The sequence below is a fragment of the Streptomyces sp. NPDC005494 genome, from assembly GCF_042872025.1.
Taxonomy (GTDB): domain Bacteria; phylum Actinomycetota; class Actinomycetes; order Streptomycetales; family Streptomycetaceae; genus Streptomyces.
Map to the genome: position 1 here is coordinate 1243982 of NZ_JBIAJR010000001.1, position 57487 is coordinate 1301468.

The following is a 57487-nucleotide window of genomic DNA, read 5'->3' on the forward strand; positions in this document are numbered from 1 at the left end:
CGTCCGGTTCGGAGGTCCAGATGATCGCGCCGAGACCGGACGCCATGACGACGACGGTGGCGTCGACGACGTCGGCCGTGCCTGCCTTGCCGCACAGGATGCCTGTGGCCTTGGCGGTTTCCAGGCCGACCGGCCTGATGTCGCATCCGGCGAGGAACTTGCCGAGCCTCACCTGGCGGCGGGCGTCCCGCCACGCCTGGCTGACGACGACGGAGGGGACGTAGATGTCCCGGCCGTCGTCGAGGGCCAGGCCGTGGCGGGCCCACATCCGCCGGTCGTTGTTGTCGATGGCGATGAGCGCCCCGACGTCGTAGAGGTACGGGATATTCACGCGGCGGAGGCCCGCGAACCGTCGAGGTACTCCGCGTCGGCTGCCGCCATGTCCGCTCGCGCGGCAGCGAGTTCATCCGGGGTGAAGCCGCCCTGCTCGTCCTGCCACTCCCTGATGACAGCTCGGCCTGCGCGCAGCCGCAGTTCGCGCTCGGCCGCTCCGGCGACGAGCCGGGAGAGAGGGATGCCCTCCTCCTCGGCGGCGCCCGCCAGTGCTTCGACCAGGGATTCGTCAAGGGTGATGGTTACCTTCTTGCTGGCCATACAAACACCATACCGCGATATGGCGCCGTCTGGGTAATAGGTCTTCACCCAAGAGCGGCAGTGGTCAATGACCATCGGATCCGCCGATCATCGAACACTCCCGGGCCCGCCCCTGCACCGCGCCCAGGTGGTGCGGGTGCCCGGTGCCGGCGGGAAATGGCGCGGAGTCAGCCCGCGACCGTGCTCGCCACGAAGGCCGTCCACGCGGCAGGGGTGACGGCGAAGGCGGGGCCGTCGGTGACCTTGGAGTCGCGGACGTGGACGGTGTGGGGGCAGGTGGCGACCTCGACGCAGGCCTCGCCCTCGTTGTTGCTGTAGCTGGACTTGTGCCAGTCGTAGGCGACTTCGAGGCATTCGGCACCCTCGTTGCCGCTGTAGCTGGACTTGAACCAGGTCAGCCGGGTCCCGTCGCTCACAGTTGTCTCACCTTCGTCTCGATGATCTCTGCGGACTTCCAGGGGTTGAGCGCCTGGGCCCGCAGGATGCCGAAGAGGTCGAACATGTCGCCCACCTGCTCCGGCTTCGAAAGCAACCTACCTCCGCCCTGCCCCTCCGCGAACAGCAATGCGCGGCCCTCCACCGTGGACATCAGCTGCATCGGTCCGTTCAGCCCCGCATGCGTGTGCTGAGCCGACGGCATCACCTGCACCGTCAGGTGGTTGAACCGCTCCACGCAGTCGAGCACATGCCGGAGTTGCTCCTTCAGCACCTCTGGCCCCCCGAGTGTCCGGTCCAGGACCGACTCCTCGATGACGTACCCGATGCGCGGCGGCGGGGTGCGCGACAGCACCGTCTGCCGCTCCAGCCTCGCTCCGACGTGCCGGGCGATCTCGTCCTCCGTGTACGCCGGTACGCGCGACCGGTACAGCGCGTGTACGTACGCCTCCGTCTGGAGCAGGCCCGGGATCAGCATCGTCTCGTAGGCGCTGATGACCCGCGCGTTCCGCTCCAGCTTCGCCCAGTCCAGGAACTTCGGGGGGTACTTCTCCTCGTCCACCAGTTCGCAGCACGCCTTCAGCGCCCCGCCCGCACCGAACACCCGGTCCGCGTCGATCAGCAGGTCGCGCGAAGGGATGCGCTCCGCCCGCTCCACCGCGCCCATCAGCGACTCCGAGATCAGCAGCTGCTCCGCCGCCTCCTTCTGCGTGAGACCCGCCCGCACCCGGTGGATGCGGATCAGCTCCCCCACCAGCCGCCGCCCGCGCGTCGTCTCGCCACCTGTCCCCACAGCCGTCACCGCCCTCCCCACATCGCGTGGATGTGGATCGCGTCCTGCTGGTCACGCTACGCAGTCACCGCGATGCTCATTGCCATGACGAGCAAGAAGCTCCCCGAATGGGTACCCGCGTCGGGGCTCCAACTCCGCCTCATCGGAATTCACTTCGACGCGATCCGGCTGCGCGGCGTGCGAGGGGAGGCGGTGCTGCACCACCTCACCACCCTCACGGACGGCGATCCGGGGCCCGTCGTGCGGGAGATCGCGGGGGCTCGGTGGACGTACTTCCTGCTGGAACCCGGCGCGAGCCAGGACTTCGACTGGCCGCCCGGCGCGAAGTGCTTCGGCCCGGCGGCCCGCGACCAGTACGTCGGGATTCCTGCCGCCCACGGCAACACGTATCCGCTGAGCTGGCGGTGCGGGCCCCCGCAGGACGGGGACTTCGTGGACGCCGAGCTGCTGTACGGGCTGGTGATGGCCCAACTCGCCCCGGGGGATTCCCACACGTCGCCGACGCGTGACCGCTCAGGGAGTGCGCATCAGGTTGCGGAGGCTCGCGACGAGGGCAGGGACATCGCGTTCGATCTCGACCGGGGCTTCGGCCTCTGACGATTCCGCTGGCTGGTGCGCGGTCGCGCAGGGGCGGCACAGGCCGTCCGGGAGCGCTTCGGCCGGGCCTGGGCGACCGCAGTCGGTGCACTCCACCAGGACACTGCGGGCGGGGGCGCCGGGCGGGCCCTGGGTGGGTGCGGGTGCCGTGGGCAGGTGGGGCGGCATCTTGTCGGTGAGGCGGCGGCGTACCAGGCCGATGGGCGATCCGATGCGTTCGGGCAGTCCGGCGGTGAGCGCCGAGGTCAGGTAGGCGGCGCTCACACCTCGCGCGAACCACGCGGCAGCCAGCGGTTCCAGCGCGGAGCAGTCGGCGGCGGAGAGTGCCAGGCGGGGTTCGCGGCGGCCGAGTCCGGCGAGGGCGAGGTAGGCGGGGGAAGGGGCCGAGACAGCCGAGGGGGCGCCTACGCCCGGCTCCTCCCGCGGCGCCGGGGGTGTGGGCGCGGTGCGCTGCCGGGGTACGGCCGCCGGTTCGGCCGAGTGAGCGGAAGCCTGCTCCGGGGCGGTGGCCGCCTCACCTGCGAGCGTGGCGCTCCACCACTCGTTGTCGTGGGCGGTACGTGACCAGTAGGTGAGCGTCACCCACCGGCACTGACCAGCCCCTTCGACCCGGCAGCGCACGCGGCGCAGGTGTCCGGCCACGGCAAGGGCGCGCAGCGCGGTGCCGATGGCCATCTGGCCGTACAGCGGCAAGTCCTTGGCCAGCGACTTGATGTCCATGGCGGCACCGTCGGGCAGGTGGTCGACATAACCGGCGACGTAGCGCTCCCGCTCGGGCAGGAGGGCGAAGGCGGCTGTATCGGCGGGGCCTTGAGCCGGGACGGTCTGCTTGCCGTAGCCGGTGGGAGCCTTGCTGTACGGGCGCGAGGCTGCGGGGGCGGGCGGGGCGGAGCTAGGGTGCTGGGTAGCCACGAGATCGTCTTTCTAAGTGCTCGATCTTGGGTCAGACCCCGGCCGGTGCAGCTAACACCGTGTCGGGGTCGTCTCGTTGTGGGCACCGTAAGCAGCAGCGACTCTCCGCCGCAACTCGCTCACAATTAGTCATACTTGCTGGCCGTGACGGGGTGGGAGGGTGGGGAGGTTTCCCCAAAAGCCATTACCTACCCCCCGGATGAACAACACCGCTCGAACCCCGGCCCTCGCGTCTCGGCCCTCGAAGCCCGAAGCTCAAGCGTCGGTCCGCAGGCGCCCCCAGACCCCCTGAACGAGTGACAGAGCCACACCCGGCGCTCGGGGCCCGAGACTCGGGGCCCGAGCGCCGGGGTCAGGCAGCGTCCAGCGTCGGCCGGGACTCCAGGCCGCCGTCGTTCTCGCAGCCCAGCTCCTTCGCCATGGCGAGAGCGAAGGAGTGAGCCACGGTCGCGTAGGCGTCCTTCAACGCTTCGACATCACCCGTGGGTTCTGTGGAGACCGCCCCGAAATTGACGTCGGTGTCCACGTGTGCCGGCGCGACACCTGACAGTTCCTCGCTCCGACAGGCGAAGGTGACAAACGCGCGATCCTGCGCAGTACCCGCAAGCTCCCCCATATCCAGCTCGGTGTACCTCGAACCGGGCCCCCCGTCCGGAGCGCTGCCGGACATGCGCCAGGTGATCTCCAGCCGGACGACATCGGGCACGACGACGGGCGTGAAAATGCGGCAGACGTCCCCGTGCCCTGTGAAGGAAGACGTGAACTGGTCACTCAGGTCCTGTGCGGCGTCAGCCACCGTGGACGTCCGTCCCGACGCCTCGAACCGCGAGGAACCGGTGATCAACTCCAGCGCCTTACCCGCCCGGGCGGACACCGCGGTACCCCCGCACAACTCTGTGGGAGGCACGGACTGCTCCCAGGCTTCTTCGGCGCGGCTCTTCTCATCCTCACCGCAGCCGGCGGCACCGGCGAGGAGTGCCACGGCCGCGGTCGCCCCCAGCACACCTCTGCGGATGCCTCCGCCTCGTACGAACATCGGACACCTTCCTGGTCGCTGCCTGCCTGCCCTCCCGGACATCCGGCCCGCTACTTCGGGGTGAGATCGGGAGTCTCGGGCAGCCCTGCGTTGTTCTCGCAGCCGAGTTCCTTCACCACGGAGAGAGCCCCGGTGTGAAGGATCTCCAGATTGGCGTCACGGGTCTCGGGCGTGTCCGGGGCATCACTCTCCCCCACCGTGAAGCCCCCGTAGATGCGCAGCGGCTGCGCCTCCGAGCCCTTGAGCTGCGGGCTCACGCACTCGAGGTAGAGCGAGGCTCCGGTGGCCCTCGCCTCGGACCTCTTGCCCATGGTGTAGAAGACCGTGCCGGCGTCGGCCCTGGGGTCCTTCACGTCCTGCGGGGCGTACATGGAGAACTTGATCTTCGCTCCATCGCCGGCTCCGCCGCCCTTGGGGCTGAGCTCGCACAGGGTCGCCCCGGTGGCCCAGCTTCGCCCGGACTCGTATCCGTCCGTCAGCGCCTCGACGACATTGTCCCGGCCGCTGGTGCCACTGGCGAAGAACTCCGAGTCCGCCGTGACCGCCTCGACCTTCTTCGCCAGGGACGCACCGAACAGACCGCCGCAGACCTTGTCGGCCCCCACGAAGGTCTCCGCGGCGCCCTTGTCCGCCTCCGCGTCCGAGCCGCAGGCCACCAGGCCCGCCCCCGCGGCCACGACCAGGCCGGCAGACGCCGCCCATCGCCTCATCGTGGGACTCCCGCACTCATCGCTTGCCGACTGCTCACGCGGGGTCCAGTGACGGTGTGGCCTCCAGCCCTCCGTCATCCTCACAGCCCAGCTCCTTCGCCATGGCGAGGGAGAAGGAGTGGGCAACGGTCGCGTATGCGTCCTTCAGCGCATCCGGATTCCCCTCGGGTTCCGTAGGCATGCCACCACGCGACACACTGATGTCGATGTGGGCCGGCTCGGTGCCGGTCAGCTTTCCGCCTCGGCAGGCGAACCGGAGGAACGAGCTGTCCGTCGCGGTCAGGGCCCGCTCTCCCATGTCCAGCACGGTGAACTTCGAGGCCGGGTCGTCCGTCGGGGAGCTGCCGGACAGTTCCCAGGTGACACGGAGCTCGTCATCCGTCGTTCCGGCGGGGGTGTAGATGCGGCAGATGTCGCCGTCGCCGGTGGCGGAGCTCGCGAAGCCGTCGCTCAGCTCGTCCGCGGCGTAAGCCACCGTGGACGTTTTCCCCGACGCCTCGAACGTCGCCGACCCGGTGATGACCTCCAGCGCCTTGCCCGCCTCCGTGGACACGGCACCACCGCAGAGCTTCTGCGGAGCGACGGAAGCGGCCTTCGCCGCATCGTCACCGCTCTCGTCGCCGCCGCTGCAGCCGACGGCACCGCCGAGGAGTGCAACGGCGGCGGTCACCCCCAGCACACCTCTGCGCATGCCTCCGCCACGTACGAACATCGGACACCTTCCTGTGTGGTCGCTTTTGTCCCGCAGCCCGTCGCGTATGCCGGACCGGGCCGACGGCGGGGCGTGGAAGGGCTTGCCCGTCCTCCGCACCCCGCCTCCGTCAGTCGCCGGTCTCAGGGTCACTGCCCTGCTGGTTCTCACGGTCGTTTCCGGTCCCGTAGCCGACCCGCATCGCTTCCTTGAGGTCCTGCCCGAGATCGCTGTCTACGGCGATGCCGTGCTGGAGCATGAACTGCTCCATGGGGGCTTCGGCCATGCCCTCACCAGAGGAGTAGATCTTGGTCTTCTCCTCGCGGGTGAGCTCCTCCACCTTCTCCTTGTGCTCGTCCACGGAGTTGTCGGAGATGTCACCGATGACCTGTCCGATGACCTGCTCCACGGCGCCGCTCGCGGTGTCGGTCGCGAGGGGGATGAGCACGGCCGCCGCGCCGACGGCCGCCGTGGCGGGGAGGAAGGCGACACCTGCCGCGACACCCGCTGTGGCCCCGAACTCGATCCAGCCCGAGCGTTGGGCGACCGCCTTCTCGTAGTCCTCGTGCGTCTTGAGGTTCGTCGCCTCCACCTGGTCGGCCCGGGACTGGTCGAGCATGCCCTGCACCTCGGCGCCGACGTGGACGGTCGACCTGGCGACACCGCTGTCGATCTTGCCGTCCGCCCCCACATGGGCTTCCAACATGCTCGTCGTGTACACCTGCTCCGCCTTGGAGATGGTGGCGTAGGCGTCGGGGTGCTGGCCCAGGACACTGAGGAATCCGCGGGCGGCGTCCCGGCCGTTCTCCTCCGGGAAGTCGGAGAAGTCGAGATGCCCCTCGGGATTCTTCGGTGCGAACACGCTGCCCGGGGCGTTCTCGGTGAGTGCCCAGTTGATGTCGTCGATGTAGCCGGCTCCCATGGTGCCAAGGCTGTCGGACAGCGCTTCCTGATTCTTGAGAAGCCCGGCGTCGGAGCCGTACTTGACCATGACGTCGCGCATCACGGTCGCGTTGTCCGCGTCGCGCACCACGCCTGCGTCCGGGTGGCCCGCCGGATAGCCGAGCGTGGCCGCTTCCAGCGCATGTCCGAGCGCATCCGGCATGTAACCGAGCGAGCCCTCCAGCTCCTTCTGGTCCAGCGAGTTGACGTCTCCGAAGGACTCCCACTTCTCGTTGCCGAAGAAGTCGAGATAGTTCTGGACGGGCTCGCCGTCCTTGTCCTTGCCGAGATCGGCCGTCCCGCCGGTTTTGACCGTGCCGTCCTCGTTGTACGCGGTCGGCGGATCGGCGAAGAAGTGCTTGGCGGCGTCCGGGCTGTTGCCGAGCGCCTCCAGCATCGCGGTGGTCGGGTCGTATCCCGCGCCGTTGACGCCGGAGGGGTTGAACGGGTTCTTGAACGGGCTGTTCACCACCTTGTTGTCGGCGAACATGTACGGGTCCTTCTGGTGCAGCTGCGCCACGTGCTCGGCGATCGGGTTGAGGAACGACTTGTCGTAGTTCCCGTACCGCATGATCCCGCCGAGCAGCTGGTATCCGTACGGCCCGTTGTAGTCGTGCTTGGCGAGCGGGATACGTTCCGTACCCATCTTGCGGAGCTCGGGGCCCCACTTCTCGCTGAAGTCCTTGTCGTGGGACGCGGTGGCCAGGTTGAGACCCAGGTTCTTCTGGAGATCCTGGACGTCCTTGAGGCGCTCCTTGTCGACCTTGCCGTAGTTGTACGTGTCCGTGGAGAGCTGCCCGAAGAACGCGAGCGACTTCTCCGGGCCGAGCTTCTCGTAGAAGTTCTTGGAGAACTCCGGCGATTTGCTGTTGTCGTGCAGCAGTTCGTTGAGCGCCTGGAGCTCGGTGTGCGTGATGTCGCGGCCCTTGGCGGCCAGAGCGGCGGCCCGGGCGGCCTCCTCCTGGTCCATCTTCGTGTACTTGGGGGCGCTGAAGTCCTTCCCCTCGGTCACGTTGGCCTCGAGGGTGAGCTTGAAGGACTCGTCCGTGTCGTTGCAGGTCTCGACGATGTTGTCGATCTTCTTCTGCCACGCGGCGATGTTCGCCTTCTGCTGGCGTGCGATCTCCGGGTAGTCGGGGTCGTGATTGCGCTGCGAAGGGGGGATGTCCTCCACGGGGTGGCGCGCGGTGACCTTGCCCTTGGCGTCGATGTGCATACCGGCCGCGGGCCCCTCGTGGTCCCGGATGTTGACGAGGTCGTCCTTGGCCTTCTTGATGGCCGTGTGGGCTTCCTCGAGGATCGCCTGTACACCCTTCGCCTCGGCCGCGGCGTCCTTGAACTCCTTGGCCGTCTTGGCTATGAACCCCTTGGTGACACCGGCGTTCGCGCCCTCCCACTCGGCCTTGTCCGCCTTGGCCTTCATGCCGTCGTTGGCGTCGTCGGCCAGCCGGTCGAGCTTGGTGACCATCTCCGACCAGTCGTCGGCGGCCGTCTTCAGTTTGGCGACGGGAGCATCGACTATGTCCTCGAACTTCAGCATTCCGCTTCCCCCGGGCCTTACTTCAGATAGTCGTTGAGCTTGGATACGGAGATGAGATCGCCACCGATCTGCACGTCGTCCTTGGAGTGGGCGGACTTCGTGTAGTTGAGGTGGTTGGAAATCTGCGCACAGGCGTCGAGCAGGGTTTTCATGTGCGTCTGCCAACGGTCGTGAACCTTCAGCAACGCGGAGCCACTGCTGAAGTTCCCGTTGGTGAGTGCGATCGCCGCATCGAAGGTCGTCGGACGGGCGTGGTCACCGTCCTTGGACAACCGGGTCCGCACCTCGTACGCGTCGTGCCCGATGGCTCCCAGGTTGTCCTGGTTGACCGCCAGATCGGCGTTTGCGGGCCCGCCGCTACTGCCGCCCTCGGCAGGGATGCTGTTGAGCCGCATATCGACCCGCTGCGTCGATTCCGCCCGAAGAGCCGCCCATTCAGCGTCGAACGTCACGAATTCCCCCATAGTCATTTCCGGTGTGCCTGAAGCCACCGCTACGGTTTCAGCGACGCCCACGCTAGCCGTTCGGTTTCATGCGGCACACTCCGGGCGGGGAATGCACAGGAATGCACCCGGACGCGGCCCCGGCCGGGGATCGACGCCGGGACCGCTGCGGCCCAGGGACGCCTCGCTCAGGCGCCGGGGCCCTGCGCCGGAGGGCCGCCGTAGGGGCCGCCGGAGCCGGGCGGCGGGCCGTACGAGGGGTAGGGCGGCTGGGCGGCCGCCTGCCCCTGGGCCTGCGGGTACGCGTACGGGGCGGCCACCGGGGCTGCGGGGGCCGTGCTGCGGCGGCGTGAGCGGATGACCAGGGCGGCCACCACACCGACGAGGACTGCCGCGCCGATGCCCAGCCCGACCAGGAGTCCGGTGTTCCCGCCCTCGCCCTCGGCCGCCGGCGCCGCTGCTGCCGGCTCGTCGCTCGCCTCCGCGCCACCGGCCGCCTTGGACGGTTCGGCGGAGGGGGCGGGCGAGGCCGCTGCGGCAAGGTCCGGAAGCGGGTACTCGTCGGCGGGGCCGGGGTCGCCGGGTGTCTTCAGGGCGATACGCGGCCGGACGATGCCGTATCCGATGTCATCCGCCCGCTCCTCCCCGGTCGTCGGCCCCCCGGCCGTGTTCAGCAGGACCCGCAGGACCTGGTTGTTGGTCCAGTCGGGGTACTTGGACCAGATGAGGGCGGCGGAGGCGGAGGCGAGGGCGGTGGCATCACTGGAGCCGCTGGTCTTACACAGAGCGGTCTTCCCTCCGCAAGCATGGACCATGTCCACGCCAGGGGCAGTGAGATCGACCTGCGGTCCGAACTGCGATGACTCCGCCCTCTGAAGGTTCTTGCCAATCGCTCCTACGCCGACAACTCCCGGGGTTCCGGCTGGATATTCGACCGCATTACCATCGCTGCCAGTATTGCCGACCGCCGCGAAGACCAAGGCCCCCTTCTTGAGGGCGTACTCGACAGCCCCCGAAAGTGCCTCCGAGCCATCGCTGTTACCTTGCGAGATGCTGATGACCTTGGCACCGGCGTCTACCGCGAACCGAATACCAACGGAAACGTCGTCGTTGAAATTCTTGCTACCTGTGGCGCCGTTCACCTTTCCCGTATCGTCTCGCAGCCTGATCGGGAGAATTTTTGCCTCGGGGGCCAGACCGAATGCGCCGTCTCCTCCACCGGACTCCCCTGTTCCTGCGATCAGGCCTGCCATGCCCGTACCGTGACCGTCGTAGTCATCGCGTTCATCACCAGGAGACTCGGGGGCCAGATCCTTCCCGGCAAGCACCTGTCCCTGGAGATCGGGATTCGAAGCGTCCACACCCGTATCGATGACCGCGACCGTGACATCGCGCCCGGTGCTGGTCTCCCACATCTGCTCGGCCTTCATTGCGTCCAGATGCCACTGATCGGAGCGCACCGAGTCCGCAAAGGCGGGAACCGGCCCTGCCATCAGCAGTCCCAGGGCGGTGGAAGCCACGATTCCACGACGAGCGACCTTCGCACTGCTGATGCTCATTGGTTTCCCTTGCCGATTTCCTGTTGGTCAGTCGATGACTGGCGGGACGATGCGACGCCTACCTTGCTGCCAGGTCTCCTCGTCCTCCACCAGGTAGTCCGGCCGCTCCCCCTCGTCACGACGCGCTTCGCCCGAGCGCTGCGGCGCAGCGCCACGGCCCACCGGTCCAGCGCCCCGAGCTCCCTCGGAGGACCCGGAACTGCGTACCAAGCCGGTACCGCCGGGAGTGAAGGGGCGGCCCCCCGACCTGCCAGGCTGCTGTGGGCGGCCGCCCACCATGCCCCCGGTCTCGCCCGACAGGCGGCGCCCGCCGACGATCCCGCTCTGATTGCCGCCTCCAGCTCCGCCGAGCCCCGCGCCGCCGTGTCCCATCCCCCCACGACCAGCATGCGTACCCTCGGCGCCGACGACCGTCCCGCGAGGTAGCCCACCTGGCGGTCGGCCGGCAGTCTGCGCCACGGGGCGTCCGCCGGTGATACCACCATCACGGGGCATTCGGCCGGCGGTGCCCGCAGTGAGCCCGCTCTGGCCCGGGAGCGTCGGGGGACGCACCCCCGTGCCGGTGAACTTGCCGGCGGGCCCAGGCACTCCCTTCGAGCCGCCCCCGAGCACCGGTGGCATCGAGGGCGAGATGAGGGAGGGACCCGCATCTACCCTCCCCGTGACCGGCGGAGCTGGTGGCGCGCCCGCGGGTACGGACGGAGACGGCGGAAGGGTCGCGACGCTGTCGATGCTCATGTCCACCGGTGCCGACTGAGCCGGTGCGCGGAGTACCGGGGTGTCCTGCACGCGCGTCGCGTCGGGGCCGCCCGTCACCGGCACTGTCGATGCGTACGCGGTTGCGCCGGAGCCGACTCCCCCTGAGGCGGCGCCGTCCCGCACGTAGTCCTGCCCGGCAGAGTCTCGATCACTGACTCGCTCCGGAACGATCGCCCCCGGCGGCGGCGGGAACACCGGCTTCTCCAGGCCGTCCATCTGCGAGGCCGAGAACGAGTACGACTGCGCCAGCCTCCGCATCTGCGCCGCCGCCTCCTGGCGGTTCGACTCCTTCGCGGCGAGCAGCGTCTCCAGGGACTTCTTCTGCACCGCCGACGCGTCCGGGTCGTTCCGCGCGGCCTGCGCCGCCTTCAGGTTCGCCTCGGCGCTCGCGTCCGTGCGGGGGATGGCGACCTGTGCCGAGGCCAGGGCGTCCGAGGCCTGGGCGAGCCACTTCGACGCGCCCTCGCTGTAGTCGCCCAGGCGCAGCGTCGCGTTGGCCAGGTCCGCGCTCCAGGTGCGGAACGCGTCGGCGCCCTCGCCCTTCCACTCGACCATCTGCGGGCGGACCTTGAGGTCCTCCGCGATCTTGCGGATCTCCGTGGCCGCGCTCACGAGACGGTCCGACGCACCCTGGATCGCCCCGCTGTTGGCCTTGTCCAGCCACGCCAGCATGGTCTCGTGGGACATGCTGTCGAAGGGTGTCCCCTGTCCTGCTTCCTTGTGGTCCATCCCAGCCCCCGTCTATCCCCGCGCCGTGCCAGTGATCGTGCTCGTCATCAGATCGCCCCGGTGCTCGGCTCGGGCGCCGGCGTCGCCGGAGGCGTGTCGCCGCTCTGCCTGGCCGGCTGCGTCGGGTCGTACTCGCCGCCGTAGTGCTTCTTCGCCTCGTCCGAGATCGCGAGCATGCGCCGCCGGATGTCGAGGTCGAGGTTCTCGTAGCCGTTGTGCGACGCGAGAACCGCGATGCTCATGCCCTCGATGGAGTCCGACAGCAGCTTGGAGAGCGACTCCAGCTCCGTGATCACCGTCTGGTAGGACGTGAACAGGCTGGCCGCTTCCGCCCATTGGTTCTCGCCGCCGCCGAACTGGGTGCGGACCACCGGGTCTTCGCCGAGCTTGTCGGGGCCGGCCGGGGACGTCTTGAGGTCTTCCAGTATCTCGTCGATACGGTTGCGGAACTTGGTGAACGACGTCAGTTCGGTGGCCAGTTCGACGGCGGCGCCCGCCGTGGCGACTCCCAGGAACGGCACCGCTCCCAACGCCGCTCCGACCCCATCACTCGGCAGCACAGCACCCTCCCCGTATCCGGCTGGCCACTACTTCAGGGATCACTGTAGTCAGCACCGGTGACACCCCGCATCCCCGGGTTGCAGGTGCAACGTGAATCACACGTCATGCCTTCGGTACGGCCACGGCGGCCTGCGGACGGATCGGGAGGCGGTTGACCGGGCGGCCCGTCGCGGCGCGGACCGCTGAGGCCACCGCGGCGGGCGAGGTCACCACCGGTACCGCGGAAGCGGCCTTGGCCCCGAAGGGGGCGACGACGTCGCGTTCCTCGATCAGTTTGACGATGCGAATGTCCGGAGCGTCCAAGGACGTCGGAAGTGCGTAGCCCGTGAGGTCCGGGTGGCGGATGACCCCTCGGGCCGTGCGGAGGTTCTCCGTGAGGGCCGCGCCGATCCCCTGGGTGACGCCCGCCTCGATGCGTGTGGCGAGCTGTGACGGATTCAGGATCCGGCCGACGTCCTGGGCTACGGCCATCTCGACCACCCGGACCGAGCCGAGCTCGATGTCGACGTCGACCACGGCGCGGACGGCGCAGAACGCGAGGCCGACGAAGGCGTCGCCCTGGCCGGAGTCGTCCAGCGGCTCGGTGGGGTGCGGGCGGCACTGGGCGGTGGCCCAGAGTTCCTTGCCGTCCATCGCCTCGGTGACCGTCGTGGACAGCACGCCGTCGTAGGAGGTGATCTTGCCGTCGGCGATCTGGAGAAGCTCCGTGGACATGCCGAACTTGTGGGCCAGCGGCTGGAGCAGCTGGGTGCGGACCATCTTGGCCGCGCGTTCGACCGCGCCGCCCGAGACCCAGGTGTGGCGGCCGTGCGTCGCCGGGCCCGCGGGGGGCTGGTCGGTGTCCACCGCCGCCACGTGCACCTCTTCGACGCCCAGGGTCTCCTGGACGATCTGGCGGGCGAGGGTGGTGAAGCCCTGGCCGGTCTCGACGGCCGCGCAGATGACGGTGGCCACCCCGTCGTGGACCCGGACCGTGGCCGTGGAGACCTCGTCCGTGCCTTCCGCCCCGAGCATGTGGACCATGCCGAGCGCGTAGCCGACTCCCCGGCGTACGGCGCCGGGCTCACCGGCGCCCTCCATGCCTCCCGGGAGCAGCCAGTCGTCCTCGGGGGCGTCCTTGGGGAGCGCCGGCAGGGGGAACTCACGGATCTCGCGCAGGAGTTCGGCGACCGGGGCCGGGCAGGTCACGGTCTGGCTGGTGGGCAGGATGTCGCCGGTGGAGAGGGCGTTGCGCAGGCGGAGTTCGACCGGGTCGATGCCCAGCTTCGCGGCCAGCTTGTCCATCTGGCCCTCGTAGGCCGCGCAGACCTGCATCGCGCCCTCGCCGCGCACATGGCCGGACGGCGGGTTGTTCGTACGGACCGCCCAGCCCTCGATGAAGGCGTGGGGGACGACGTACGGGCCGCAGGCGAAGGCCACGGCCGCGGCCAGCGATTCGGACGAGGAGTCGGCGTACGCGCCCGCGTCGAGGAGGATCTGGGCCTCGACCTTGACCAGCCTGCCCTCGGCGTCCGCGTGGTGGCGGTAGCGCAGCAGGGTGGGGTGGCGGTGGGCGTGGCCGAGGAAGGACTCCTCGCGGGTGGCGGCCAGTTTGACCGGGCAGCCGGTGCGCAGGGCGAGCAGGCCGAGCGGGATCTGGAAGCCGGGGTCCTCACGGTCGCCGGTGGCCCCGGGGACGCCCGTCACGACGACCTTCACGCGCTCGGCGTCCAGGCCGAAGCAGGCGGCGGCCAGGTCGCGGTCGGTGTGCGGGTCGGTGGACGCCGTGTAGAGCTCGACGCCCCCGTCGGGGCGCGGCACGGCGAGGCCGGCCTCGGCGCCGATCGGTGCGGGGTCCTGGCGGCCGATGCGGTACAGGCCCTCGACGATGACCTCGCCCACGGTGTCCGGGTCGCCGTAGCGCAGCGGGATGTGGCGGATGAGGTTGCCGTCGGGGTGCAGGGGTTCGGCGGCGAAGGCCTTCTCCGGGTCGGTGACCGGTTCGAGGACCTCGTACTCGACGGTGATCGCCGCGGCGGCCAGCCGGGCGGTGTCGGGGTGGTCGGCCGCGACGGCGGCGATCGCCTCGCCGTGGTGGCGCACGAGGTCGGAGGCGAACACGGGGCGGTCGACGACCCGGCGGCCGTACGCGCCGTCGCCGGGGATGTCCTCGTGCGTGACGACCGCGCGCACGCCCGGCATCCCGACCGCGCCGGAGGTGTCGATCGACAGGATGCGCGCGTGCGGGTGCGGGGAACGCAGCAGCGCGGCCCACAGCAGTCCCTCGGCCCACAGGTCGGCCGCGTACGGGAACGTGCCCTCGGTCTTGGCGCGGGCGTCGGCGGGCGGCAGCGACGCACCCAGTCCGAGCGCGGGCACCTCCTGGGCCGGCTCGGTGCCCTCGGGCTGCGGGGTGGTGCGGGGGGTGCTGGTCGCGGTGGCTGCGTCGCTGGTCACGCCGCCTCCTTGTCGTTCGCTCCGCTGCGGCGGCGGTGGTCGGCGGTGGGGGTGACCGGTCGTGCGGGGGACGGTGCGGTGTTCACCGGACGTCTCCCTCGGGTGCCTGGACGCCGCCCGTTCCGGGGGCGGCCTGGTGCGGGATGCGCGGTTCCGCGTCCTCCGGTGCGGTGGCCGCCGCCTCCGCGGTCGCCTCCCGGCCGGCGACGACCTCGCGTACGGCGTCGAGCACGCCCCGGTAGCCGGAGCAGCGGCAGAGGTTGCCGCACAGGGCCTGGCGCGTCTCCAGCTCGCTGGGGGCGTGGTTGCCCTCCAGGAGGTCGTGGACGGTCATGGCCATCCCCGGGATGCAGAAGCCGCACTGGACGGCTCCGCACTCGGCCAGCGCTCGCTGGACGTCGGAGGGTTCGCCGTTCACGGCGAGGCCTTCGACCGTACGGACCTCGCTGCCCGCGGTGGTGGCCGCGGGCACCAGGCAGGACGCCACGAGGCGGCCGTCGACCTGGACGTTGCAGGCACCGCACTCGCCCTGGGAGCAGCCGTCCTTGGCCCCGGCGAGACCGAGGCGTTCCCGGAGCACGTACAGGAGCGACTCGCCGATCCAGGCGTCGCTGACCGGACGGTCCACGCCGTTCACATGGAGGACGTACGAGGTGGAGGGGTGCTCACTGGCCGTGTCCTGGGACAGCGCGGGAGCGGGGTCGGCGGAGAGCGGGAGGCCCGCTTCCGCGGCGGGCTCGTCAGCGGTCTCCGGGGCGGGCCCGGCATCCGCGGCGGGTTCCGCGGTCCCGGCCGCAGGCTCCTGGACGGGCTCCGCCGGCTCGGTGTCCGTCTCGGCGGCCCTCCCGGGCTCGGCTGCGCCCTCCTGGGCCTCTGGGGCCCCTGCGGTCTCCGCAGCGGCTTCCGGGACGTCCGTGTGAGCCGCCGGGGCTTGCGCGAAGGGCTCCGTGGGCCGGGCCTCCGTCGCCTGTGCCTCCGGAGCCGGCGTGAAGGCCTCCTGGGCCCCGGCCAGGGGCTCCTCGGCCGCGCTCCCGGACTCGTGCGATACGGACGGCTCGTGCACCGGCCCCGACTCGTGCGGCACCGACGGCTCGTGCACCGGCCCGGGCGTGGGTTCCTGCGTCGCCCAGGGGGCGGGCGCACCGCCGGGGAGGGTGGCTGGGGCCGACTCCGCGTACCAGGGCGCGGCGAGCGCCGAGGCGGCGAACTCGCCGGACTCCTCCGGGATGTCGCCGTCCGCCACCGGGATCGTCCACTGGCCGGTGTGCCCGGCGGGCTCCGGCACCGGTTCGGGCTCGGGCTCGGCCGGGGGGAGGCTCTCGGTGAAGTTCCACTGGGCCGTCGTGGACGACGTCAGGCCGTACTGCGACGTGTCCGGGTAGGGCTGCTGGTACGGCTCCGGCTGCTGGTTCGGGTCGGGCCAGTGGACCGCGTCCGGGGCGGGCTCCGTGCTCGTGGAGTGGCCGGCCGCCCGCTCCTGCTGGCTCTGGGTCTGAAGGACCCAGCTGCCGGTCGCCGAGGGGTCGAGACCGGCGGCAGGGGTGAGCGGCAGGATCATCGGCGGTACGTATCCGTGGCCCGGCGCGGCCAGCGGGTCGTTGCCGAGGTTGGCGAGGTCCTCCGGGGCCAGGTGGACGAAGGCGGTCGCCTCCGCGTCGTACTCACCGCCCTGGGGGGTCGGCTGCCAGCCCGCGTACGGATCGGGCTGCCCGTGCTGCTGCTCGGGGTTCTCTTCATTGCTCACGACAGTGCCCTCCCCAGTGCGCGTCGGGCGAGCGCGGCGACGGTGCGCCGCAGGTGCAGAACGGCCGGCGACAGCGGGGGTGCCTCTCCCCCGCCCTCCGGTGGTGCGTGGTCGGGGATGCAGGCGGCCGCGACGTACTCGCCGAAGGCGGCCAGCGCGTCGGGGGCCACACCGCGTTCGCCGTCCCAGTCGATCAGGGAGGCGATCCAGCGCTCGGCCTCCAGGGGCCGCAGCGGCATGGGGGCGATCGCGCCCACCGCGCAGCGCACCCCGCGCCGGGCCGGGTCCAGGACGATCGCGACGGAGGCAGTGGCGCGGCCCGGGCCGGTGCGGCCGGTCGCCTTGAGGAAGACCTGGGGTGCGTGCAGCAGCGGTACCCGGACGAAGCCGATCAGCTCGGCGGGTTCGAGCATCTCGCGGCCTGCCAGCAGGTGGGAGACGGGGATCTCGCGGCGGGAGCCCCCGGCGCCCGCGATGACGAGCTCCGCCTCCAGTGCGGCCAGGACGGGCAGCGCGTCGCCGGTCGGGGCGGCGGACGCGATGTTCCCGCCGAGCGTGCCGGCGTTACGGATCTGGGGCGGTCCGGCAGCGCGCGCCGACGCGGCGAGGGCGGGGATGAGGGCGGCGAAGTCCGGCCGCCCCATGCGCGCGTGGGTGAGCCCGGCTCCGAGCAGGGCGTGGCCGTCCTGGTAGTGCCAGCCGCGCAGCTCACTGATCCGGCTGAGGCCGACCAGTCCCGAGGGGCGAAGGAGGCCCTTGTTGACGGCCGCCATGAGGTCTGTGCCGCCGGCCACGGGGACGGCGGCGGGCATGGCGCCGAGAGCCGCCACGGCCTCGTCGAGCGAGGCCGGCAGCGTTACCGACCGCATCGCCTGCGGTGCGTGCGTGGTCAACCCAGCTGCCCCTTCCCGGTGTCCCGGCAGTCCCGCCTGTCCGCCGTACGGTACGTGCTCACGGCCGGGACGTGGCAACTCTGGCACATCTTCCGGGCTGTCCGACGCGAGGGTCCGCGAAGGGTGTTTCCGTCCCCGACCAGGGGAAAAGTCAGCTTTGGCACAGCTTCCACCTGGCGTACGAATTGCCACTCTTCAGCGAGTTCGTACGACTTATTCCGTTCCCCTGGTCCGGGTGCGGGACGGTGGTCACACGGTCGGAGGCGGTCCCTCGATCGGACGACCCAGGACGCCGGGCCGGCGTTGCCACGGACGCGGCCCCGTGGGCGGGCGGTAGTCCACGCCCAGGGCGTCGAGGCGGGCGTAGTGCGTCTGCATCCGGCGTTCGAAGCCGGCGAAGTCCCGCTCCCCGGAGGCCGGGAGGCGGGACCAGGCGACCTCCGCGAAGGCGGCGAGCCTCGGGAAGACCTGGTAGTCGACGCGGGCCCTGTTCTGCATGACCTCGGTCCAGACGTTGGCCTGGGTGCCCATGACGTGACCGGCCGCCTCGTCGGAGAGGCCGGGGGGCACGGGCTCGAAGCGGTAGACGTCCTCCAGGGTGCGGACGTACCCGATGGGCATGGGCTCGTCGGGGCCGCCGTCCTGACGGTAGTCCAGGTACACCTGTTGCAGGGGGCACATCACGACGTCGTGCCCGGCCTCGGCGGCCGCGATCCCGCCCGCGTATCCCCGCCACGAGGTCACGGCCGCGCCCTCGGCGAGGCCGCCCTCAAGGATCTCGTCCCAGCCGATGAGCCGTCGGCCGCGGTCCGTGAACCACCGGTCGAAGTGGCGGATGAACCAGGACTGGAGTTCGTCCTCGTCCGCCAGGCCGAGTTCCGTGATGCGGGCCTGCGCGGTGGGCGACTGCTTCCACTGGTCCTTGGGGCATTCGTCGCCCCCGATGTGGATGAACGGCGAGGTGCCGGCCGGGAAGAGGTCGAGCAGTTCCTCGAAGACGTCTTCGAAGAAGCGCAGGGTGGTGTCGGTGGGGGCGAGTACGTTCGGATTGACGCCCCAGGTGTCCCACACGGTGAGAGCGGAGGTGTCGACGACATCGGTGTTGCCCAGTTCCGGATACGCGCTGATGGCTGCCTGCGAGTGCCCCGGGATGTCGATTTCCGGGACGACCCGGATATGCCGCTCGGCGGCGTAGGCGACGATTTCGCGGATGTCGTCCTGCGTGTAGTAGCCGCCGTGCGGGGTCTCGTCCCACAACTCGGAGTCGCGGTGGCCGAATTTGGTGCGCGCGCGCCATGCGCCGACCTCGGTGAGCCGGGGATGACGCTTGATCTCGACGCGCCAGCCCTGGTCGTCCGTGAGGTGGAAGTGGAAGACGTTCAGTTTGTGGGCGGCCAGCAGGTCGAGCATGCGCAGCACGTCGTCCTTGGGCATGAAGTGCCGTGCCACGTCGAGCATCATCCCCCGCCAGCCGAAGCGCGGCGCGTCCTCGATATCCGTGGCGGGGATGCCGGGTGTTCCGGTGTTGCCGGCGGGCGCGCGGCGGAAGGCCTCGGGGCCGAGGAGCTGACGGAGGGTCTGCGCCCCCCAGAAGACGCCGGCGGCGCTCCCGCCGGTGATCCGCACGCCCCAGGCGGGCACCACGCCGAGCTGGTAACCCTCGGGCTCCAGCGCGGGGTCGATGCGCAGCGCGACGGTGTTGGCCGCCGTCTCGGCGCCCTCGGTGCCGGGCGCGAAGGGCAGGCCGAAGGCGGCTCCGAGGGTGGTGCGCAGCCAGCGCTCCGTGCCTTCCGTGCCGGGGCCCGCCGTGATCGTGGTTGCGGCGTCCGGGAGGAATCCGCAACGGCCGCCGTCGCCGGTGCGCAGGGGTGCGGGAATCAGGTCGTGCATGTCAGTCCTTCACCGCTCCGCCGAGTCCGGAGACCAGGCGCCGCTGTACGAGGACGAAGAAGACCAGCACGGGAATGGTCATCACCGTCGAGGCCGCCATGATCCCTCCCCAGTCGTTCTCGTCGGGCTTGAAGAAGACCAGCAACGCCATGGGCAGCGTCGACTGGGAGGTGTCGCTGATGATGAACGATTTCGCGAACAGGAAGTCGTTCCAGGTCGAGATGAAGGAGAAGACGCTCGTCGCCACGAGGCCGGGGAAGACGAGCGGGAAGAGGATCTGCCAGAGGAAGCGGGTACGGCTGGCACCGTCGATGTAGGCGGCCTCCTCCAGGGCGTCGGGGACGGCCTTGACGAAACCGCGCAGCATCCAGATCGCGAAAGGCAGCGAGAAGGCGAGATGGGGCAGGATCAGCGATCCCAGGGTGTTCAGCTGACCGAAGTCCCGCATCAGGAAGAACAGCGGGATGGTCAGTGCTTCGACCGGCACCATCTGTGCCACGAGAAACATGATGAGCAGGGTCGTGCGGAACTTGAAGCGGAATCTGGTGACGGCCGTCGCGGCGAGGAAGGCGATCAGCGCGGAGGCGATGACGACCGTGCCGGCGACGAGCAGGCTGTTGAGGAAGTAACGGCCGAATTCCTGCTGTTCGAAAACCCTGCGGAACGAGTCGAGGGACGGGGCGAGGGTCCAGGGGCGTGCCTCGGTGGACTGGATCTCGCCCGCCGGCTTGAAGGCGGAGAGCACCATCCAGTACAGCGGGAAGGCGACCGCCGCGGCGATCAGGAGGGCGGCTGCCTCCGCCGCCAGCCTGCCCGGCCGGCGGACGCGCAGAAGCGTACGTGCGCTCACAGTTCCTCCCCCTGGCGCCGTACGAGGCGCAGATAGACCAGCGTCACGGCCAGCAGGATCACCAGCATCACGACGCCGATCGCCGAGCCGAGGCTGTACTGCGAGGACGCGAACGCCTTTTGGTAGGCGTACACGTTGAGCACCAGGTTCTGGCCCGCGATGCCGCCGCCGTTGGTCATGACGTAGATCTGGGTGAAGACCTTGAAGTCCCAGATGACCGACTGGATGGTGACGACGACCAGGATCGGCCGCAGCATCGGGGCCATGACCGAACGCCAGATCCGCCACTGGGACGCACCGTCCAGGGAGGCCGCCTCCAGCACCTCGGCGGGGATCGCCCGGATGCCCGCGTACACCGTCACCATCACGAACGGGAAGGAGCACCAGAGCACTTCCAGGAGCACGAGGGCGAAGGCGCTCCAGCGGCCGTAGGTCCAGGAGAAGTCGCCGAGGCCGAGCACCTTGTTGACCGGTCCGAAGTCCGGGTCGAAGAGGAAGACCCAGACGGTCGAGCCGGTGATCGCAGGGGTCGCCCAGGCGCCCAGCGCGGCCATCATGAGCGCCAGCCGGGGCACGGCGCGGATCCGGGTCAGCAGGACGGCGAGGGCGCAGCCGACGAAGAGGGTGGCGAGCACGCAGGCCGCGGCGAAGAGCACGGTCGCGAGGAGCACCTGCCAGAACTGGCTGTCGCCGAAGAGGGTGGCGTAGTTGCCGAAGCCCTGGAAGGTGGTCGGTTCGCCGCCGCTGACCTGGGCCTGGGTGTACTCCAGGAAGGAGATCAGGCCCAGCTGGTAGATCGGGTAGACGAGGAGTCCGCCGAGCAGGACGAGCGCGGGCAGCAGGTAGAGCCAGGGGGTCCAGCCGGAGCGCCGCGCGGGGGATGCCGGGCGGCGCCGGGGCGCGCGGGCCGTGGGCCCGCCCGCCCCGGGCTGCCCGGGTGCCTTGTGCAGGGTGGTGTTCGCGGTCATCGTCAGCCCGCTTCGGCGAACGCCGCGTCCATCTTCTCGGCCGCGGCGTCGGAGGCGGCCGAGACGTCCTTACGGCCGCTGACGATCTCCTGGAACATGGTCGGCAGGACCAGGGAGGCGTCGATCTGGCCCCAGGCCGGGGAGGCGGGGACGAACTTCGCGCCCGCCCCGAGCGTCTCGACGAAGGGGCCGACGAAGGGCTCCTTCTCCGCGGCGGTCTTCAGCACGTCCGTGTAGGTGGGCAGGAAGCCCATCGCGTCGAACATCTTCGCCTGGGTCTTCTTGCCGGTGAGCGACTTCATCAGGTCGACCGCGAGGGTGCGGTGCGAACTGCTCTTGAGGACGCCGATGTTGTTGCCGCCGGCGAAGGCGGGGGCGATCGAGCCCTCCTTCACGCCGGGCAGCGGTACGACGGCGTACTTCCCCTTCACGGCGCCCGCCTCGACGGCCGCGTGGCTGAAGTCGCCGCCGATCGCCATGGCCGCCTTTCCGGACGCGAAGGCGGTGACGGTCGCGTTGCCGCCCATGGCCGCGCACTTGGAGGCCGGGCAGTTGTCGTCGCCGAAGAGGGAGGTGTAGGCCTCGATGCCCTTGCGGGCCTTCGCGCTGTTGATGGCGGACCGGTAGGTGACGCCGGTGTCCTCGGCCAGTTCGCCGCCCTGCGCCCAGATGAAGGGCATGGCGCCGTAGGTGTAGGCGCCGCCTACAGCGAGGCCGTAGAGGTCCGGCTCCTTCTGGTGGATCTTCCTGGCGGTGGAGATCAGCTCGTCCTGGGACTTCGGGGGCTCGATGCCGAGGTCCTCGAAGACGTCGGTGCGGTAGTAGAGCGCCCGGACGCCGACGAAGAGCGGCGCCCCGTAGACCTTGCCGCCGACCGTCACGGACTGCTTGGCGGTGGGGTCGGTGTCCTTGGCCTCGTCCCAGGCCGCGAACTCCTCGCTGACGTCGGCGAGTCCGCCGTCCTTCACGTAGCCGGCGGTGTCGGTGTTGCCGTACTCGATGAGGTCGGGCGCGCTCTTCGGGTCGTTGAAGGCGGCCTTGATGCGCTGGGCGCGGGTGTCGACCGGTATGTACTCGATCTCCACCTCGGCGCCCTTGTGGGACTTCTCGAAGTCGGCGACCGCGGCGTCGACGACCTTCTCCTTGGGCTTGTTGCCGACCTCCTGGAAGAGCCAGACGCGGAGGGTGCCGGACTTCTCGTCCCCCTTGGCGCTGGTGTCGGAGGTCTGCGGCGCGCAGGCGGTGGCGGTGAGCCCCGCCAGCACAAGAGCCGCGGCCGGGGCGGCAATTCGGGCAGAAAGCTTCATCCGGAACCCCTACCGGTCAATCGTTGCAGCATGCGCAACGGGCATTTCGTTCTGCACAACTGGCAGGAGACTAAGGGTGTGTCCGCACGCCGACAAGTGGTCTCAACCACTCTGTGACCACGCGGTGCAGCCCGTGCAACGCGCACCGGTCCCGAGGCTGTCGCGTCCTCCGCGGGCGCGGACCACTCGGAGGGCCCGCGGCGGAGGCGAGTCCGGGGGCGAGTCCGGGGGTGAGTCCGGGGGCGAAAGGATCAGGGCATACGAAGGCCCCCGGAGCCGCGCGTCGCCGCGCGGCCCCGGGGGCCTGATGAGTCCGGGTGGAGCTGGATGAGGGTGGAGGAAGGGGTGGTGGAAAAAGAGGAGGCCGGCGGGCTACTTCTTGCCGCTGTCCTTGCCGTCCTTGCCCTTGCCCTTGTCGCCACCGGCGCCCATGGACTCGTAGATCTCCTTGCACATGGGACAGACCGGGTACTTCTTGGGGTCGCGCCCCGGGACCCAGACCTTGCCGCAGAGTGCGACCACGGGAGTGCCCTCCAGGGCGCTCGCCATGATCTTGTCCTTCTGGACGTAATGGGCGTAGCGCTCGTGGTCACCGTCGCCGTTCGACACCTGCGGCGTCGGCTCTACGAGGGTCCCCGTACCTGCCCCGCGCTCGGGCTCAAGAGTGCTCATAACTGCCAAGCGTACTGAAAGCTCCGGGCATCAGTTCAGCGAAGGGTCGTCCGGATACGTCGCGATCATCGCCAGTTCGCTGCGCTGGCGCCGCAGGACCGCCCGCCAGAGGTTCTCCGGGCGTGGCGACGAGACGTCGCCGGGCTCCGACTCGACCACGTACCAGGCGCCGTCCGTGAGCTCCGTCTCCAGCTGCCCGGGTCCCCAGCCCGCGTACCCGGCGAAGATCCGCAGCGAGCCGAGGGCGGCGGCCAGCAGCTCGGGCGGCGCCTCCAGGTCCACCAGGCCGATCGCCCCGTGCACCCGGCGCCAGCCCAGGGGCCCCTCGTCCCCGGGGATCACCGCCACCCCGAGCGCGGAGTCCAGCGAGACGGGGCCGCCCTGGAAGACCACGTCCGGCTCGCCCGCCAGGCCCGCCCAGGACGCGAGGATGTCCCCCACGCCGACGGGGGTCGGGCGGTTCAGGACCACACCGAGCGAGCCCTCCTCGTCGTGGTCGAGGAGCAGCACCACCGCGCGGTCGAAATTCGGGTCCGCGAGGGCGGGTGCGGCCACGAGCAGCCGCCCTGTGAGCGAGGACACCTCCGTCATGGCACAGATGATCCCGCATCTTCGCCCCGCGCGGGGACCAAGTGACCCGCCCGGTCCCGCCTCGCGCCCCCGCGCAGCTCAGGGCGTACGGATGCGTCCAGGGCGCACGGAGAGCGCACGTTCGGCGGGCTCACGGACCGTCCGCCCGGACGGTGACCCTCCGCAAGGCCCGGGGAGCAGAACGTGTTGTGGCGGATTCATGACGTTCGTACGCCCCCCGGCGCCTTACGGAAGGGGGGTGTGCGGCCATTACCCTTTTGTTGGCCCCCTGCCCGACCACTCCGGAACGCGAGATACATGACCGGCACAGACGATGTCCTGCTTGTCCACGGCGGAACCCCGCTGGAGGGCGAGATCCGCGTCCGAGGCGCCAAGAACCTGGTGCCGAAGGCGATGGTCGCCGCACTGCTCGGCAGCGGGCCCAGCCGGCTCCGCAACGTGCCCGACATCCGCGACGTGCGGGTGGTCCGAGGGCTGCTGCAGCTGCACGGCGTGACCGTCCGCCCCGGTGACGAGCCGGGCGAACTCATCCTCGACCCGTCCCACGTCGAGAGCGCGAACGTCGCCGACATCGATGCCCACGCGGGCTCGTCGCGCATCCCGATCCTTTTCTGCGGCCCGCTGCTGCACCGGCTGGGCCACGCCTTCATCCCCGGCCTCGGCGGCTGCGACATCGGCGGCCGGCCGATCGACTTCCACTTCGAGGTGCTCCGCCAGTTCGGCGCGACCATCGAGAAGCGGGCGGACGGCCAGTACCTGGAGGCCCCGCAGCGGCTGCGGGGCACCAAGATCCGGCTGCCGTACCCGTCGGTGGGCTCCACCGAACAGGTGCTGCTGACCGCCGTCCTCGCCGAGGGCGTCACCGAGCTGTCCAACGCGGCCGTCGAGCCGGAGATCGAGGACCTCATCTGCGTACTGCAGAAGATGGGCGCGATCATCTCCATGGACACCGACCGGACCATCCGGATCACCGGTGTCGACAAGCTCGACGGTTACACCCACCGGGCGATCCCGGACCGCCTGGAGGCCGCCTCCTGGGCGTCCGCGGCCCTGGCGACCGAGGGCAACATCTACGTGCGCGGCGCCCAGCAGCGCTCGATGATGACCTTCCTGAACACCTACCGCAGGGTCGGTGGCGCCTTCGAGATCGACGACGAGGGCATTCGCTTCTGGCACCCGGGCGGCGCGCTGAACGCCATCGCCCTGGAGACGGACGTGCACCCCGGCTTCCAGACCGACTGGCAGCAGCCCCTCGTGGTGGCGCTGACGCAGGCCGCCGGCCTGTCGATCGTCCACGAGACGGTCTACGAGTCCCGGCTCGGCTTCACCTCGGCGCTCAACCAGATGGGCGCGCACATCCAGCTCTACCGCGAGTGCCTCGGGGGCTCCGACTGCCGCTTCGGGCAGCGGAACTTCCTGCACTCGGCAGTCGTCTCCGGTCCCACGAAGCTCCAGGGCGCGGATCTGGTCATCCCGGACCTGCGGGGCGGTTTCTCGTACCTCATCGCCGCTCTGGCGGCGCAGGGCACCTCCCGGGTGCACGGCATCGACCTGATCAACCGCGGCTACGAGAACTTCATGGACAAGCTGGAGAAGCTCGGCGCGAAGGTCGAGCTGCCGGGCGGCTCACTCGTCTGACGCCCCGCCCGACGCGCTCCGGCGCACGCACAGTGCTGCCGCACACAGCATTGCGCCTTTGCACCACAGTCCGCCGCCCCGGTCCCCGTACGAGGGACCGGGGCGGCGGTTCTCGTCCGTCCCCCGGTCCCCGCCCCGCTCCCGGGATCCGCGCGGACGCCGCTGAGCGCCCGTACAGCGCCGAACGGACCGGGAGGAGGCCTCCCGGTCCGCTCCGGGGCGCCGAGGCGCCGCAGCCCGCCTCACAGCGCCCGCACGGCCGTGCGGCGCGCGTGGTGCGGGCTGCTGACATATGCCCAGGCATGCCGAAGGGCGGCCGTCCTGGTCGGGACGGCCGCCCTTCTTGCTGCCTCGGGGGCCTTACTTGCCCTTGGCGGCTTCCTTGAGCTTGGAGCCCGCGGAGACCTTCACGCTGTAGCCGGCCGGGATGTTGATCGGGTCGCCGGTCTGCGGGTTACGAGCGGTGCGAGCGGCACGGTGGGTGCGCTCGAAGGTCAGGAAGCCGGGGATGGTGACCTTCTCGTCGCCCTTGGCGACGATCTCGCCGACGGTCTCGGCGAGCGCGGCCAGAACGGCGTCGGCGTCCTTGCGGGTCACCTCGGCACGGTCGGCCAGGGCGGCCACCAGCTCACTGCGGTTCATGTTTGTACTCCCGTGTTCTTCTTGCCTGTGAGGCGTGAGATCGAAGCCGATGCTGCCAGGGCCCTCTGACAGTCCCCGGACCCGGGTCTGATGTCAGACCCTCGCGCCCGAATACGCATCCTGCCCCCACCTGCGGCGCTAACGCCAATCCGGAACCTCTCGACGTCACACGAAAAGCACCACCGCATGCCTGTGATGACGTTCCGTCGACTTGTTGGAGCGGTCCGCAGCGGATGCCGGGCCTGGGGGGCCCGCTGCCCGCCCACCCTAAAGGGGCGTTTGGGACGCCGCGACCCGCGACGCGCCGTACGGCGCGCCCCGGCGTGAGGTACGGCACCGTCAGCGGGGGCCTTGGGCGGCCCCTGCGGACGGCGTGCGACAGGGCCGTCGACGGAAAAGAACCTTACGCCGGGTCCGCCGCGGCCTCGGCGACACCGGCGGCCTTCGCGGCCTCACGCACCGCGCCGGCGACGGCGCCCGCGACCTTGTCGTTGAAGACCGACGGGATGATGTAGTTCGCGTTCACCTCGTCCTCGGCGACGACGTCGGCGAGGGCGCGCGCGGCGGCGAGCATCATCTCCGTGTTGACGGTGCGGGACTGAGCGTCCAGCAGACCGCGGAAGACGCCCGGGAAGACCAGCACGTTGTTGATCTGGTTCGGGAAGTCGGAACGGCCGGTGGCGACAACTGCCGCCGTCTCGCGGGCGATTGCGGGGTCGACCTCGGGGTCCGGGTTCGCGAGCGCGAACACGATGGCGCCCTTGGCCATCGCCGCGACGTCGTCGCCGTCCAGGACGTTGGGGGCCGAGACGCCGATGAAGACGTCGGCGCCGACGACGGCCTCCTTGAGGGTGCCGGTGACGCCCTCGGGGTTGGTGTTGTCGGCGATCCAGCGCAGGGGCGAGTCCGGGGTCGCGTCCACCAGGTCCTCGCGGCCCGCGTGCACCACGCCGTGGATGTCGGCGACGACCGCGTGCTTGACGCCCGCGGCGATGAGCAGCTTCAGGATGGCCGTGCCGGCCGCGCCGGCACCCGACATGACGACCCGCACGTCGCCGACCGCCTTGCCCACGACCCGCAGCGCGTTGGTCAGCGCCGCCAGGACGACGATCGCGGTGCCGTGCTGGTCGTCGTGGAAGACCGGGATGTCCAGGGCCTCGCGCAGCCGTGCCTCGATCTCGAAGCAGCGGGGGGCGGAGATGTCCTCCAGATTGATCCCCGCGAAGCCGGGGGCGATCGCCTTCACGATGGAGACGATCTCGTCGGTGTCCTGGGTGTCCAGGCAGATCGGCCAGGCGTCGATGCCGGCGAAGCGCTTGAACAGGGCGGCCTTGCCCTCCATCACGGGGAGTGAGGCCATCGGGCCGATGTTGCCCAGGCCGAGCACGGCCGAGCCGTCCGTGACCACCGCGACGGAGTTCCGCTTGATGGTCAGGCGGCGGGCGTCCTCGGGGTTCTCGGCGATCGCCATGCAGACCCGGGCCACACCCGGGGTGTAGATCATGGAGAGGTCGTCACGGTTGCGGATGGGGTGCTTGGACGCCATCTCGATCTTGCCGCCGAGGTGCATCAGGAACGTACGGTCGGAGACCTTGCCGAGGACGACGCCCTCGATGTCGCGCAGTCCCTCGACGATCTCGTCCGCGTGCGAGGTGGAGGATGCCGCGATGGTGACGTCGATCCGCAGCTTCTCGTGGCCGGAAGCGGTCACGTCGAGGCCGGTGACCGAGCCACCGGAGGACTCCACGGCTGTGGTGAGCTGGGAGACCGCTGTGCCGCTCGCGGGCACCTCCAGCCTGACCGTCATCGAGTACGAGACGCTGGGCGCCGTTGCCATGGCCGAGTCCTTCGCTTTCCTGAGCTTCATTGCCGCACGCGGACGGGGCCCGGCCCCGCACGTGCGTTCCGATGGTCGCACCTACCGACCAGTAGCAGGTAATGACTGCCACCCTTCGGAAACTTTTTTCCACCATACGAGAAGTAGGTGTTCCGCGTAACCCCCGATGGGCCCGGAAGGTGAGACAGCGCGGGCAGGTGGGCCGGCGGGCGCACGGTGGAGGGAGCAAACACAAACAGACCCGCGCCACCAGTAGGTGACGCGGGTCTGTCTTTTTCCCGTCAGGTGACACCGGCCCGCCATGCTCGCCTCGCGGCAAGTGGTCGCTCGTAGCGACGAAGGTTGGGCCCGGGGGCTTGGATCGAGCCGGTGCCGACACCCAGGCTAACAAACACCCCGGAGAAGTGATTCCTGTGCGACGTGTTGACTCGGCAAAGAACCCGGCACGGCCCCTTCACCCCCGCCTTTCAGCCACCCGGCAGATGCCGCCGGGGAGCCGCCGGGGAGCCGCCGGTCAGTCCCTCAGCAGATCCGGTACGCCCTGCTCGTCCGGCATGTCACGCTCCCCCGAGACGACGGTCAGCTGCTGCGTCGCACGGGTGAGGGCCACGTACAGCACCCGCAGCCCGGCCGGGGACTCGTCGGCGATCTCCGCGGGCGAGACGACCACCGTCGCGTCGTACTCCAGGCCCTTCGCCTCCAGGCTTCCCAGCGCCACCACACGCCCGCCGAGCTCCTCCAGCCAGCCACGGGCCTCGGACCTGCGGTTCATCGCGACGACGACACCGACCGTGCCGTCCACCGACTCGAGCAGCCGGCGCGCCTCCTCGCGGACCGTCGAGGCGAGGTCACCGCCCCGGACCGTCTCGAAGCGCGGCTGCACCCCGGTCGAGCGGACCGCCGCCGGTGACTCCATGCCGGGCATCGCCAGCGCCAGCACCTTGGCCGCGAGCTCGGCGATCTCCGCCGGGTTGCGGTAGTTCACGGTGAGCGTGAAGCGGCGCCTGGGCCGGTTGCCGAGCGCCTCGTCACGGGCCGCCGCCGCCTCGTCCGGATCGGACCAGGAGGACTGCGCCGCGTCGCCGACGACCGTCCAGGTGGCGTGCCGTCCCCGGCGGCCGACCATCCGCCACTGCATCGGCGTCAGGTCCTGCGCCTCGTCGACGATGACGTGGGCGTACTCGGTGCGCTCCGCCGCCAGCCGCTCGGCCCGCTCGCGCTGCGTCTCCTCACGCTGCGGCATGAGCTCCTCCAGCCCCGTGAGCTGGTCCAGCGGGTCGTACTCACGCTTCCGCTTCGGCCGCGCGGGGGTGCCCAGCAGGGTCTGGAGCTCGTCCAGGAGAGCCACGTCGTGGACGGAGAGCGGCCCCTTGCCGTCCTCGCCCAGCCGCTTCAGCGAACGGGCGAGGCGGCGCACCTCGCCCTGGTTCAGGATCCGGCGCGCCCACCGGTTCAGCCGCCGCTCGTCCGCCATCGCGGCCAGCACCCCGCGCGGGGTGAGCTCGGGCCACCAGGCGTCCAGGAACGTGAGGAACGGGGTCTCGGTGGAGACGTCGTCGTCGAACGAGGAACGCAGCTCCGCGACCAGCTCGGGGTCGGTGTAGCGGCCCCGGCCCGAGGACTTGTTCCACAGGGCGTCCAGGAGCAGTTTGCGGGCCCGCGGGCGCAGCATGTTGACCGGGGCGGTGCCGCCGAGGACGTTGTGCCGGATGCGGCGGAGCTCGTCCGCCTCGAGCTCGACGCGGGCACCGAAGGCCACCACCCGCAGCAGGGTGGGCGTGCCCGCCGGTGCCGGAGCCGGGTCCTCCCCGAACTCCAGCTGCCCCTCCTGGGCCGCCGGACGGGGCGCGGGCTGTTCGAGCGCCCCCCGGGCCGCCTTGCGCAGCACGTGGAGCATCCGGGAGGAGCCCTTGATCCGGGCGACGGCGGGCTCGTCGTAGGTGGTCGCCCCCTCCACCCCCGCGGCCTCGTCGGACAGGGACCCGACCGCGCGGATGGCGACCTGGCCCTCCTCCCCGAGGGAGGGCAGCACACCCTCGGTGTAGGCGACCAGGAGCGGCGTCGGCGAGACGACGAGGATGCCGCCCGCGTAGCGGCGCCGGTCCTGGTAGAGCAGGTAGGCGGCCCGGTGCAGGGCCACCGCCGTCTTGCCCGTCCCGGGCCCGCCCGCCACCTCGGTGACGGACGCGGCGGGCGCGCGGATCACGAGGTCCTGCTCGGCCTGGATCGACGAGACGATGTCCCGCATGGTGTGGCTGCGTGCCTGGCCGAGCGCGGCCATGAGCGCGCCGTCGCCGATGACGGGCAGCCGGTCGCCGCTCAGGTACGCGGTCAGCTCCGGGCGCATCAGGTCGTCCTCGACCCCGAGGACCTTGCGGCCCTTGGAGCGGATGACCCGGCGGCGCACCACCCTGCCGGGGTCCTTGGGCGTCGAGCGGTAGAACGGCGCGGCGGCGGGCGCCCGCCAGTCGATCACGAGCGGCGCGTAGTCGGAGTCGAGCACTCCTATGCGGCCGATGTGCAGCGTCTCGGCGATCTCGGCGGTGTCGTCCTCCCGTACGGCGTCGTCGGCGGCCTCCACGGAGGTGAAGGCGCCGTCCGGGCCGCGTTCGCCGTCCTTGCCCCGCAGGAGGTCGATCCGGCCGAAGAGGAAGTCCTCGAACTCGCTGTTCAGCCGGTTGAGATGGACACCTGCCCGGAAGACCTGGGCATCGCGTTCGGCGAGCGCCCCGGGGGTCCCGACCTGGCCCCGTTTGCTGGCGTCCTGCATGAGAAATTCCGCCTCGTCGATCTTCTCCTCGAGACGGCGGTAGACCCGGTCGAGGTGGTCTTGTTCGACCCCGATCTCCCGGTCCCGCAACGAATCGACAGCGGCATCCTGCGCGGCCACCGAGGCCCCCTTCTGACGTGCACTGGGCAGCCGTCAACCGTACGCGAAAGGGGGCCCCGAGCGCACCTGCCGCCGGGATCGCGTCGGTCCTTTCGTCCGGACGGGAGGCCCCTACGCGTCGATCTCCACCAGCCGCTCGCCGTCGAAGGTGCGCACCTCGAAGTGGTCGATGTCCCTGCGCTCCATCGCGGCGCCCCCGTGCACGTACAGCGGGTTCCGCGCGCCCGCGTGCGCCGAGCCGTCGATCCCGTAGCCCCATTTCGGTACGGACCAGGACGTGACGACCTCTTCCTCACCGTCCTTGGACACGGCGACCAGGCTGCACTTCTGCGGGCCCTTGACGTTCTTCAGCTCCAGGACCGTGTGCGTACCCCAGGCCTTGGGCTCCATGCCGACCGTGGCGTCCACCCGCGTGACGGGGTCGCTCGCCCGCACCTTCTCCGGCATGTGGTGGAAGAACGCGTCCTCGGCGGGGCTCGTGGGATGCGGGTCGGCCGCTTCGACCCGTCCGCGCGACTCGTCTCCGGCGGTGGCGGTGACCGCGGCCACCGGGCCGCCGATCACGAGGACCGCCGCCGCCGCGATCAGGAAGCGGGTGCGCCGGCGGCGCTGCGACCGCTTCCGCGCGACCTCGTCGACCAGCCCTTCCAGGACCCGGGACGCGGGGGGCTCCGGGACGTACGGGACGGGGCGGGCGGCGGGGCCGGCGGCCGGGGCCTGGGCGAGCATCGCCAGCATCGGCTCCATCCCGGCGAATTCGTCCAGGTGCGCGGCGCACCTGGCGCAGCCCGCCAGATGGGCTTCGAAGGCGCTCGCCTCGGCGTCGTCGAGGACGCCCAGCACGTAGGCGCCGGCGGCGTCGTGGCCCGCGCCCTCGCCGGGGAACGCGAAGGGGTCGTCCGGTGCGCCCGGAGGGCCGGAGAGGTTCCAGGGGCCGGAGGGGGCCCGGGCGGAGGAGGGGTTCACCGGGCCTGAGGGGGTCCGCGGGTTGGAGGGATTCCGGGGGCCGGCCGGCCTGGGGCCGAAGGGCTGCCATTCCTGGTCGCTCATGCCGTGATCCCCCTCTCCTCGAGTGCGAGCTTCATCGAACGCAGTGCGTAGAACACCCGGGACCGCACGGTCCCGCTCGGCACACCGAGGATCTCGGCCGCCTCGTTGACCGTACGGCCCCTGAAGTAGGTCTCGACCAAGGCTTCCCGGTGGGCCGGGGTCAAATCGTCGAGTGCGTCCGAGAGCGTCATGAGCCACAACGCCTTGTCGATCTCGTCCTCCGCGGGGATGACCTCCAGCGGCGACGGATCGACCTCGCGGGGCCGGGCCTGCCGGCTGCGGTGGCCGTCGATGACGATGCGCCGGGCGACCGTCACCAGCCAGGGGCGGACGGAGCCGGTGGCCCGGTTGAGCGAACCGGCGTTCTTCCAGGCACGGATGAGCGTCTCCTGCACCACGTCCTCGGCCCGCTGGCGGTCTCCCGCGACGAGCCGGAGCACGTAGGCCAGCAGCGGGCCGGCGTGCTCGCGGTAGAGCGCCCGCATGAGCTCCTCGTCGGGTATGTCCGAGGGCGGGCGGGGCGGTGCACTGCGATGTCGAGCCCTGTGCGGACGGTCATCGGCCACGGCCGCATCCTTGCGCACCCGAACCTCCCGGTCGAGACCTCGTCGAGCTCTGTGCCCATCGGTACGGGAGCGGGCGCCGGTTCATTCAACCGGAGCGCAACTTTCTTTCCCCGTACGGACGTTCGACGCATATCGGATGGCCACCGTCCCGGACGGCCACGGTCGCGAACGGCCACCGGCCCGGACGGCCACGGTCCCGTACGGCTCCTACGACAGGGCCTTGACCCGGCGCCGGTGCCGGGCCACCCGCTCCCGGTTGCCGCAGACCTCGCTGGAGCACCAGCGCCGCCGCAGCCCACGGGACGTGTCCAGGTAGAGCCTCCCGCAGGCATCGCCCTCGCACCGGCGCAGCCCCGCCCGCGCCGCCGGGTCCGTCAGCAGATCCACCGCGTCCCTGGCCACCGCGGCGAGCAGTTCCCCGCACCCCGGGTCGGCGCTCAGCGCCCGTACGAGCACCCCGCCCTGCCCCCGCACGGCGCGCAGTCCAGGGGGCGCCCCGGCCGCGAGCGCGTTGACCCGGTCCAGGGCGTGGTCGGCGGTGCCGCCGGTCAGCTGCGCCGTCATCAACTGGTCGACACCGCCGCGCAGTTCGCGGAAGCGTGCCACCCAGGTCTCGTCCACCGCTGCCAGCGCGGTGCCGCGCGGCACCAGCGGGGAGGCCGCCAGCCATTCGGTGAGGCGGGCGGGGCAGTCGAGCTGCTCGCACCCTCCGGAGGCGACCGCGCCCGTCGCCACCAGGTCCAGGCAGATCCGACCGGAGTCGAACCGCCAGCCGTACGAGCCCGCGCCCGCCGCCATGAGCCTGTCACCGCCTCGGGGGTCGCCTGTGGGGAGAGTCACCCCCAGAGTGCCCGCATCCCGCCCGGCCCGGAACCCCTCCGCCGTCGTACCGTTCCGGCATGAACGACGATGCGGCCACGCTGACGGCCGGGCCCCTGCTCCTGCGTCCGTGGCGGCACGGGGACATACCGGCGCTGCTCGCGGCGTACGAGGACCCCGCGATGCGGCGCTGGCTGCGGACGCAGGTCCCCGACGCCGGAGCGGCGGAGCGCTGGATGACGGTCCAGGCGGAGGGGTGGGCGAACGGCAGCCGGTACAGCTTCGCCGTGACCGACACGGCCCGGGACGGGGAGATCGTCGGCAACCTCGCGCTGAACCGTCTCCCCGGCGCCCCGAGCGCCCAGGCCGGTTACTGGACGACGGCGTCGGCGCGCGGCCGGGGCGTGGCCACAGGGGCTCTCGGGGCGCTCACCGACTGGGCGTTCGCACGGTTCGCCGAGGACGGCCTGCGGCGCCTGGACCTGCTCCACGGGGCGGGCAACGAGGCGTCCTGCCGGGTCGCGGAGAAGTCCGGTTTCGCCCTGGCCGAGTCCGTCCCCGCCGGGTCGCCGCGCATGCCGCTGGGCGGGCACCGGCACTCCCGCGCGGCGCCGCTCAGCCCTGCGGCGGGCCGTCGTGAAGGATGCGCTGGAACATCCGGTGGTCCTGCCACGCGCCGTTGATGTGGAGATAGCGCGGCGCCGTGCCGTACAGCTCGAACCCGCACTTGGCCAGCACCCGTTGGGAGGCCGTGTTGTCCAGGACCGTGCCGGCTTCGATCCGGTGCAGGCCGAGGACGTCCCTTGCCTCCTCGCAGACCCGGGTGACGGCGGCGGTGGCCAGGCCGCGGCCCGCCAGGTCCACGTCGATCCAGTAGCCGAGCCGGGCGTTGCGGAACGGGCCGCGCTCGATGGAGGCGAGCGTCATCGCCCCCACGACCCGGTCCTCCTCGTCGGCCAGGGCCCACGGCATCGCGCGCCCCGCGTCCCGGTCGGCGAGCAGCGCGGTCAGCCGCTGGACCTGGCCGGCCGGGGTGTAGAAGGCCTCGGGGCGCACGGGCTCCCAGGGGCGCATGTACGCGCGGCTGCGGGTCAGGGTCTCGGCGAAGGACGCGGCGTCGTCGAGGGTGACGGGCCGCAGCCGGACGCCGTCGCCCAGAGGATGGCTCTCGGAGATCATCCCCGCACGCTATCGGCCCCTCAGGAACCGTCGTACTTGGTGTCCGCGGAGGGGTCCAGCGCCAGCCGGTAGCCGCGCTTGACGACCGTCTGGATCAGCCTCGGCACCCCCAGCGCCGTACGCAGCCGGGCCATCGCCGTCTCCACCGCGTGCTCGTCGGTCCCGCTGCCGGGCAGCGCCCTGAGCAGGTCGGCGCGGGAGACCACCCAGCCCGGCTTGCGGGCCAGCGTGTGCAGGAGCGCCATACCGGCCGGAGGCACCGGACGCAGGGCTCCGTCGACCAGCACCGCGTGGCCGCGGATCTCGACCACGTGGCCGGCGACGGGGAGCGTACGCGCACGGGCGGGCAGCTGGGCGCAGAGCACCTGGACGAGCGGCCCCAGCCGGAAGCGTTCCGGCTGGACGGTGTCGATGCCCCTGGCCTGCAGGGGCAGCGCGGTGACCGGGCCGACGCAGGCGGTGACGATGTCGTGTCCCAGAGCGGACAGCACCTCGGGCAGGAGGCCGCGGGCCTCGGCCCGGTCGAGGTAGGAGGCGGCGGCGGGCGCGCTGGTGAAGGTGAGGGCGTCCAGGCCGCGGGCGACCGTCAGGTCGAGCATGCGGTCGAGGGGGGCGATGTCCTCGGGGGGCATCCACCGGTAGACGGGCACGCCGACGACCTCGGCACCCGCGGCCCGGAGCGACTCGACGAAGCCCGGCAGGGGTTCGCCGTGCAGCTGGAGGGCGATCCGGCGGCCGTCCACCCCCTCGCCGAGCAGCCGGTCCAGGACCTCCGCCATCGACTCGGACTGCGGCGACCACGCCTCGGTGAGCCCTGCCGCCCGGATGGCGCCCTTGACCTTGGGCCCGCGGGCCAGCAGCTCGACGCCGCGCAGCCGGTCGAGGAGCCCGTCGCCGATGCCCCAGCCGTCGGCCGCCTCGACCCAGCCCCGGAAGCCGATGGCGGTGGTGGCGATCACGACGTCGGGTGCGTTGTCGATCAGTTCCTTGGTGGCGGCGAGGAGCTCGCTGTCGTCCGCGAGCGGAACGATCCGCAGCGCGGGCGCGTGCAGCACCGCGGCGCCCCGGCGCGTGAGGAGCGTCCCGAGCTCCTCGGCGCGACGGGCTGCGGTCACCCCGACCGTGAAGCCCGCGAGGGGCCCGTGCTGTGCGTCGTCGTCGTGCATGGCGATACCCGGCTCTCGTCCCGCTGGTGCTCGATGATGCGAAGGACCGAGAGTGTCAACCCTGCGTGACAGTCTCGGTCCTTCTGTATTTCCCGCCCGTTACGTCGTGCGTCGCGCTATGGCCATCCTCACACCTCGGCGTAGCTGAGCTGCGGCTTCGTGGCAACCGCTTCGGTCCGGCGAAGGTATACCGCCCACGTGAGGGTGAAGCAGACGGCGTAGAAGACCAGGAAGGACCAGAAGGCGGCCGTCCCGGCGCCCGAGGTCGCGAAGGACTGGCGGAAGGCGAGGTTGATCGCGAGGCCGCCGAGTGCGCCGATCGCCCCGATGAGTCCCATCGCCGCGCCGGAGAGCCGCCGGCCGTACGCCGCCGCCTCCTCACCGCTCAGTCCCTTGCCGAGTCCCTGGGCGTGGAAGATGCCCGGGATCATCTTGAACGTCGAGCCGTTGCCCAGGCCGGTCAGCACGAACAGCGCGATGAAACCGACGAGGAAGACCGGCAGCGACTCGATGCCGGAGGCGTAGACGACCACACCGGTCGCGGCGGCCATGCCCGCGAAGTTCCACAGGGTGATCCGGGCGCCGCCGTAGCGGTCGGCGAGCAGGCCGCCCGCGGGCCGGATCAGGGAGCCGAGCAGCGGGCCGATGAAGGTGAGCGAGGCCGCCTGGAGCGGCGTCCTGCCGAACTGCGTCTGGAGCACGAGCCCGAACGCGAAGCTGTAGCCGATGAACGAGCCGAAGGTGCCGATGTAGAGCACCGACATGATCCAGGTGTGCGGCTCGCGCACGGCCTGGAGCGCCGCCCCCGTGTCGTTCTGGACGGGCCGGAGGTTGTCCATCTTCAGCGCGGCGCCGAGCGCGGCGACGACGATCAGGGGCAGGTACACACCGAGCACGATCCTCGGGTGCGCGGCACCGGCCGTGCCGATCACCAGCAGGCCGATGAGCTGGACGACCGGGACGCCGATGTTGCCGCCGCCCGCGTTGAGCCCGAGGGCCCAGCCCTTCTTGCGCAGCGGGAAGAAGGCGTTGATGTTCGTCATCGAGGAGGCGAAGTTGCCGCCCCCGATACCGGTGAGCGCGGCGACGACGAGGAAGGTGGCGTACGAGGTGCCGGGCTCCATCACCCAGAACGCGGCGGCGGTCGGCACCAGGAGCGACAGCGCGCTGAAGATCGTCCAGTTGCGGCCCCCGAAGACGGCGACCGCGAAGGTGTAGGGCACCCGGACGATCGCGCCGACCAGGGTGGCCGTGGAGATCAGGAAGAACTTCCCCGCCGGGTCGATCCCGTACTCCGGCCCCATGAACAGCACCATGACGGACCACAGGGACCAGATCGAGAACCCGATGTGCTCGGAGAGCACGGAGAACCACAGGTTCCTGCGGGCGACCTTCTCGCCCTTCTCTCGCCAGAAGGTCTCGTCCTCCGGCTCCCACTGCTCGATCCAACGACCGGCCATCACGCGCCTCCACAGGGGTCGGGGTGTTGTGATCCCGACGCTAGGGAGTCCGCGTTTCGGTGCCGTGCCGTGAGGTGACCGGTGCGCAACCTTGCTCTCACTCGGCCGCCGGGGGTGCGGTGAGCCGGCCCACCGCACCCCGTGCCCTGGGCCCACCGCGCCCCCGGTGCCGGTCAGACGGGACGGCGCCGGTCCGCCCCGTTCGGCCACAGGCGCGGGCGGCGCTTGGCGGCGACGTCCTCGACCCAGCCGAACGCCAGGATCGCGAGCCCCAGGAGCGGCCAGATCGCGATCAGGACGAGCCCCTCGTACGACTTCTCGATGTACGTGTCGAACGTGTCGCCGAACCAGGGGATGGACCAGAGGCTCTCCACGAGGTGCGCGGCGGCCATCAGCAGCAGGTTGTGCCACAGGTAGATGGTCACGGCCCGGTTGTTGGCCAGCGTGACCAGGCTGTCCCATCCGGCGAGCTTGCCGGGCAGCTTCTGCCAGGAGGGCGCGTACACGAGGAGGATCGCGCAGAAGCCGAGGGACCAGGTCGCCTGGGCGAGCGGGATCTCGTCCAGGTTCCAGCCCTCCTCGGTGAGGTGCCCGGACGCCCACCACAGGCCGAAGCCCATGACGATCGCGGCACACGACACGGCCAGGTAGCGCGGGATCTCCTTCAGCAGGCCGTCGTTGTGGGCGAAGCCCAGGATCCAGCAGGAGCCGAAGACCGCGAAGTCCGTGAGCCCTTCGCCGAAGGTGCCGGGGACCGTCACGAGACCGGTGCCGATCACGGCGGTCAGGCCGATCGGAGCGAGCAGCGTGACCCACGGCAGCCTGCGGAACGCCTTGAGCAGCAGGGGCGAGGCCAGCACGAACCAGAGGTAGGCCCGGAGGTACCAGAGCGGCCCCGCCGCCTGGTCGGCCCAGGTCAGCTCCAGCCAGCCGCCCGGCGAGCCGATCTCCTCCGGATACGGAGGGGAGCCGAGCGGGAGGATGTAGCTGCCGAGCTTGATGAACCACCACAGCCCCTCCTCCCGGACGGGCTTCCAGCTCAGCGCGAACATCATCGGCAGGACGACGAGCGCGAACGCCCACATCGGCGGGAGCAGCCTGCGCAGCCTGCCGCGGATGACGCTCCCCGCCGGCCGTGCCAGCGAGCGGGCCATCAGCGACCCCGCCAGGGCGAACATGACGCCCATGGAGGGGAAGAGGATGGTCAGCCAGCCCCACCCGAAGAGGTGGAAGAAGACGACGCGGACCAGGGCCACGGCCCTGAGCAGATCGAGGTAGCGGTCACGCCCGGGCTTGGCGCGGGGCGCGGGGGCCTCGGCGGCGGTGTCCGGAGCGGCGTGGGCGCGCCGGTGGTGGGCGGCCGGGGCGGGCACGGTGGCCTGTGCGTACTCGGGGTGGGCGGGCGCGTGGGGTACGGCCCGCGACGCACCGGCCTGTGCCGGGTGGGCGGTGCCCTGGTGCGCCGGGGTCCAGGCGGCGGCGCCGGAGGACGGCCAGGCGCCGTCGTCGTATCCAGCGCCGTCCTGCAGGGGACGGTCGGGGTAGGTCATGCCACCGGCCTCCGGTCCGTGTCCTTGCGGCGGTTCTGTGTGCCACCGGGCGCTTCCACCACGCCCGTTCGCCGCAGCTTCTGCCAGCGCAGCCGGCCTCCGGTGAGGGCGGTGATCCAGGACTGGAGCAGCACGACGTACATCAGCTGCCGGTAGAGGATCTGCTGGAGCGGCAGGGAGATCAGGTGCGTCATGCGCTCCCGGTCGAGCCGGAAGGCGTACGCGGCGCAGACGGCCTGCACGAGGAGCACACCGAACCAGGCGGCGACCGTCTTGCCGGTCGGGCCGAAGACGAGTCCGTAGAGGAGGAAGACGTCGATGAGGGGGGCGAGCAGCGGGGCGACCACCATGAACAGCGAGACGAACGGCAGTCCCACGCGGCCGAAGCGACCCGAGGGCCCGCGCTCGACGACGGCCCGGCGGTGCTTCCAGATGGCCTGCATCGTGCCGTACGACCACCGGTAGCGCTGTGACCAGAGCTGCTGCACGGACTCCGGGGCCTCGGTCCAGGCCCGGGCGTTCTCGGCGTAGACGACGCGCCAGCCGTCGCGGTGCAGCGCCATGGTGACGTCGGTGTCCTCGGCGAGGGTGTCCTCGCTCATGCCGCCGATCCGGTCCAGCGCGTCCCGGCGGAAGGCGCCGACCGCTCCGGGGATGGTGGGCATGCAGCCGAGGAGGTCGTACATCCTGCGGTCGAGGTTGAAGCCCATCACGTACTCGATGTGCTGCCAGGCGCCGATCAGCGAATCGCGGTTGCCGACCTTGGCGTTGCCCGCGACCGCCCCGACCCGGGGGTCGGCGAAGGGCTGCACGAGCTCGCGCACGGTCGAGGGTTCGAAGACCGTGTCGCCGTCCATCATCACGACGATGTCGTGACGGGCGTTCGCGATGCCGTTGTTCAGCGCCGCGGGCTTGCCCGCGTTGCGCTGGCGCACGACGCGAACGTTCGGGATCCACATCGCCTCGACGAGGTCGGCCGTGCCGTCCGTCGAGCCGTCGTCGATGACGATGACCTCGATCGGGTAGTCGCTGGCCACCAGTGACCGCACGGTGGCCTCGATGCACTCGCGTTCGTTGTACGCGGGCACCAGGACCGACACCGGGCGGGTGAACGGCTCGCCCCAGCTGAAGTCCTTGCGGCGCACCTTCCTGGCGTGCAGGAAGGAGAGCAGCAGCATCAGCCCGAAGCGGACCATCACCAGGACACCGATGACGGCCAGGCCGACCACCAGGACTCCGGTGACGTGCTCGGAGATCCCCACCGCCCCGATGAACGCCTTGCCCTTCCAGAGCGCGAACCCGGTGACCTGGGTGTGCGCGCTGGGGGCGCCGAGCGCCGCCGTGAGGCTGGTGAAGTCGTAGCCACGCTCCTGCATCTGCGGCAGGAACTTCCCGAGGGCGGCCACGGTCTGGGACCGGTCTCCGCCCGAGTCGTGCATGAGGATGATGGCGCCGTCGCCGTGCTCGGGCGTGGCGCGTTCGATGATCGCGTCGACGCCGGGGCGCTTCCAGTCCTCGCTGTCGGTGTTGTTCACGACGGTGAGGTAGCCGCGGCTGCCGATGTACTGCGTGACCGGCCAGGACTTGTTGTCCATGGCGTCGGAGAACGAGGAGTACGGGGGCCGGAACAGGGACGTGCGGATTCCGGCGGCACCCGCGAGCACCAGCTGGTTCTGGGAGAGCTCCCAGTCGATGCGGCTGGTGGACTGGAAGGAGAGGTCGGGGTGGTTGAAGGTGTGCAGCCCGATCTCGTGGCCCTCGTCGACCATGCGCCGCACGAGCTCCGGGTAGCGCGAGGCCATGGTGCCGGTGACGAAGAAGACGCCGTGCGCGTGGTGCTTCTTGAGCTCGTCCAGGACCCGGGGGGTCCAGACCGGGTCGGGGCCGTCGTCGAAGGTCAGGACGATCTTGTGGTCGGGTATCCGGAGCGTCTTGGCGGCCTCGCCCCTCTTACGGGCGTCTATGACCGGACCACCCTCCAGCACGTCGTCCGGCACCTGGGTGGTGGGGGCGGGGGCCTGGACGCGGTGGTCGGCGAGGATCTCGCTGTGGACGTATCCGCGCAGCATGAGCATGGCGAGCAGGGCGACGAGAAGGAGCGACGGAAGCAGATAGCGCATGGGCAGCCTGCGCCGTACGGTCCGCTTCTTCTTCCGGTGGTGCCTGCCCCGTGTGACGGGGGTGGTCATTTACTGAGTGCCTTCTTGTGGTTGCACCGTGGATTCCGAGGGTTCCGGGGAGGCCGGAGGGCTCTCCTCGGCGGGCTGGTCGACGCCGGCCGACGGCGACGGGCCTGCGGCGGGTGGCGAGGAGACCGAGCCGCCCGGGGCGGGCGCCGACGAGTCGGTGTCCCGGGGGGCCTGGGCGGACGCCGAGGCCGATGCGGCGCTCGCGCCGGGCGCGGCGGAAGCGGAGGCGGAGGCGCCCGACGACGGGGTCGCGGCGGCGCCGGATGCCGAGGTGGAGGCGGTCGGCGTGGCTTCGGGGCTCTGGGAGACGACCTCGCCGCTCGGAGCGGGCCGTACCTCGATGTCCTCCGATTGCTTCTCCTGCCCGGAGAGGGGGAGCCAGGGAGCGGTGGAGTTGCCGCCGAGCAGGGCGACCACGAGGGTCACCGCGTACACGGCGCAGATCGTGGCGAGCACCCAGCCCAGCCGCCGGTACGTCTTGCTCCGCCGGCCGCTCTCGTCGACGAAGACCGGCCCGTCGGAGAGATCGGGAAGGTTCGGTTCGACCGGCAGTTCGGAGAGCTGACGCCCGAGCCCGTCCAGCTGCACGGTGACGTCGTTCGGTTCATGCGTGTGCCCGGTACGGGTACCTTCGCGCCAATTGTCCACAGGTGTTCGCACATCCCCCACTCAATGAAACAGGTGCGCGAAAAAATGACGTGATTCCTGCCAACGGACCGGGCCCCCACCCTGTCCGGGCGACACTTCTCCTCGTGCACCCGAAAGCCTGAATGTAGCGCACGGAGGGGGCTCGCAAGGCCCCGTATCGCCTGATGTTCATCATCGGTGACGCATCAGTGACGTATCGGTTTCGGGCAGCCACGATTCCGTTGGCCTCACCATCCATCCCTCTGTCCCAGCGAGTTCGGCGCTCGCGGCACGCAGAGCGGACAGCCCCGGGTGGTCCAGCCCCTTGCGCCATACCATCAGGAGCGGGGAAAGCGGAACCGGTCGTACCAGCGGACGCAGCACCGTCCCGGGCAGCGGCGGGAAGCCGACGACGGCCAGCACGGGGTGCCCCGTCTTTGCCATGACACGTTGAAATTCGGCCACTCCCACGGCGAGCGGGGCGGGCGGTGCCAGCACGATGCCCCACTCGTCGAACAGCAGGGTGGCCAGATGCGTCCACTCCAGGGTGCGCGTGTTACCTGCCCCCGCGTAGACGGTCTCGCCGGCCAGGTCGCCCATGGCGACCGCCTCGCGCTCCGCCAGGGGGTGCCCGCTCGGCAGGAGGACCGCCATCGGCTCGTACCGCACCGGCTGTACGGAGAGCCGGGCCAGCACAGCGGGATCGAGCCCCGCGGCCCGCCCGAAGGTGACGTCGAGCCGCCCCGCGAGCACCTCACCAGCCGCCCAGGTCAGTCCGCTCTCGAAGCGCGCCATCAGCTCGCACTCCGGCGCGAGCTCCCGTGCGCGCGCCAGCACACGCGCCGCTGTCATCCCGTCCGTGTTCAGATCGACGAGCAGAGGGCGGTCCGCCGGGTCCGTGAACGCGGCGGCCAGACCGGCGTGCGCGTCGAGCACCCGCCGGGCGTGCGGGAGGAGCTTCTCCCCGTCCGGGGTGAGCGACACCTGCCGGGTGGTACGTACGAAGAGCTCACGGCCCAGTTCGCGCTCCAGCCTGCGGATGTCCCGGCTCAGCGCCTGCTGCGCGACGTAGAGCCGGGCGGCCGCACGGGTGAAGTGCAGCTCCTCGGCCACGGTGACGAAGGCGCGCAGGAGCCGGGGGTCGGTGTGAGGTGGGGGCACCGGGACAATTTACAACGGGGGTGCGTGAATGCGCCCGGAGCAGGTGTTGGACGGTACGGGCGCACGCCCCCGAGGGTTGACGCGTGCTTCACGAACCCGCTGCCGCCCCGGCCCCGCACAAGACCGCTCCGGCCCCGCACCCCGCAGCCCCGGCAACCGCCCCGCTCCCCGCCGCGCCCACGGCCACGGCGGACCTCCCGCCTCTGACCGCCGAGGACCCCGCCGCTCCGCGCAACCCGTACCTCCGGCTGCTCGCCACCCCCGGCGCACGCGCGTTCACCGCGGGCAATCTCCTCGCCCGGCTGCCCATGGGGATGTTCAGCGTCAGCGCCGTCATCATGATCGCCGAGGCCCACGGCTCGTACGCACTGGCCGGGGCCGTCACCGCGACCGGACTGGCCGCGACCGCCGTGGTCGCCCCCTGGACCGCCCGCCTCGTCGACCGCCACGGCCAGGCCCGGATCGCCGTGCCCGCCACCGCCGTCGCCGTGCTCGGCTCGCTCGCCCTCGTCCTCTGCGTGCACCACGACGCACCCGTCTGGACGCTCTTCGCCGCGTACGCCGCCACCGCCACCACCCCCAACACCGGGGGCATGTCACGGGCCCGCTGGTCCCACCTGCTCCGGGGCGACGCCGCGGCCCTGCACACCGCCAACTCCTTCGAACAGGCCGCCGACGAGCTGTGCTTCATGCTGGGCCCGGTGCTCGCCGCGACCCTGTGCGGGGCGCTCTTCCCCGAAGCCGGCACCCTGACGGGGGCCGTCCTGCTGATGACCGGCGTCCTGATCTTCGCCGCCCAGCGTGCGACGGAACCCCCCGTGGCCCCGCGCACCCGCGCGGCCTCTCCCCTGCGCACTCCCGGCATCCCCGCCCTGCTCGCGGTCTTCCTCGCGACGGGAGCCGTCTTCGGCGCCCTGGAGGTCGTCTCCATCGCCCACGCCGGAGGCGCGATCCTCGCACTCCAGGCGGGCGGTTCCTGCGTGGCGGGGCTGCTGTACGGGGCGCTGCGCCCCGCCACCGACATCCGGCGCAGGCTGCTGCTCTGCCTGGCCGGCATGACCGCCCTGATGTCCCTGCCTCTGCTCGCGGCGGCCACGACCGGGTCCGTGCTCGCCCTGGCCGGCTGTCTGCTGCTCGCGGGAGCGGCCACCGCGCCCACCATGGTGACCGGCATGACGCTGGTCCAGCGCCTCACCCCGCAGGCACAGATCAACGAAGGCATGACGCTCGCCGTCACCGCACTGCTGGGCGGCATAGCCGCAGGATCCGCGGTGGGCGGCTGGACGGTGGAGAACGCCGGGACGGCGACGGGATACGCGGCGCCGATGTGCGCGGCGGCCCTGGCACTGACCGTCGCGGCGGCCGGAACCCGAAAGGCGCTCTGACCCCTGACATACAAAAACGAGGACCCCGCTGCCGGCGGCAACGGGGTCCTCGTTCACATGGGAATTGTGGAGATGGCGGGAATCGAACCCGCGTCCAACGGTGCAGAACCAGGGCTTCTCCGAGTGCAGTTCGCTACGCTTTTCTCGGCCCCGGAGGTCACGCGAACAAGCCTCCGACAGGCCCAGTCACTGTTTGATTTCCTTCTAGGCCCCGTGACCGGGCTTAGAAGTTTAGATCCCTAGTTGATGCCAGGATCCGGGTCGGGATCAAACCCGGGCTGACACTCCGCAGAGTCTTCGCTCAGCTGCTGTTAGGCAGCGAGGGCGAAGGCGGAGGAATCGCGCTTAGAAGTGGCGATTATTGTTTGCGACATATGGTTTACGAGATCATTGCCGCTTCCTCGACTCGCTTCCCCTGCCTCGACATCCGCTGTCGAAACCGATCATCCCCATGTTGATTTTTCAAATCGCGCACCTTCGCTGAGGTGCACGGCCCATCGTACGTGACCAACGCGCACGGATGCCACTGTATTCCGGCGGCACCGGGGCGCGGGGCCGGACCGGGTGGCGCCTAGGCGTTGCGCTGGCGCCGCCGGGCCGCCGCGATGGCGCGGTTCGTCTCCCGCGTGTCCTGCTTCTCGCGCAGTGTCTGGCGCTTGTCGAACTCCTTCTTGCCCTTCGCGAGCGCGATCTCGACCTTGACCCGGCCGTCCTTGAAGTACAGGGCGAGGGGCACGATCGTGTGGCCCGTCTCCTGCGACTTGGACTCCAGCTTGTCGATCTCGGCCCGGTGAAGCAGCAGCTTGCGCTTCCGCTTGGCCGCGTGGTTGGTCCAGGTGCCCTGCACGTACTCGGGGACGTGGATGTTGTGCAGCCACGCCTCGCCGTTGTCGATCTGGACGAAGCCGTCGACGAGCGACGCCCGGCCCATCCGCAGCGACTTGACCTCCGTACCCATGAGCACGAGCCCGCACTCGTAGGTGTCGAGGACGTGGTAGTCGTGCCGGGCCTTCTTGTTCTGGGCGATCATCTTGCGCCCGGTGTCTTTTTCCTTGGCCATAGTGCGGTCATTTTCGCACTACGACCCACCCCCGAGGCCACTCAATACCGTCTCGGCCCGCTGCTGGGCCTCCGGACCCGCCCCGACGTCCGGCGTGATGCCGCTGCCCTCGACGGTGCGGCCCGCCGGCGTGCGGTAGTGCCCGACCGTCAGCTCGGCCACGGATCCGCCCGGAAGCTTGCTGGGCATCTGCACCGAGCCCTTGCCGAAGGTGCGCGACCCGACGGTCACGGCCCTGCCCCGGTCCTGGAGCGCCCCGGTCAGCAGCTCCGCCGCGCTCATCGTGCCGCCGTCGACCAGGACGACCACGGGCCGCTCGGTGTCCCCGCCCGGCTCCGCGTACAGGGCGCGCTGCTCGCCGTGCACGTCGTAGGTGGCGACGAGCCCGCCGTCGAGGAAGGCCGAGGACGCGGTGACGGCCTCGGTGACCAGACCGCCGGAGTTGGCCCGGAGGTCCAGCAGAATCCCGGCGTCCCCGGGAGCCTCGTCCACGGCCTCGCGGACCGCGGTGCCGGCGCCCTTGGTGAAGGCCGCGACCTTGATCAGCACGGCGGACGCCGGGTCCTCCCCCAGCTGCCGGACACTGACCGGCTGCGTGGTGAGACGGGCCCGGTGGAGCGTCGAGGTCCAGGAGTGCCCGCCGCGGCTCAGCCCGAGGACCACGGTGGTGCCCTCGGCCGCCTCCGTCCGGTCCCCGCGCAGCAGGGCGACGACCTCGGCGACGGGGCGCTTCCCCACGGGCCGCCCGTCGACGGTGCGCAGCAGGTCTCCCTTGCGCACTCCGGCCGCGTCCGCCGGGCCGCCCGGCTGGACCCCGGTCACGGTGACCGCGCCACGGGCCGAGCGCCTGGCGGAGATCCCGACCCCGGTGTACGAGCCGTCGAGGGCCTGCTCGAAGTCCTCGTACTCCCGCTCGTCGTAGACCGCGCCCCAGCGGTCCCCGCTGCGGCTGACGACCTCCTCGGCGGCGTCCTTGCCCGACTTGCCGTCGGCCTCCGCGTCGGCGACCGCGTCCGCGATCTCCTCGCGGTCCACGGAGCCGACCGTGGAGGACACCGAACGGGTCTTTATCTCCGTGCCCGCGTCGTCCTCCCGGGGCAGGGACCCGGTCGCCGCGGCAGTGGCCAGCACGCTCGCGAACACCAACGTCAGGGCCGCCCCGCGGTGGAGACCGCGGGGTTTCAAATGGTGCGTAAGGCCCGGCATGTGGCCGAGTGTAGGACAACGCCCCGTCCGCGCACGGCTCGTCGGCCGCACGCGGGACGGGGCGCTCGTCACACCTTGAGGTACTTGCGCAACGCGAAGAGAGCGGCAACGGCGGGCATCAGCAAGCCGATCGCGATGACCAGCGGCAGCTTCGTGAGCACCGCCTCCCAGCCGATGAAGTCGATCAGATTCAGCTTGTCCTGGAGCGCGAGACCGCCGTCGATCAGGAAGTACCGGCCGGCCAGCAGGATCACGCAGGCGAGCAGTCCGCCGATCAGGCCCGCGAAGGCCGCCTCCATGATGAACGGCATCTGGATGTAGAAGCCCGAGGCCCCGACCAGCCGCATGATGCCGGTCTCCCGTCTCCGGCTGAACGCCGAGACGCGGACGGTGTTCACGATGAGCATCAGCGCGATGATCAGCATCAGGGCCATCAGGAAGATCGCGGCCACGTTCATGCCGTTCATCAGCTCGAAGAGGTTGTCCAGGATGCTGCGCTGGTCCTGGACGGACTGCACCCCGTCACGGCCCGCGAAGGCCGTCGCGACCACCTTGTACTTCTCCGGGTCCTTCAGCTTGACCCGGAACGACTCCTGCATCTGGTCCGGCGTGATGCTCCCGGCCATCGGGGAGTCGCCGAACTCCTCCTGGTAGTGCTTGTACGCCTCGTCGACCGTCTCGAAGAGGACCGGCTTCTCGACGGCGTCCATCTTCTCGAGGTCGGCCTTGATCTCCTTCTTCTGCTCGGCCGTGACCGCGCCCTTGGCGCACTTGGGCACGTCCTTGGCGTCGTTCTTGTTGCAGAGGTAGATCGAGACGTTGACCTTGTCGTACCAGTAGGTCTTCATCGTGCCGACCTGCTCGCGCAGCAGCAGCGCACCGCCGAACAGGGCGAGCGAGAGGGCGACGGAGACCACGACCGCGAAGGTCATCGTGAGGTTACGACGAAGACCGACGCCGATCTCCGACAGGACGAACTGGGCGCGCATGGCGTCCTTTCAGTACTCGAGACTCAGTGCTGGTAGCCGTAGACGCCACGCGCCTGGTCGCGTACGAGACGGCCCTGCTCGAGCTCGATGACGCGCTTGCGCATCTGGTCGACGATGTTCTGGTCGTGGGTCGCCATGATCACGGTGGTGCCGGTCCGGTTGATCCGGTCCAGCAGCTTCATGATGCCCACGGAGGTCTGCGGGTCGAGGTTGCCCGTGGGCTCGTCCGCGATCAGCAGCATGGGACGGTTGACGAACGCCCGCGCGATGGCGACGCGTTGCTGCTCACCGCCGGAGAGCTCGCCGGGCATCCGGTCCTCCTTGCCCCCGAGACCGACGAGGTCGAGCACCTGCGGCACGGCCTTGCGGATCTCGCCGCGCGGCTTGCCGATGACCTCCTGCGCGAAGGCCACGTTCTCGGCGACGGTCTTGTTGGGCAGAAGGCGGAAGTCCTGGAAGACCGTGCCCAGCTGGCGGCGCATCTGCGGCACCTTCCAGTTGGACAGCCTCGCGAGGTCCTTGCCGAGCACGTGGACCGTGCCCTGGCTGGCGCGCTCCTCACGGAGGATGAGCCGCATGAAGGTGGACTTGCCGGAGCCGGACGAGCCGACCAGGAAGACGAACTCGCCCTTCTCGATGTCGAGTGAGACGTCCCGGAGAGCTGGACGGCTCTGCTTCGGGTAGGTCTTGGAGACGTTATCGAATCGGATCACGGATGCACCACGGTCGGCCGGGGGTAGGTGAGCGTGACCATACGCGAAGCGAGCTGACGCGTGCAGTCGGCGTCCGGCAATGAGGGATTTGTGAGGGAACGTGGCGGGGAACGAAACGGGGCGTGCCGGACCTTGTCCGGCGGGCCGCGCCGAAATCCCCGCGAGCTGGCACAGTGGTAGGGGGAACGGTTGCGTTTCCCTGAGCGTTGTGCGGAGAGAACGTGTATGCGGCTCCGCCGCGCGGGAGGAGGACTGCGCATGACCTACGACAGACTGGTGTGCGCGAACTGCGCGGCGCCCGTGAGCGAGGGCCGCTGCCGCGTCTGCCGTGCGAGCCGCGAGCGGATGCAGGAGCAGGGATTCTTCGCCGGGCTGAATCCGGCGATGCTGGTCGCGCTCATGGTGATCCTGGTGGCCGCGCTGGCCCTGCTGGCGCACCAGGCCGTCTGAGCGAAGGACCGCCCCCCGCCACCCGGCGGGGCCCGAGGCATGCGCGTACGCCCGCAGGAGCGGTTCCGGTACGCGAAGGGGCCCGGGAGGCCGTTACGGCGCTCCCGGGCCCCTCATCGTGCGCCTACGGGCGTCAGGCGGCCGTGCGGCTGCCGCCGGCCAGACGCGGCAGGATGCGGAAGCCGATGCCACCGGCGATCATCGTCGCGGCGCCGACCAGCAGGAACGTGGTCTCGGCCGCACCGGTCTCGGCGAGCTCGTCCTTGCCCTTGCCCTGCTCGACCGGCTGGTTGCCGGCACTGTCGGTGTCGGTGTTGTCGGCGCAGGCCGCACCGTCGAGGTCGACGGTGCAGGTGCCGGCGTCGCCGTCCGAACCACCGGTGTTTCCACCGGTCGCACCGCTGCCAGGTGTCTCACCCGGGGTCTCAGGCGTCTCCGGGGTCTCCGGCGTCTCCGGGGTCTCAGGAGTTTCCGGCGTCTCAGGCGTCTCCGGAGTTTCCGGCGTCTCCGGGGTCTCCGGCGTCTCGGGAGTTTCCGGCGTCTCCGGAGTCTCGGGGTCGGTGGGGTCCTCCCCACCCGGGTTGGTCGGGTCCTCCCCGCCCGGGTTGGTGGGGTCCTCGCCGCCCGGGTTGGTGGGGTCCTCGCCGCCGGGGTTGGTCGGGTCCTCCCCGCCGCCCGGGTTGGTCGGGTCGGTCACCTCGTCGACGACACCGAAAATGTCGCCGATCACCGACGCCTGAGCCGCGCCCGCCGCGGTGAGCGAGGCACCTGCGGCAATAACCGCGCAGGCGGCTATGCGCGCGACGCGGATTCGCGTCTTCTTCGTCATCTGTTGCTACCCCCAGTAGCTGATCTCGTCGATGGAGCAGCCATATGCGGTCCTCGGCCCTGCGGGGTTGCTCGTACTCGCAGGGCCACGCCGTACCGTGGTCATCCCGCCCGCCCCCGATCACACCTGTCCCAGACATACGCGTGCTGCTCTAGCACCCTGTCCAGAGTTAAGGACTACGTCAAGGCCGTTTGGGGGGCATACGGCCGGAATGGGGGCTCTTGACGGCTATTCGGAATCACGACTGTGACTCAGTCAGCACATCTTCCCCTCAACTGCCGTGCCTGCGCGGCGGGGTGAAAACGTGTGCGGGCCCGGACAGGAAGCCTGTCCGGGCCCGGCAGCCATAGGGCTGCGCCTACTTCTCGCTCTGCTTGCGCCAGCGGATACCGGCCTCGACGAAGCCGTCGATCTCGCCGTTGAACACCGCTTCCGGGTTGCCCATCTCGAACTCCGTACGCAGGTCCTTGACCATCTGGTACGGGTGCAGGACGTACGAACGCATCTGGTTGCCCCAGGAGTTGCCGCCGTCGCCCTTGAGGGCGTTCATCTTGGCCTGCTCCTCCTGACGGCGGCGCTCGAGGAGCTTCGCCTGGAGGACGTTCATCGCGGACGCCTTGTTCTGGATCTGCGAGCGCTCGTTCTGGCAGGAGACGACGATGCCGGTCGGCAGGTGGGTCAGGCGCACCGCGGAGTCCGTGGTGTTGACGCCCTGGCCGCCGGGGCCCGAGGAGCGGTACACGTCCACGCGCAGCTCGGACTCGTCGATCTCGACGTGGTCGGTCTGCTCGACCACGGGCAGCACCTCGACGCCCGCGAAGGACGTCTGGCGGCGGCCCTGGTTGTCGAAGGGTGAGATGCGGACGAGCCGGTGGGTGCCCTGCTCGACGGAGAGCGTGCCGTAGGCGTACGGCACCTCTACGGCGAAGGTGGTCGACTTGATGCCGGCCTCTTCGGCGTACGCCGTCTCGTAGACCTCGGTCTTGTAGTTGTGCCGCTCGGCCCAGCGGAGGTACATGCGCTGGAGCTTCTCGGCGAAGTCGGCGGCGTCGACGCCGCCCGCCTCGGCCCGGATGGTGACCAGGGCCTCCCGCGCGTCGTACTCGCCGGAGAGGAGGGTGCGGACCTCCATCTCGTCCAGCGCCTTGCGGACCGACTCCAGCTCGGCCTCCGCCTCACCGAGAGCGTCGGCGTCGCCCTCGTCCTCGGCGAGCTCGAAGAGGATTCCGAGGTCGTCGATACGGCCCCGGAGCGCTTCGGCCTTGCGGACCTCGGCCTGGAGGTGCGAAAGCTTGCTCGTGATCTTCTGCGCCGCGTCCGGGTCGTCCCAGAGGGACGGCGCCGCCGCCTGCTCCTCGAGCGCGGCGATGTCGGCCCTCAGCGCGTCCAGGTCCAGGACGGCCTCGATCGACCCCATGGTGGAGGAGAGGGACTTCAGCTCTTCGGAAATATCGACGACTGCCACGGGTCCAGCGTAACGGCTGGACGAGTGAACCTGTCCCTCCCCCGGGCCGGGGCGGCCCCAGGGCCGTGCTCAGGGGGTCGTGGGGGCCGAATTCCGCGTGTCCTCGGGCGCTCCGTCCGCGTCGTCGCCGCTCGTGGCGAACCAGCCGCCCACCCCTATCGCCGCACACAGGGCGATCGCGGCGGCACCGAGGGTGATGCGGCGCTTGCGTACGGCGGCCGCCTTGTTGCGGGCCGAGCCGGGCCGGGGACGGCCGGGGGCGCGCGGGGCCCGGGCGGTGCCCAGCGGACCGCCGGCCAGCTCGTCCGGGGCGGGGACGCGCATGCTCGTGTGGGTGTCCCGGTTGGAGTCCGGCGAGGAGCCCGGCACCAGCGGGACGGCGCCCCGGCGGCGGGGCTCCTCGGGGGCCGGGGTGTACTGCTGCTCGTCGTACGACTGCGGTTCGGCCTCGCTCTCCGGCTCGTCGACGTCGAGCGGGGGTATCCCGGCCAGCAACGGCAGGAGCTCACGCAGCCTGGTGGCCAGCTCGGAGGCGCGCAGCCGGGACGCCGGGGCCTTGGCGAGGCACTGCACGAGGAGCTGCCAGAGCTCCTCCGGGATTCCGGGCAGCGGGACGACGGTCTCGGTCACATGGCGGCGCAGGACGGCGCCGGGGTGACCGCCGCCGAAGGGGGTGAACCCGGCGAGCAGCTCGTAGAGCACGGTGGCGAGGGCGTAGATGTCGACGGCGGCGCGCGGGGGGAGGCCCTCGACGATCTCCGGGGCCAGGTAGTCCGGCGTGCCGATGATCTTCGTGGCCTTGGTGCGGCGCGGGGTGTCGATCAGCTTGGCGACCCCGAAGTCGGTGAGCAGCGCGGGGTGCGATCCGCCGGGACCGAGAGGGCCCTCCATGTCGAGCAGGATGTTCTCCGGCTTGACGTCGCGGTGGACCACCCCGGCGCGGTGCGCGGCGGCGAGGCCGTCCGCGACGTCGGCGATGATCGCGGCGGCGGCCTCGGGCGCGAGACGGCGCTCGCGGTCGAGACGGGTGCGCAGATCGGTGCCGCGCACGAGATCCATCACCAGCGCCAGGTCGGTGCCGTCCACCACGAGGTCGCGTACGGCGACGACGTGCGGATGGTCGAGCCCGAGCAGCGCCGTGCGTTCCTGCACGAAGCGGCCCACGAGCTCCTGGTCGGACGCGAGGTCCTCGCGGAGCAGCTTGATGGCGACGGGGCCCTCGGGCCCCTCGCCGAGCCACACCGTGCCGGCGCTGCCGCGCCCCAGGATCTGGTGGGCGGTGTACCGGCTGCCGATATTCCGTGCCAAGACTGCTCCCTCAGCGGCTGGCGTTGACCCCCGGTCGACAAAGTTACGCGGCGAACGGGGTGTCGCGTGCCCTGGATGGCGCCAACCTTCACTTCTGCGGGCGAATTGCACCCGCAGAAGTCGACAAAGACACAGACTCGGCGGCGTTACTGGCCGGTAGTGCCGCCCGAGCTGCTTCCACCGAGGTCCTCGAACCAGCCGGTGACCTCGGAGACGCCGTCCCCGATGGCCTCCCAGTAACCCTTGCCCTGGGCGACCCAGTCCTGCAGCGGCGTCAGTTCCCAGATGAGCCAGCCCGCCACGATCAGCAGGACCACGGAGAACAGGCACCCCTTGAGGCAGCCGAGTCCCGGGATGCGCATCGGGTTGGCGCTGCGCTGCCGGGGCTGGCGCGGCGCGGGCTGCTGGGGCGGCGGCGGCTGCGGGGGCGCGTACTGCTGGCGCTGCGGCTGCTGGGGCTGCCGGCGCTGGGGCTGGGCCTGCTGCTGCGGCTGGTAGCGCTGGGGCTGCTGCTGCGGCGGGTACTGCTGGTGCTGAGGCTGCTGGGGCTGCCGGTGCTGCTGCGGCGCCTGCTGCGGTGCCTGCTGGCGCTGGGGGCGGCGGCGCAGCGGGTCCTGGCTCGGGTCGAGGTACTGGACCTGTGTCTGCTCGTTGCGGTCGCGGGCCGCGCGGAGCTGGGACTGCCAGGGGTGCGGCTCGTCGGGCTGCGGGGGCCCGTCGGGGCGCGGCGGCACGGGCGGCATCACGGCGGTCGGGTCGGCGTGGCCGCCCCCGCCCGGGGTCTGCCGCATCACGCTGGTGGGGGCCGCCGGGTCGTACGAGCCCGCGTTGCTCGGCAGCACCTGGGTCGCGTCGGCGGCGCCCGGGGTCTCGGGGACCGCGGCGGGAGCCGGATCGGGGGCGAGCAGGGCGCCCACGCCCTCGGCAGCGGCGATCTGCGCGGAGTTGGCGTGCACGCCGATGCCCGCGCCGACGGTCCGCAGAGCGCGGGCGAGGTTCACGGCGCTGGGCCGCTGGTCCGGGTCCTTGCGCAGGCAGCGCTCTATGACCGTCCAGAGCGGTTCGGGGACGGTGCTGGGGCGGCGCGGCTCCTCGCTGAGGTGCCGGTGCAGGACCTCGAGCGCGGTGCCGCCGGCGAACGGCGGACGGCCCGTGACCAGCTCGTACAGCAGGATGCCCGCGCCATAGACGTCCACGGCGGAGGTCTGCGGACGGCCCTCGGCCGACTCGGGCGCCACATAGGCGGGCGTGCCGACGAACTCGTGGGTCCGGGTCAGTCCGGGCGAGTCCGCGAGGCGCGCGATGCCGAAGTCGGTGAGCATCGGGCGCATCTCGCCGTTGCGCTCGTCGAGCAGCACGTTGGCGGGCTTCAGGTCGCGGTGCACGACGCCGTCGGCATGGCTGGCGGCGAGCGCGTCCGCGATCTGGGCGGTGAGCAGGGCGGCTGCGACCGGGGTGAACGGACCGTTCTCGCGCAGGTAGCGGTGCAGGTCGGGGCCGTCGATCAGGTCCATCACCAGGGCGAGCAGATCACCCTCGACGACGAGGTCCCTGGTACGCACGATGTTCGCGTGGGTGAGCCGCAGGAGCACGGAGCGCTCACGCAGGAACCGCATCACGACGTCCGCGTCGTTGGCGAGCTCCTCCTTCAGCACCTTGATCGCGACGGTCTCGCCGGGCTGCCCGGCGACGGCCGCCTCGGCGCCCGCGGTCTCCCGCTGGCGGGCTCGCCAGACGGTGCCCGTGGCGCCGCGTCCGAGCGGCTCCTCGAGCAGGTACTTGCTGCCGACTGGCCGCACGTCACGCGCTCCCTGCTGATCGTTGTGCTTCGCGGTCCCCCGGGCCCACCGAGGATGTCCCGGCCCACTCTAGTGCCGCCGTACGGGGCACCGGCCGGTCGTCCTCAGGTCGTGTTGCCACCGTGTCCATGGGGGAACCGGGAAGACGCACACACGGGAGAGTTGGTTGCCGAACGAGTGTGCAGGACCTTCCCGACGAGACCAAGCAGGCACTTTTACGCCCACACTCGGCCATTCATGATCACTAAGCGGCCACCCCCGGGCGTGTTGTCAGTGGCAGGTGCGAGGATGCCTCCAGCACGGAACTGTGAGGTCGGGAGCCTCACGCTCCGTGACGACCTGTACCGGACGACGCGTCCGTGCCGGGTGGGGGGAATCACAGGGCATTTCCCCTGCCGGGCGCCCCGCGCAGAAGGGACCGCTGACGGCGATGCAGATCCGGCTGACCGTCCTCGCGCCGCGCAGCGGCCAGACCCCGGCGCGCGCCTGCGACGTGCTCGTCACCGCCCCCGCGGGGACCGCTCTCGCGGCCGTCGCCTCCGGCCTGGCCACGGCGGTGGCCGGCCCCGAGGGCTCCCTGGGCGGCGGCGCCACCGTGCTGTACGCGGGCCGGGAGCGCCTCGACCCGCAGCGCTGCTCCCTCGGAGAGCCGCCGCTGGTGGACGGGGCGGTGCTGTCGCTCCAGGTGCCCGGTGAGGACGAGGCGGCCGACGACACGGTCCCGGCCCAGCTGCACGTGGTCGCGGGACCGGACGCCGGCGGGGTCCACCTGCTGCACGGCGGACAGATCCGGATCGGCCGCTCGGCCGAGGCCGACGTCCCCCTCGACGACCCCGACGTCTCCCGTCTGCACTGCGCGGTCACGGTCTCGGAGGACGGCCGGGTCTCCGTCGCCGACCTGGGCTCCACCAACGGCACCTCGCTCGACGGCACGGAGGTCCGCGACCGCCCGGTCCGGCTCGTGCCGGGCGCCCTGCTGCGGCTCGGCGAGTCCACGCTCCGGCTCGCGCCCGGCAGCCGCACGCCCACCCTCACGACGACGCCCGACGGCGAGGGCCATCTGCGGGTGGCCCGCCCGGAAGCCGGGAGCGCCCAGGCTCCGGAGGGCGCGGCTGCGGACAGGTCCGCAGGAGAGGGGCACGGCCACGCCTACAGCCCCGCGCCCCACGGCCTCGACGCCGCCCACGACGACGGCCCGGCCGGTCACGACGCCCACGGGGACGAGCTCCTGCCGCCGGTCACCCACGGCCGCGGCGCGCACCTCACGCCCGGCGAGGCGCCCCGGCGCGGCATAGGCGCCTGGGCGCGGCGCCTGACCGGCGGCAAGGGCGAGCCCGCGCAAGGGGCGCCCGCCGGGGAGCGCCCGGCCGGCGGCCCCTCCTCCGGCCCCGCCCCCTACGCCGCCGCGCCCTTCCGCACCCCCTCCGCCCCGGCCGGCACCTGGCCCGACCCCGCCACCGTGCTGCTCACGGCGCTCGGACCGGGCCTCCGGCTGTGGGAGCGCGACCCCGCGCACCCCGAGGCCCTGGTCGTACGCCTCGGCACGACCGAACGGGCCGACCTGCCCGCCGTACCGGTGACCGTGGGACTGCGGGAGGCCGGCTCGCTCGGCCTGGCCGGCCCCCGGGCCCGGCTGTCCGGGCTCGCCCGCTCGACGGTCGCGCAGCTCGCGGCCCTGCACTCCCCCTTCGACCTGGAGATCGTGCTGATCAGCGCGGACCGGGCCCGCAGCGCCGAGGAGCGCCGCCGCGAGTGGTCCTGGCTCGGCTGGCTGCCCCATCTGCGCCCCATGCACGGCCAGGACTGCCGTCTCCTCCTGGCGTACGACCGCGAGCAGGCGGGCGCCCGCGCCGGGGAGCTGGTGCGCCGCATGGAGGACGGTCCGCTGGGGCCCGGCTGGGCCAGCGCCGACCGGGCCTCCGTGGCCGAGGCCGCCCGCCACCACACCGGGCCGCACACGGTGGTCATCGTGGACGGCGACCCCGGCTCGGCGGCGCTGCGCGAGACCACCGCCGCGCTGGCCGGTGCCGGAGCGGCGGCCGGCATCCACCTGATCTGCCTGGCCGAGACCCCGGCGGCCTCCCCGACGTCCCCGGTCACCGCGACGTACGACACCGCGTGCCGTGCCTCGATCGCCTTCCGTGAGTGCGGTGCGGTCGCCATGCTGAGCGGAGACGTGGCGACCGCCCTGCGGCTGCTGCGCACGGCGGGCGGCCAGGCCGCGGGCCATGGCACGGTCGCCGCGGTGGACGCCGTGTCGGCGGCCTGGGCCGAGCGTTTCGGACGCGCGCTCGCCCCGCTGCGTGACGAGGGCTCGGCCACCCTGCCCGGCCGGCCCATGGCGGCGGCCCTGCCCCCTTCGGCCCGCTTGCTGGACGAACTGGGCCTCGCCAGGGCCACCCCCGCCTCCCTGATGGCCCGCTGGGCCTCCACGGCGGAGGACCAGCCGGGCGCCACGGTGCGCACGACCGCCCCGGCCGGCGGCGCGGACCTGGACACGACGAGCTCGGGCCGCACGCTGAGCACCGGCCCCCGGGTGGGCGCGCAGCGCGAGTCCCCCGAATCCGAGCGCACCCCGTACCGGACCGCCGGGGTGACCAGCTCCGGCTCAGGGCGCTCCGCCTACCCCCAGGCAGGCGGCGCCACCAGGATCGGTGCGCAGCGTCGCGACGGCGAGTCCCCGGCCCCCGCACCCGCCTCCTCCGGATACGCGGGCCGGCCCGTGATCGTGCTCGGCGCCGGGCCCCGGGGCCCGCTCGCGGTCGACCTGGCCGACGAGGGCCCGCACCTGCTCATCGAGGGCCCGGCGGGAAGCGGCCGTACGGAGCTGCTGCGCGCCGTCGCCGCGTCCCTGGCCTCCGCCGCCCGGCCCGACCGGCTCGGCATCCTGCTCATCGACGGGTCGGGCGGCGAAGGGCTGGGGCCGTGCACGGAGCTGCCGCACGTCTTCAGCCGTCTGGTGGCCTCCGACCCCGTACGGATGCGGGAGTTCGCCCAGGCGCTGGGTGGTGAGCTGAAGCGCCGGGCGGAGCTGCTCGGCGGGCTGGACTTCACCACCTGGCACGCCCGCCACGAGGAGTCGCAGACGCTCACGGGCCGGCGCTCCCCGGGCGCCGCCGAGCAGCGCGGCGACATCGAGTCGCCCGCCAGCGGCACCCTGCGACTGCGGCCCGCCGCGGCCCGGCCCGCGGATCCCGGCCCCTCCCCCCTGCCCAGGCTCGTCGTCCTGGCCGACGACTTCGACGCCCTGGTCGCCCCTGCCCTCGGCAGCCCCGGCCGCCCGTCCGCGGGGTCCGTCGTGCGGGTGCTGGAGGCAGTGGCCAGGGACGGCGAGCGGCTCGGCGTCCATCTGGTCGCCACCTCCGGCCGTCCGGACCGCACGGAGGACACGGAGCTGGCCCGGGGCGCGCGCCTGCGCATCGTGCTCGATCCGCCCGTCGTGCCCCCGTCGCCGGACGAGGCGTCCCCGGGCCGGGGACGGCTCGGGCATCCGGACGGCCGGGTGACGCCGTTCCAGGGTGGCCGGGTCACCGGGCGCATCCCGCGCACGGCCACGCTGCGCCCGACGGTCGTTCCGCTGGAGTGGGAGCGGATGGGCGATCCGCCGACCCGCCGGCCGGTCCGTGAGCTGGGCAACGGCCCCACCGACCTGGCCCTGCTGGCCAGCGCCCTGGAGCGGGCCGCCCGTTCCGTGAACGCTGACCGGCTGCCCCCGCTGACACTTTCGAATCCCTGAAATCCCTTTTTTCGCCTGGGTACTGACTTGACGTCACGGGCCGATCACGATCTCTACGGTGAGGCTGATAGCGGTATTGCGGCGCCTGTTGGCCCGGCGTAGGACTGTGTGCACGGACGAC

Annotated in this window: 49 protein-coding genes and 1 other RNA gene (1 of these 50 only partly in view); 6 read left to right on the forward strand and 44 right to left on the reverse strand. The window is 71.3% G+C overall.

The window, feature by feature from the left end; genetic code table 11:
* The 4 genes from ACFYQ6_RS05585 to ACFYQ6_RS05600 all read right to left on the reverse strand — a co-directional run.
* A protein-coding gene (locus tag ACFYQ6_RS05585) for a twitching motility protein PilT (RefSeq protein ID WP_361572102.1) crosses the window boundary here: on the reverse strand, positions 1-331 show its 5' portion. 62 nt of this gene lie to the left of the window's left edge; the window shows 331 of its 393 coding nt (coding positions 1-331); the start codon lies at positions 329-331; its stop codon lies off the left edge, out of view.
* Positions 328-594, reverse strand: coding sequence for a hypothetical protein (locus ACFYQ6_RS05590; RefSeq protein ID WP_361572104.1), 267 nt, complete (start codon positions 592-594; stop codon positions 328-330). The genes ACFYQ6_RS05585 and ACFYQ6_RS05590 overlap by 4 nt, the downstream gene beginning before the upstream one ends.
* Positions 595-761: 167 nt before the next feature.
* Positions 762-1010, reverse strand: a complete 249-nt coding sequence (locus tag ACFYQ6_RS05595; protein WP_388760763.1) for a DUF397 domain-containing protein — start codon at positions 1008-1010, stop codon at positions 762-764.
* Positions 1007-1831: a Scr1 family TA system antitoxin-like transcriptional regulator gene (locus tag ACFYQ6_RS05600; RefSeq protein ID WP_388760766.1), complete on the reverse strand. Its 825-nt coding sequence runs from the start codon at positions 1829-1831 to the stop codon at positions 1007-1009. Before ACFYQ6_RS05600 ends, ACFYQ6_RS05595 begins: the two co-directional genes overlap by 4 nt.
* A gap of 75 nt (positions 1832-1906) precedes the next feature.
* On the opposite strand from ACFYQ6_RS05600, the gene ACFYQ6_RS05605 reads away from it, so the two are divergent.
* Entirely contained in the window at positions 1907-2419 is a 513-nt protein-coding gene (locus ACFYQ6_RS05605) for a hypothetical protein (protein WP_388760769.1), read from the forward strand.
* Here ACFYQ6_RS05605 and ACFYQ6_RS05610 read toward each other — a convergent pair.
* From ACFYQ6_RS05610 to ACFYQ6_RS05695, 18 genes are all read right to left on the reverse strand, one after another.
* Positions 2336-3331: a MarR family transcriptional regulator gene (locus tag ACFYQ6_RS05610; protein ID WP_388760772.1), complete on the reverse strand. Its 996-nt coding sequence runs from the start codon at positions 3329-3331 to the stop codon at positions 2336-2338. The genes ACFYQ6_RS05605 and ACFYQ6_RS05610 overlap by 84 nt on opposite strands.
* A 352-nt stretch (positions 3332-3683) precedes the next feature.
* Complete coding sequence (locus tag ACFYQ6_RS05615; RefSeq protein ID WP_361572118.1) at positions 3684-4313, reverse strand: hypothetical protein; 630 nt, start codon at positions 4311-4313, stop codon at positions 3684-3686.
* 104 nt (positions 4314-4417) lie between these two features.
* Positions 4418-5077: a hypothetical protein gene (locus tag ACFYQ6_RS05620; RefSeq protein ID WP_388760775.1), complete on the reverse strand. Its 660-nt coding sequence runs from the start codon at positions 5075-5077 to the stop codon at positions 4418-4420.
* Positions 5078-5111: 34 nt separating this feature from the next.
* Positions 5112-5747 (reverse strand): hypothetical protein, encoded by a 636-nt coding sequence (locus tag ACFYQ6_RS05625; RefSeq protein WP_388760778.1) that lies wholly within the window; start codon positions 5745-5747, stop codon positions 5112-5114.
* A 151-nt stretch (positions 5748-5898) separates the two neighbouring features.
* Positions 5899-8250, reverse strand: coding sequence for a DUF6571 family protein (locus ACFYQ6_RS05630; protein WP_361572127.1), 2352 nt, complete (start codon positions 8248-8250; stop codon positions 5899-5901).
* Between the two features lie 17 nt (positions 8251-8267).
* Positions 8268-8702, reverse strand: coding sequence for a hypothetical protein (locus ACFYQ6_RS05635; protein WP_361572130.1), 435 nt, complete (start codon positions 8700-8702; stop codon positions 8268-8270).
* A gap of 179 nt (positions 8703-8881) precedes the next feature.
* On the reverse strand, positions 8882-10252 hold the full coding sequence (gene mycP / locus ACFYQ6_RS05640) for a type VII secretion-associated serine protease mycosin (protein WP_388760781.1): 1371 nt from the start codon (positions 10250-10252) through the stop codon (positions 8882-8884).
* A gap of 27 nt (positions 10253-10279) precedes the next feature.
* On the reverse strand, positions 10280-11698 hold the full coding sequence (locus ACFYQ6_RS05645) for a WXG100 family type VII secretion target (protein WP_388760784.1): 1419 nt from the start codon (positions 11696-11698) through the stop codon (positions 10280-10282).
* Between the two features lie 89 nt (positions 11699-11787).
* Positions 11788-12300, reverse strand: a complete 513-nt coding sequence (locus ACFYQ6_RS05650; RefSeq protein WP_361572139.1) for a hypothetical protein — start codon at positions 12298-12300, stop codon at positions 11788-11790.
* A 103-nt stretch (positions 12301-12403) separates the two neighbouring features.
* Positions 12404-14737: a xanthine dehydrogenase family protein molybdopterin-binding subunit gene (locus ACFYQ6_RS05655; RefSeq protein WP_388760787.1), complete on the reverse strand. Its 2334-nt coding sequence runs from the start codon at positions 14735-14737 to the stop codon at positions 12404-12406.
* Between the two features lie 82 nt (positions 14738-14819).
* On the reverse strand, positions 14820-16481 hold the full coding sequence (locus tag ACFYQ6_RS05660; protein WP_388760790.1) for a 2Fe-2S iron-sulfur cluster-binding protein: 1662 nt from the start codon (positions 16479-16481) through the stop codon (positions 14820-14822).
* Positions 16478-17374, reverse strand: a complete 897-nt coding sequence (locus ACFYQ6_RS05665) for an FAD binding domain-containing protein (protein ID WP_356734549.1) — start codon at positions 17372-17374, stop codon at positions 16478-16480. Before ACFYQ6_RS05665 ends, ACFYQ6_RS05660 begins: the two co-directional genes overlap by 4 nt.
* A 249-nt stretch (positions 17375-17623) precedes the next feature.
* Complete coding sequence (locus ACFYQ6_RS05670; protein ID WP_388760793.1) at positions 17624-19264, reverse strand: beta-N-acetylhexosaminidase; 1641 nt, start codon at positions 19262-19264, stop codon at positions 17624-17626.
* A 1-nt stretch (position 19265) separates the two neighbouring features.
* Entirely contained in the window at positions 19266-20114 is an 849-nt protein-coding gene (locus ACFYQ6_RS05675; RefSeq protein ID WP_361572154.1) for a carbohydrate ABC transporter permease, read from the reverse strand.
* On the reverse strand, positions 20111-21082 hold the full coding sequence (locus ACFYQ6_RS05680; protein WP_388760796.1) for a carbohydrate ABC transporter permease: 972 nt from the start codon (positions 21080-21082) through the stop codon (positions 20111-20113). The genes ACFYQ6_RS05675 and ACFYQ6_RS05680 overlap by 4 nt, the downstream gene beginning before the upstream one ends.
* A gap of 2 nt (positions 21083-21084) precedes the next feature.
* Positions 21085-22389 (reverse strand): extracellular solute-binding protein, encoded by a 1305-nt coding sequence (locus ACFYQ6_RS05685; RefSeq protein WP_361572159.1) that lies wholly within the window; start codon positions 22387-22389, stop codon positions 21085-21087.
* Positions 22390-22761: 372 nt separating this feature from the next.
* Positions 22762-23061 carry a DUF3039 domain-containing protein gene (locus ACFYQ6_RS05690; RefSeq protein WP_361572161.1) on the reverse strand — a complete coding sequence of 100 codons (300 nt, stop codon included), beginning with the start codon at positions 23059-23061 and terminating at the stop codon, positions 22762-22764.
* Positions 23062-23091: 30 nt separating this feature from the next.
* Positions 23092-23652: a YqgE/AlgH family protein gene (locus tag ACFYQ6_RS05695; RefSeq protein WP_361572164.1), complete on the reverse strand. Its 561-nt coding sequence runs from the start codon at positions 23650-23652 to the stop codon at positions 23092-23094.
* A gap of 297 nt (positions 23653-23949) precedes the next feature.
* On the opposite strand from ACFYQ6_RS05695, the gene murA reads away from it, so the two are divergent.
* Positions 23950-25290: a UDP-N-acetylglucosamine 1-carboxyvinyltransferase gene (gene murA, locus ACFYQ6_RS05700; protein WP_356734535.1), complete on the forward strand. Its 1341-nt coding sequence runs from the start codon at positions 23950-23952 to the stop codon at positions 25288-25290.
* 360 nt (positions 25291-25650) lie between these two features.
* On the opposite strand, the gene ACFYQ6_RS05705 is transcribed toward murA, so the two are convergent.
* From ACFYQ6_RS05705 to ACFYQ6_RS05730, 6 genes are all read right to left on the reverse strand, one after another.
* Positions 25651-25932: an HU family DNA-binding protein gene (locus tag ACFYQ6_RS05705; RefSeq protein ID WP_003968811.1), complete on the reverse strand. Its 282-nt coding sequence runs from the start codon at positions 25930-25932 to the stop codon at positions 25651-25653.
* Positions 25933-26335: 403 nt separating this feature from the next.
* Positions 26336-27769, reverse strand: a complete 1434-nt coding sequence (locus tag ACFYQ6_RS05710) for an NAD-dependent malic enzyme (RefSeq protein ID WP_361572167.1) — start codon at positions 27767-27769, stop codon at positions 26336-26338.
* Between the two features lie 514 nt (positions 27770-28283).
* Entirely contained in the window at positions 28284-30659 is a 2376-nt protein-coding gene (locus ACFYQ6_RS05715; RefSeq protein WP_388760801.1) for a HelD family protein, read from the reverse strand.
* 111 nt (positions 30660-30770) lie between these two features.
* Positions 30771-31709 carry a zf-HC2 domain-containing protein gene (locus tag ACFYQ6_RS05720; RefSeq protein WP_388760804.1) on the reverse strand — a complete coding sequence of 313 codons (939 nt, stop codon included), beginning with the start codon at positions 31707-31709 and terminating at the stop codon, positions 30771-30773.
* The gene (locus ACFYQ6_RS05725; RefSeq protein WP_361572176.1) at positions 31706-32293 is read right to left on the reverse strand and encodes a sigma-70 family RNA polymerase sigma factor; all 588 of its coding nucleotides are present in this window, start codon (positions 32291-32293) and stop codon (positions 31706-31708) included. The genes ACFYQ6_RS05720 and ACFYQ6_RS05725 overlap by 4 nt, the downstream gene beginning before the upstream one ends.
* A gap of 189 nt (positions 32294-32482) precedes the next feature.
* Positions 32483-33073, reverse strand: coding sequence for an ABATE domain-containing protein (locus ACFYQ6_RS05730; RefSeq protein ID WP_361572423.1), 591 nt, complete (start codon positions 33071-33073; stop codon positions 32483-32485).
* Between the two features lie 101 nt (positions 33074-33174).
* Between ACFYQ6_RS05730 and ACFYQ6_RS05735 the strand changes: the two genes are divergently transcribed.
* The gene (locus tag ACFYQ6_RS05735; RefSeq protein ID WP_388760807.1) at positions 33175-33777 is read left to right on the forward strand and encodes a GNAT family N-acetyltransferase; all 603 of its coding nucleotides are present in this window, start codon (positions 33175-33177) and stop codon (positions 33775-33777) included.
* Here ACFYQ6_RS05735 and ACFYQ6_RS05740 read toward each other — a convergent pair.
* From ACFYQ6_RS05740 to ACFYQ6_RS05770, 7 genes are all read right to left on the reverse strand, one after another.
* On the reverse strand, positions 33710-34273 hold the full coding sequence (locus ACFYQ6_RS05740; protein WP_361572182.1) for a GNAT family protein: 564 nt from the start codon (positions 34271-34273) through the stop codon (positions 33710-33712). The two genes, ACFYQ6_RS05735 and ACFYQ6_RS05740, sit on opposite strands and share 68 nt — an antisense overlap.
* A gap of 20 nt (positions 34274-34293) precedes the next feature.
* Positions 34294-35439, reverse strand: coding sequence for a uroporphyrinogen-III synthase (locus ACFYQ6_RS05745; RefSeq protein ID WP_388760810.1), 1146 nt, complete (start codon positions 35437-35439; stop codon positions 34294-34296).
* A 128-nt stretch (positions 35440-35567) separates the two neighbouring features.
* Positions 35568-36899 (reverse strand): nitrate/nitrite transporter, encoded by a 1332-nt coding sequence (locus tag ACFYQ6_RS05750; RefSeq protein ID WP_361572188.1) that lies wholly within the window; start codon positions 36897-36899, stop codon positions 35568-35570.
* Positions 36900-37072: 173 nt separating this feature from the next.
* Positions 37073-38449: an acyltransferase gene (locus ACFYQ6_RS05755; protein WP_361572191.1), complete on the reverse strand. Its 1377-nt coding sequence runs from the start codon at positions 38447-38449 to the stop codon at positions 37073-37075.
* Positions 38446-40638 (reverse strand): glycosyltransferase, encoded by a 2193-nt coding sequence (locus ACFYQ6_RS05760; protein ID WP_388760815.1) that lies wholly within the window; start codon positions 40636-40638, stop codon positions 38446-38448. The genes ACFYQ6_RS05755 and ACFYQ6_RS05760 overlap by 4 nt, the downstream gene beginning before the upstream one ends.
* Positions 40639-41286, reverse strand: a complete 648-nt coding sequence (locus tag ACFYQ6_RS05765) for a hypothetical protein (protein ID WP_361572197.1) — start codon at positions 41284-41286, stop codon at positions 40639-40641.
* Between the two features lie 171 nt (positions 41287-41457).
* On the reverse strand, positions 41458-42426 hold the full coding sequence (locus tag ACFYQ6_RS05770) for a LysR family transcriptional regulator (protein WP_388760819.1): 969 nt from the start codon (positions 42424-42426) through the stop codon (positions 41458-41460).
* A gap of 203 nt (positions 42427-42629) precedes the next feature.
* Here ACFYQ6_RS05770 and ACFYQ6_RS05775 point away from each other — a divergent pair, with 203 nt between their 5' ends.
* Positions 42630-43811, forward strand: a complete 1182-nt coding sequence (locus ACFYQ6_RS05775; RefSeq protein WP_388760957.1) for an MFS transporter — start codon at positions 42630-42632, stop codon at positions 43809-43811.
* Between the two features lie 64 nt (positions 43812-43875).
* Here ACFYQ6_RS05775 and ssrA read toward each other — a convergent pair.
* From ssrA to ftsE, 5 genes are all read right to left on the reverse strand, one after another.
* Positions 43876-44262: a transfer-messenger RNA gene (gene ssrA / locus ACFYQ6_RS05780) on the reverse strand.
* A 120-nt stretch (positions 44263-44382) separates the two neighbouring features.
* Positions 44383-44871: an SsrA-binding protein SmpB gene (gene smpB, locus ACFYQ6_RS05785; RefSeq protein ID WP_356734507.1), complete on the reverse strand. Its 489-nt coding sequence runs from the start codon at positions 44869-44871 to the stop codon at positions 44383-44385.
* Positions 44872-44889: 18 nt separating this feature from the next.
* A complete protein-coding gene (locus tag ACFYQ6_RS05790) occupies positions 44890-46077 on the reverse strand; it encodes a S41 family peptidase (RefSeq protein ID WP_361572204.1) in 1188 nt (395 codons plus the stop codon).
* 68 nt (positions 46078-46145) lie between these two features.
* On the reverse strand, positions 46146-47066 hold the full coding sequence (gene ftsX, locus ACFYQ6_RS05795; protein WP_361572207.1) for a permease-like cell division protein FtsX: 921 nt from the start codon (positions 47064-47066) through the stop codon (positions 46146-46148).
* Between the two features lie 23 nt (positions 47067-47089).
* Positions 47090-47779 carry a cell division ATP-binding protein FtsE gene (gene ftsE, locus ACFYQ6_RS05800; protein WP_307126770.1) on the reverse strand — a complete coding sequence of 230 codons (690 nt, stop codon included), beginning with the start codon at positions 47777-47779 and terminating at the stop codon, positions 47090-47092.
* Positions 47780-48037: 258 nt separating this feature from the next.
* Between ftsE and ACFYQ6_RS05805 the strand changes: the two genes are divergently transcribed.
* Positions 48038-48229, forward strand: a complete 192-nt coding sequence (locus ACFYQ6_RS05805) for a hypothetical protein (protein WP_356734501.1) — start codon at positions 48038-48040, stop codon at positions 48227-48229.
* A 133-nt stretch (positions 48230-48362) separates the two neighbouring features.
* Here the strand turns inward: ACFYQ6_RS05805 and ACFYQ6_RS05810 are convergent, their stop codons facing one another.
* From ACFYQ6_RS05810 to ACFYQ6_RS05825, 4 genes are all read right to left on the reverse strand, one after another.
* On the reverse strand, positions 48363-49058 hold the full coding sequence (locus ACFYQ6_RS05810) for an LPXTG cell wall anchor domain-containing protein (RefSeq protein WP_388760825.1): 696 nt from the start codon (positions 49056-49058) through the stop codon (positions 48363-48365).
* A gap of 358 nt (positions 49059-49416) precedes the next feature.
* Complete coding sequence (prfB, locus tag ACFYQ6_RS05815; protein WP_361572215.1) at positions 49417-50523, reverse strand: peptide chain release factor 2; 1107 nt, start codon at positions 50521-50523, stop codon at positions 49417-49419.
* A 69-nt stretch (positions 50524-50592) separates the two neighbouring features.
* Positions 50593-51831 (reverse strand): serine/threonine-protein kinase, encoded by a 1239-nt coding sequence (locus tag ACFYQ6_RS05820; protein WP_388760828.1) that lies wholly within the window; start codon positions 51829-51831, stop codon positions 50593-50595.
* Positions 51832-51977: 146 nt separating this feature from the next.
* Positions 51978-53630: a serine/threonine-protein kinase gene (locus ACFYQ6_RS05825; protein WP_361572221.1), complete on the reverse strand. Its 1653-nt coding sequence runs from the start codon at positions 53628-53630 to the stop codon at positions 51978-51980.
* Positions 53631-54060: 430 nt separating this feature from the next.
* Between ACFYQ6_RS05825 and ACFYQ6_RS05830 the strand changes: the two genes are divergently transcribed.
* Complete coding sequence (locus tag ACFYQ6_RS05830) at positions 54061-57366, forward strand: FHA domain-containing protein (RefSeq protein WP_388760831.1); 3306 nt, start codon at positions 54061-54063, stop codon at positions 57364-57366.
* Positions 57367-57487 lie beyond the last annotated feature (121 nt).

Excerpts from the sequence above, each read along its gene's own strand:
- ACFYQ6_RS05735 (WP_388760807.1), top strand. The coding sequence starts at position 33,175 with ATGAACGACGATGCGGCCACGCTGACGGCCGGGCCCCTGCTCCTGCGT.
- murA (WP_356734535.1), top strand. The coding sequence starts at position 23,950 with ATGACCGGCACAGACGATGTCCTGCTTGTCCACGGCGGAACCCCGCTG.
- ACFYQ6_RS05720 (WP_388760804.1), bottom strand. The coding sequence starts at position 31,709 with ATGAGCGACCAGGAATGGCAGCCCTTCGGCCCCAGGCCGGCCGGCCCC.
- ACFYQ6_RS05745 (WP_388760810.1), bottom strand. The coding sequence starts at position 35,439 with ATGCACGACGACGACGCACAGCACGGGCCCCTCGCGGGCTTCACGGTC.
- ACFYQ6_RS05645 (WP_388760784.1), bottom strand. The coding sequence starts at position 11,698 with ATGTCCCACGAGACCATGCTGGCGTGGCTGGACAAGGCCAACAGCGGG.
- ACFYQ6_RS05685 (WP_361572159.1), bottom strand. The coding sequence starts at position 22,389 with ATGAAGCTTTCTGCCCGAATTGCCGCCCCGGCCGCGGCTCTTGTGCTG.
- mycP (WP_388760781.1), bottom strand. The coding sequence starts at position 10,252 with ATGAGCATCAGCAGTGCGAAGGTCGCTCGTCGTGGAATCGTGGCTTCC.
- ACFYQ6_RS05805 (WP_356734501.1), top strand. The coding sequence starts at position 48,038 with ATGACCTACGACAGACTGGTGTGCGCGAACTGCGCGGCGCCCGTGAGC.
- ftsX (WP_361572207.1), bottom strand. The coding sequence starts at position 47,066 with ATGCGCGCCCAGTTCGTCCTGTCGGAGATCGGCGTCGGTCTTCGTCGT.
- ACFYQ6_RS05760 (WP_388760815.1), bottom strand. The coding sequence starts at position 40,638 with ATGACCACCCCCGTCACACGGGGCAGGCACCACCGGAAGAAGAAGCGG.
- ACFYQ6_RS05705 (WP_003968811.1), bottom strand. The coding sequence starts at position 25,932 with ATGAACCGCAGTGAGCTGGTGGCCGCCCTGGCCGACCGTGCCGAGGTG.
- ACFYQ6_RS05810 (WP_388760825.1), bottom strand. The coding sequence starts at position 49,058 with ATGACGAAGAAGACGCGAATCCGCGTCGCGCGCATAGCCGCCTGCGCG.
- ACFYQ6_RS05695 (WP_361572164.1), bottom strand. The coding sequence starts at position 23,652 with ATGACGGAGGTGTCCTCGCTCACAGGGCGGCTGCTCGTGGCCGCACCC.
- ACFYQ6_RS05630 (WP_361572127.1), bottom strand. The coding sequence starts at position 8,250 with ATGCTGAAGTTCGAGGACATAGTCGATGCTCCCGTCGCCAAACTGAAG.
- ACFYQ6_RS05670 (WP_388760793.1), bottom strand. The coding sequence starts at position 19,264 with ATGCACGACCTGATTCCCGCACCCCTGCGCACCGGCGACGGCGGCCGT.
- ACFYQ6_RS05755 (WP_361572191.1), bottom strand. The coding sequence starts at position 38,449 with ATGACCTACCCCGACCGTCCCCTGCAGGACGGCGCTGGATACGACGAC.
- smpB (WP_356734507.1), bottom strand. The coding sequence starts at position 44,871 with ATGGCCAAGGAAAAAGACACCGGGCGCAAGATGATCGCCCAGAACAAG.
- ACFYQ6_RS05790 (WP_361572204.1), bottom strand. The coding sequence starts at position 46,077 with ATGCCGGGCCTTACGCACCATTTGAAACCCCGCGGTCTCCACCGCGGG.
- ACFYQ6_RS05830 (WP_388760831.1), top strand. The coding sequence starts at position 54,061 with ATGCAGATCCGGCTGACCGTCCTCGCGCCGCGCAGCGGCCAGACCCCG.
- ACFYQ6_RS05740 (WP_361572182.1), bottom strand. The coding sequence starts at position 34,273 with ATGATCTCCGAGAGCCATCCTCTGGGCGACGGCGTCCGGCTGCGGCCC.
- ACFYQ6_RS05750 (WP_361572188.1), bottom strand. The coding sequence starts at position 36,899 with ATGGCCGGTCGTTGGATCGAGCAGTGGGAGCCGGAGGACGAGACCTTC.
- ACFYQ6_RS05710 (WP_361572167.1), bottom strand. The coding sequence starts at position 27,769 with ATGGCAACGGCGCCCAGCGTCTCGTACTCGATGACGGTCAGGCTGGAG.
- ACFYQ6_RS05620 (WP_388760775.1), bottom strand. The coding sequence starts at position 5,077 with ATGAGGCGATGGGCGGCGTCTGCCGGCCTGGTCGTGGCCGCGGGGGCG.
- ACFYQ6_RS05590 (WP_361572104.1), bottom strand. The coding sequence starts at position 594 with ATGGCCAGCAAGAAGGTAACCATCACCCTTGACGAATCCCTGGTCGAA.
- ACFYQ6_RS05730 (WP_361572423.1), bottom strand. The coding sequence starts at position 33,073 with ATGGCGGCGGGCGCGGGCTCGTACGGCTGGCGGTTCGACTCCGGTCGG.
- ACFYQ6_RS05690 (WP_361572161.1), bottom strand. The coding sequence starts at position 23,061 with ATGAGCACTCTTGAGCCCGAGCGCGGGGCAGGTACGGGGACCCTCGTA.
- ACFYQ6_RS05605 (WP_388760769.1), top strand. The coding sequence starts at position 1,907 with ATGACGAGCAAGAAGCTCCCCGAATGGGTACCCGCGTCGGGGCTCCAA.
- ACFYQ6_RS05680 (WP_388760796.1), bottom strand. The coding sequence starts at position 21,082 with ATGACCGCGAACACCACCCTGCACAAGGCACCCGGGCAGCCCGGGGCG.